This is a genomic window from Lentzea sp. (assembly GCF_035525475.1).
Classification (GTDB): domain Bacteria; phylum Actinomycetota; class Actinomycetes; order Mycobacteriales; family Pseudonocardiaceae; genus Lentzea.
In genome coordinates, this window is the sequence record NZ_DATLEC010000030.1 from 1 (window position 1) to 52,039 (window position 52,039).

Consider the following 52,039-nt stretch of genomic DNA (forward strand, 5'->3'; position numbering starts at 1 on the left):
CCGCGACGATCCGGAGTTCGGCTCCCGGTTCCTGGCCGACGAGGCCCGCGATGCCGGGCGGCCGATGGCGGATCGGACCGCGTGGCGGATTCACTCGTCCATGGGCTGGTGGAGCGCGTTCGGTAAGAAACGCGGCCGCAATGGGAAGAAGGCCGGTCCGCCGGTCCATGACGACCTGGTCCGGCGTGACTTCACCGCCACCGCGCCGAAACGGCTGTGGCTGGCCGACATCACCGAACATCGCACTGCTGAAGGAAAACTGTATCTGTGCGCGGTCAAGGACGTCTGCTGCAGAACAATGTTCTCGACCGGAGCACCTGGTCCACCCGAGACGAACTCCGAATCGCGATCGTCACCTGGATCGAGCGCACCTACCACCGCCGCAGACGCCAAGCCGGCCTCAGCCGGTTGACCCCCGTCGAATACGAAGCAATCATAACCACGTCAGCCAGTCAGGCTGCGTGACTACAGCTCTCACCTACTCGTGCAGACCCATGCGCTGTCCCTGCTCGCACAACGCGGTCGCGCCCTGCTCGGCAGCGTGCAGCGCGACGGCCAGGCGGTCGGCGAGCAGCGGCTTCACGTTGCTACGGGCTTCGTCGAGGCTTTGGAAGCTGGCGGAGAGGATCTCGCCGTCCGTGAACACCATGCCGACCAGATCGGTCTCGTCCAGCACGCCGCCGTCGAAGACGAACACCACACCCTCGGGGCGGGAGTCCTGCGGACGCACGTAGTCCACCACGAGTAACCGGCCCAGCGGTCGCTCCCACCCCAACTCCTCGGCGAGCTCGCGGGTAGCGGTCGCCCACGGCGACTCGTCGGCCTCCACCGCGCCACCAGGAATCTCCCAGTTCGGCTTGTAGGAAGGCTCAAGCAACAGCACCCTGCCCGCCTTGTCGCGGAACAACACCCCGGCGGCCATGCGCTTGCGGGCCAACCCGGCCACGTACTGCTCGACAGGCAGCACTTCGTTGGTACCGGGTGCCGCGGACTCCGATGTGGTCACCCGCGGCACCCTAGCCAGCCCAACCGCGGAAGGTTCCGCCGGGAGCAGTCCTCAGTCGTGGCTGTCGAGGCGTGCAACAGGCGCATACGTGATGATCACCCAATCGTGCCGTGTCTCGCCATCAGCGTATTTCTGCAGGTAGAGGACCGTGAACGTGGGATTCGTCCTAGATCTCTGCAGGTTCCGTGAGCTGGTGCGAACCGGTGTGAGCGAGGTTGGCTGGTGGCGTCTGACAGGACAGACCTCCAGCTACTGCAAGGAAACGCGATGCCGAAACGATTCTCCATGGTCCGGGGCCGTGAGTTCGGCGATCGTCTTCGAACGGCCATCGCAGCCGCGGGCTTCAGCTCACGTGCGCTCGCCGAACGGGTCGACTGGGACGAGGCCAAGCTCTCGGGACTGGTCAACGGAAAGGGCGGCATCAGCGACGTCGAGCTGGGCGTGGTGCTCGGCCTCTGCGGGGTGAATCCCGTCGAACGAGACCACCTGCTGTCGCTGTTTCCAATCGCGCACGTCGAGAGCTGGTTGCAGGAGCACGGAACTTGCCCACCTGTCTACCACCGCACACCGGCGGAGAATCTCGCTGCGGCCAACGCGTTGATCAGCTGGCGCGGGCTCGCGTTGCCGGAGTCGCTGCAGACGCCTGCCTACATGCGTGCGGCGATCGTGGCTTTGCCCAACGCCCGCGCCTGCCGCGTAGACCAGTTCGCGGACCTGGCCTCGCACGTACGCGGTCGGTTCGCCGCCGTCCGCGGAAATGGCGAGCGCGGTGTTGAGCCTCGCGTCCCCGGACCGCCGGATGTAGCCGACCACGATGTCGGCGCCCCGGTCGCGCGCCGCACTGGCGAGCGGCGCGACCAGCGACGCCAGGCCGGCGTCGTCGACGCCGAACTCGCCCTCGGGCAGCACGACGAGCCGGACCCCCTCCGGCAACGTCGCGATCCGGTCCGCGTAGGCCTTGACCAACTTCTCGCCGTCCGCGGTCCCGACGTCCACCGCCCAATGACCCTGGTTGGGCGCGATGAGCGCAACCTGGTGCGACGGCCCTCTTTCTCCCGCCAGCCGGATGACCCCGAAGCCCAGCACGCCGACGAGCACCACGCCCAGCGCCGCACCGACGCGCCACCGGGACACCGTGGAACCGACCATCGCGGCGACTGTGGCGAGCAGTGGCAGACCGAGCAGGACCAGCGCGCGGAACAGCAGCACCACTGTCGTCAGCGTCACCGTCATGCCCGCGCTGATTCCCAGCGCCATCGGCAGCGGAACATCGGTGGAGTGCAAGGAATGCGCCCAGTTGTTCGTGGACCCCAGTACACCGGCGAGGAACGCGGCGGCCGCCGCGTGCCGGGCGGACAACCGAGGTGCCAGCAGCAGCACCGGCAGGGGAGCGAGCCAGGTCAGCGCGGGCACCGGGGTGAACCCGGTGCCGAAGAAGGACAACAACCCCGAGCACAACGCGGCCCCCAGGCCGGCTAACAGGCGGGTGAGGAGTTGGTCGATCATGTCCGCGAGCAGCGTCGGCAGATTCGTTTATGACGACCGGCGCCTTGAAATTCGCCCCGCTCCAGGCGAACACCGACGCCCGTCAGAGCAGGTCTGCGGCCGTGCACGTCATCGCCTTCCCATGTCGTGAATGGACTGTTGAGCCCCATGGTCGCCAACCGCGGCCAGTTCCCGCCGAGTGCGGTGCACGACGAGCTCGACGTAGCGTTCCTCGGACAGTTCGGCGCTGTCGGGTGCCGGTGTCGTGACGGTCAAGCGCCACGAGTGGTCGGCGTTGTCGGTGGCGCAGGCCAGGCAGCTGATGCGAGCCTCGCCGTTCTGCACGGCGCGGAACTGGGAGTGGCCGAGTGTGTGCGAGCCGAGCTTGCACCTCGCGGGCAAGAGGGCCACCGGTCGTCCGGTCGAGTCAGACCTGTGCGTGAGCGTTGTGCGTGCCGAGAAGTGCGTCCATGCAGGTTCGCGGCAGGTTGCCGATCGTCATCCGGCATGATCGCGGCCGTGCTGGTCCGGTTCGCTTACCTTGCCGTCTCTAACGCTTTCGCTGCGCTTTGGTTGTTGCGCATGAGCGATCGTGAGAAGGACGTCGAGATTCTCGCGCTACGCCATCAGCTCGCGGTCTTGCGCAGGCAGCTCGGCGATTCAGTTGGTCTGGCTGGCCTGGTCATGATTGCTTCGTATTCGATGGGGGTCAACTGGCCGAGAGCAGCCTGGCGTCTGCGGCGGTGGTCGTGGCTGGACCGTCCGGAGGCCGCGGCGTTGCTGGCCGCTGCCGCGGATCCTGGTCGTGACTTCGACGCGGTTGTCGTACGCGAGTACGAGCGCGCATTTCACGGCGATCGGTTCCGTGAGGTCGTGTCCAGCTGAACGCGCTGGGGTGTCGCAGTGTGGTTGCCGAAGGCGGGCGGTCTGGTGGAACTCGGTAGCCCGGTGCATGAGGCGTTGATGGTGTTGTTGGGTGCGCCGGCGCAGCATGAGGTGGCGAGGGCGCGGTAGCGGGTCGCACCCACCCAGGTCGCGGCGTGCCTGCCGGGCCCGGAAGTGGTGGTCGGCATCGGTCTACGGGCAGTTGAGTCCGCCGGGCCCACCGAAGAAGATGTGGGTGCCCCACGCGCTGTCCCCGCTCGTCGCGATCGCGACGTTGTAGCAGGCGGGCGACACCTGTCCCGGCACGAGCTGGGGCGCCACCGGAACGCCCGCCGGGTTGTTGACGCCGATCAGCCGCTGGTACGCGGCCCTGCCATAGCCCTCGGAAGGGAACCGGCCCGACCCCATCGGGGGGAACGAACCGAAGCCCGTGGTGGTCTCGCCGCCGAAGGACGCCAGCCGCGCGCCGGAGCTGAGTGTTCCGTTCGAGAAGAGGCTCGCCGGATAGGAGCCGACCCACACGCCGCTGGCGTGGAACCACCACCGGTCCTGCGTCAGCGTGAAGCCCATCCGGACGTGCCACTGGGTGCCGCCCGGCTGCGACACGGGTGTCAGCGCGCCGTGCAGCACGTGGCTGGCGCCGGGGGTGTAGGCGAATCCGCCGGCACAGTAGTCGTTGTAGCAGCTCTGGCTCGGCTGGTAGTCCTGGCGGGTGTAGAACACGAAGAGGCGGGGCAGGGAATCCGCGGCCACCGGACCCGCGATGACGCCCGCACGCCAGCCGCACTCGACGCTTTGCAGCGTGACGAACGGCTGCATCCCGGTCGAGTACCACTGTTGCGACGCCGACGACAGCAGCTGGGGTGGGATCAACGTCGGCGACCAGATGTTGACGTCGCTGGCCCCGCCGAGGTTGTCGGTCTCCTGCCTGGCCACGGCGTGGCGGCGCACGTTGTCCGCCGCCTTGGGGCCGACCAGGAAGTCGTCCAGGGTGGAGTGGTCGCTCGCCAGCCGCTCGAGGGTGTGGCGCAGTACCGGGACCGTGCCCGGCGGGCACCACATCTGGTTGCCGTACTCGTCGTGGTGGTCGGGGTGCAGTGGCGGCGGGATCGGCTTGCTCTCACCGACGGCGGGGCTCTCCAGGTCGCCACCTGCCGGTTCGGACGGCGGATCGGGTGGTTCGGGGATGTCGCTGCTGTCGCGCAACGCCAGCTGCTGCTCGACCGGTACGCAGTCGACGACCTCGCCGCCGGGTTCGACGAAGCTGTGCTGGACGTCGACGCCGTCGTAGCGTCTGAGCAGGAACTCGCGCATCTCGTCGAACGCGTCGTTGTCCGTTTTCACCTCGGTGTTCTCGCGCAGCGAGGCGTACCTGACGGACGACAGCGACCTGCGGAAGTCCTCGAACGGCTGGATCATCGGAATTCCTCTCAGAGCGGGATCGTGGTGAACGCGCGGACGTGCTCGTCGTCGCACGCGGTGGCGAGCACCCTGCCGTCGGCACTGTGGACGAGGTGACGCACGGCGGCGGGGTGGGTGCTGTGGGCGAGCGGCACACCGTTCGCGTCGACGATCGAGACCATGCCGGCCTCGGTCGCGATCGCCAGTGACCGGTCTGCGGGGTGGAAGCTCAGGGCCGTGACCGGACCGGTCTGCGGGAGCGTCCGCAGTGGCTGGCCGGTGCCGCTGACGTGCCACAGCCGGACGGCCGGCTCGGCGCCCGCGGTCGCGAGCAGCGCACCATCCGCGCTGATCGCCACGGCGACGATGTCGCTGGGATGTGTGACCTGGAGGCGGGTGGCGCCGGTCGTGGCGTCGACGACCCGCGCCGTGCCGTCCGTGACGCCCACGGCCAGCAGATCGCCGCTGAACGCGATGCCGGTCGCCTTGCCGTTCGGGTGTGAGATCCGATGCAGCTCGGCGCCGTCGCGGATGTCGAGGATTCTCGTGACGCGGTCGTTGCACGCCGTGGCAACGTGGTGCGCGCCCAGTGCTACGGCGGTCACCGGCTGCGGGTGCATCGCGGTCCAGAGTGGACTTTGCTGCTCCGGATCAGCACCGGCGTCCCGCGGGTAGAGACGCGCGGTGCGGTCGGCACCCGCCACGGCGATCCGCTCGCCGCCGATCGCCACACCGTTCACCGCGCCGCCGAACCTCGCCGCCCACACCGGCACGCCCTTCTCGGCGGTGAACAGGTGCACCAGCCGCGCGGTGCTGCCGGTGACCACGTGCCGGCCGTCGTCGCTCATGGCGATCGCGGACAGCTTCCCCGTGTGCGACCGCTGCACCAGCACCGCGCCGGTGGCGCAGTCGACGGTGGTCGCGGTGGACGCGTCGTCCGCGGCCGCGATCCGCCCGGCACCGGCCGCGACGTGGAACACCCTGCCGCGCACCCGGCGCCGGGACAGCTCCAGGTGCCGGGCGTAGTAGATCCGGACGAACCCGTTCCCGCTCGCACCACGCCCGGCGGCGGCGAGCTGGGTGCCGTCCGGGCTGTGGGAGACAGCGCGCACTTCGTCGCGGACGTCCTGCCACAGCACGGCGCCGCTGCGGGTGTCGAGCACGGCGACACCGTGGCGCGGCTGATCGGGTGCGACACCGAACCCGCGGTCGATGGCGACGTGGTCGCCGGTGGGGCTGAACTCGAGCGCGCCGGTGAAGCGGAAGTCCCCTGCATCGAACTTGCTGAAGAACAGCCGCTGCCCGTCAGCGACCCGGCAGCCGACGACGCCGAGCGCGACGAGCGCGGCGATCACGTGGCCGTCGGGGCTGATCCGCCGCGGCCGGAGGCTGTCGAACGTCTGGTGGGGCAGATCGAGGGTCGTGGTCGCCACGACCGCTCCGGTGCGCCCGTCGACCACCGTCGCCTTGGCGCCGCGGCACAGCACCAGCCGGTTGCCGGCGCCGCTGAAGGACATGTCCATCGGCACGGCGGTCAGCGGCGTGGTCGCGAGCAGGGTGCCGGTCGTGAGGTCCCACAGCAGCAGACGGGAGCCCTCGGCGACCGCGAGCGTCGCCGAGTCCGAGCTGAACGCGGCCATGGCGGCCCCGTCACCGACATCGCGCACGAGCTGCCCGGTCGCCGCGTCGACCAGCACCGTGCGGGCGGAGCTGTTCTCGTGCACCAGGAAGCGGCCGTCCGGGCTGTACCGCACCTCGCCGAGGCCGGCCGTGTCGAACATCGTGCCGCCGGTCGCGCCGGCCAGCACCTTGACCCTGCCTGCCGATTCGGACGACCTCTGCAGCGCCGCCGTGAGACGTCCGTCCGCACGCACCGCCATGCTGGTCACGAGGTGCTCGCCGGGAAGGTGCCAGCGGACGAGTCCGGTGGCGGCGTCGACCCGCGCGAGCCCGCCGACCGGACTGTGCGCACCGGCCAGCCGGGAGGCGCCCGCGGCGAGCCAGTGGTTCGACGGGTGCCAGGCGATCACGCCCACCTGGAACGGCAGTGTCGTCTCGCTGCGCACCACCGCGACGGCGGTCATGGCGTGCCCACGGCGAAGACCCGGACGACGTCGTCGTCGCACGCGGTGGCCACCAACCCGCCGTCCGCGCTGAAGGCGAGGTGCCGCACCGGTTTCGGGTGCCGCAGCAACGCCACGTCGTGACCGGTCCGCACGTCGGTCAGTAGCACCACCGGGCCGCCGGTCGCCAGGCACAGCACGGCGCCGCCCGGCGCGAACGACAGGCAGGTGGCCGGGTTCGCCGTGGTCAGCCTGCGCACCTCGGCCGGTTGCGCGGTGATGTCGTGGACCAGGACGAGGCCGTCGTCCCACGCGGTCGCGAGCAGCGTCCCGTCGTGGCTCAGCGCGACCAGGGGGCACCCGAAGCCGCGGGTGACGCGCGCCCGCACGGCAGGGCCGGCCGGGTCGGCGATCGTGACGACGCCGTCCTCGTTCGCGCTGACCAGCACGGAGCCGAAGGCGAGGTCGAGCACCTTGCCGTCGCCCTCGACCGCCATCACCTCGGCTCCGGTGATGGCGTCGAGCAACCGGGTTCTGCGGTCGACGCAGCCGGTGGCGACCCACCGGCCGTCGGGACTGATCGCGACGCGGGTGACGGTCTGCGGGTGGGTCACCGGAGCACCCCACCGGTTGCCGCCGTCGAGGCTGCGCACCAGCCGCGCTGTCCGTCCACTCGCGATGGCGATCCACTCTCCCGTCGGACCGCCCACCGCGAGTCCGTTGACGATGCCGACCTGCTCGACCTTCCACGACCGGTCGCCGACGACCGAGAACAACCGCACCCCGCTCGCCCCGCCGGCCACGACGGACTGGCTGTGGTCGGCGAACCCGAGCGCCGACACACCACCCGGTACCGGTTTGCGCGCTACGGGAGCGCCGCTCTCCGCGGCCAGCACGGTCACCGAGGAGTTGTCGTCGGCGACCGCGACGAGTGGTGTTCCGGCCGGTGACGTCCTGAGGGCCGTGATCGTGCCGACTCGGCGGCGAGACATTTCCAGGCCGGTGTCGTACACGCGCACAAACCCGGTCGAGTCGGCGTTGGCACCGCACGCGGCGATCCGCGTACCGTCCGGGCTGAACTCCACGTCACGCACCCGGTCCGGCGTGGTCGCCTGCCACAGCGGCGCACCGGTCGCCGCGTCCAGCACGACGAAGCCGGAGACGGACGGGTCGCCGACCGTCTGGTTCACCGCCATCCGCCGCAGGTCCGGGCTGAAGACGACCTTGCTCGCCTCCGGCACGTCGGCCAGCGCGGGCAGTCGTGGCGTGCCGTCGCTCACCCGGTACACGCCGACGCCGGGCTCGACCACGCCCGCCACCCACCGCGAGTCCCGGCTGAACACCACCCCGCCGACATGCAGGTCGGCGTCGGGCCGCAGCACGGGGCCCGGCAGCAGGCTGGGAAACGCGTGGACGCGAATCGTCCCGTCCCAGCACCCCGCCGCGAGCCACTTCCCGTCCGGGCTGAAGGCGACGTTCGTCGTGCCGCGGGCGATCGGCACGATGGCCGCGCTCTGCGTGTCCAGGTCGACCAGCGCGATGCCGGCGACCCCCGGTGCCGCGATCCAGCGCGAGTCGGGGCTGAACACCACCGAGGCGTTACCGCTCTGCCAGTCCCACGGCCCGCGCTTCTGCCCGGTCGCCACGTCAGCGGCCCAGAGGATCTGCCGCATGCCGTTGAACACGTCGGTTCCCCACCACGCCGCGCGCCGGCCGTCGGGGCTGAAGGTGGTGCTTTCCGCCCAGATCCCCTCGAACCCGAAGCGCAACGCGCCGTCCTGCGCGCTCACGACACCGGTCCGCGCGCCCGCGACAGCGAGCAGCCGGCCGTCCGGGCTGACCGCGACGTCGTGCACCGGACCGGAGTTCGTGACCGACCAGCCGGGCGGGCCCGGTTCCGCGGACAGGGTGGTCAGCACGCCCACGGTGCTGTAGTCGCCGATCCACGCGCCCGGCTGTGCCGCGGCGATCGCCACCCACGTCCCGTCCGGGGCCCACGACACCCTGCTCCCCGGTTGGGGCGGGGTCGTGGTGGTGATCTGCTGTCCTGCGCTCATGGCCGCCACTCCGCAGGGAGCAGGACCGTGTCCACGAAGACGTTGCGCTGCCCCAGTTCCTTCGGGGTGTCCGCGCTCGCGACACCGGCGAGGTTCTCGGACTCGCACAGCCGCAGCCGCAGCCGGCCGGACGGCGGCGGCAGCGTGATGAGCGGGATGGCGCCGTCGACCGCACGTGTCACCGCGGTCACCTTTCGCCACGCGGACACGGCGGGGTCGTCGGAGACGAGGTCCAGCGCTTCGGCGTCGACCCCCGCGGGACAGCTCTCCAGCACCACCTCGAGGCGGTTGAGCGGCTCCGGCGAGACACCGCTGACGGTCACGCGCACCTGGGTGCCGTTGCGGTCGACCACCACGCGCCGGTCGGGCAGCAGCGGCACGGTGTCCGCGACGACCACAGTCGACAGTTGCAGCCCCTGGATGCTGTCCGGCTGGTAGCGGGCCACCGCGAGGCTGACGAACGGGTGGTAGGACTGGCCGGTGGGTGGCGGGGAGAGCTCCACGTCGGCGTGCCAGCGGTCGCCGCCCGGGGAAACGGGATACGGCACGACGGTCACCTGCTGGCCGGTCTCCGGCAACGTCAGCCGCGTGACCGCGCCGGGTGTGCGGAACCAGTCCGCCGGCGTGACCGTCACGACGGAAGGCGTGCCGAACAACGGGTCGCGGCCCATCCGGGTGCCCGCGCCCGGCCCGACGACCACCGCGAGCTGCTCTCCCTCGCCGGTCTCGTACCACGGGCGCTCCAGCTCGACGCGCAGCAACTGCCCGAGCCGCAGGTGCTCGACGCGGTCGGCGTTCGGCCGGGTTCGTTGCCGGCGGAACGCGGGCGTCACGGCGAGCACGGCGGGTGCGCTGGGCCGCGCGGACGAAAGGACGTTCACCGGTCCCTGCGGCAGCCGCGCCTCGAACGCGCTGTCGAGCTCGCTCTCCTTGAAGTACTCCCGGAACCGGCTGATCGCGTTGAGCGTGTAGGTGACCCTGCGGTGTTTCGTGTCACCGAACTCGTGCCGGACGGCGAGGCGGGTGACCTGGTCGTCGCTGCGGGCGATGGTCTCGCTGTGCAGGTGCTCCACGACCACCTGCCGCTGCCCCGGACCCGCCTGTGCCCCGACGTCCTCGAACTCGGTCCACGCGGCGGCGACGTCGAGCCGGCCGGTGCTGTCGGTGTCCAGCCCTGACCTGGGGAACACAGGGTTGAGCACCGCCGTGGTGTCGTGGTGGGCGCGGGTGACGGCTAGCGGTGTGTCCCACCGGGGATCCACCAGTGGGCGTTTCACCGCGTGCACGACGAGGATCCGGCGCGGCGGGGTGACCACCGGGTTGCGGCCGCGCTTCGTGTCGTCGGGTGAGATCGGCGGGTTGGCCAGGAAGTCCTGGATCGCCAGGTGGTTCTCCAGCTCACCGTCTATTGTGGACGATAGTTCGACGACCGCCTGCTCGGCCTTCGCGAGCGTCAGCTCGAGCGTGCCGGCGTCCCTCCACCGCAGCGTCACCGGGACCGACGGGTCGGTGTGCGCGGCGAGCGTCACCTTCTTCGGTCTGCGCTCCGGCCAGCGCGGCACCCAGTCCCTGTCGTCGCCCAGCGGCGCGGGCGGACCGCCGGGTGCCTTGGGGACGTGAGCCATGACGCCGTTCGCCACCGGGTCCGGCAGGCCGGATCCGGCCGCGTCGGCGTGCATCGCCTGTTGCGCGAGCGCGAACGACTGCTCGTCGGTCAGCGCGTCCAGCACGCGGTGTTGTTCGACGAGGCCGAACGACACGGTGGGCGGGTGCAGTTCCCGTGACTCGGTGAGCGGGTAGTCGGGGTCGTCGGCGTGGAGCTGGTCCGGGGTGCGGTCGCGGTCGCTGCGGACCACCAGCCGGTCGAGTGCCGCTCCCGCGGCGAACGTGGCGGGACCGCGCAACACCGGCGGCTGCACGGGGTCGTGCCTGCGGTAGGTCACGCTCGCGCTGGCCGCGGTGTTGCCCTGCAGGTCGGTGAGCCCGAGCCCGCCGCCCGCGAGGTCGGCGACGCGCACGCGCAACTGGTAGCGGTCGGCGAACCGCAGTGCGGGCAGCCGCCCGCGCGGGATCTCGAAGTCCCAGTCGAAGTCGAACGGCAGCGGGTGCTCCGGGTTGCGCGCGGGCCCCGGTGTGTCACCGCGCAGGTTCGGCCGGGGCAGCGCGAGGTTCCACCCGTCCCAGCGCAGCACGACCTCGTCGGCCCGCAGCACGCCGTCCGCGCCCCGCACGGCAGCGAACGGCTTCACGTGCCCTTCCTCGCGTCCCGCGCTGATGGCGAGGCCGTTGACGCGGTAGGTCACGTCGCGTTCGCACACCGATCGCCACGCCGAGCCCTCGCGACGCACGTCCACGCGGTAGCCGAGCACGAGGTCGTCGGCCGTCAGTTCGGCGTCGGCCATCGAGTCGGCCGCCCTGTGCAGGTCTCCGAGGCGCATCCGGTGCGCGAAGTCCGCATGCCGTCCCGGTCGCAGCAGCGCGAACCCGGCCGAGCGGATCGAGGGCATCGTCGCGTGCACGGGCGGGTTCTTCGCGTTGTCGTGCGCGGCCTGGCGCAGCCCGCCGACCACCCCGTCGACGTCGAACGTCGAGATCGCCCAGCGGCGAGGCTCCGGCGGCGCGGTGGGATCGGTGAGCGAGCGCGAGTCCGACAGGTCCAGCACGCCGGCGCGGATCCCGGACGTCGTGCCCTGCGCCGGAGCAGGCCGGAAGACCGCGCCGGTCAGCTCGTAGCGCGTCCACGGCGAGGTCACCAGTGCACGCAGGAACGGCGGGTCGACGCAGCGCACGGACAACGCCCTGCCGCCTGTCGACGTCCCCAGCCCGAGGTCCGCCACGTCGACGAGCAGCTCGAACACCAGTCCCAGCTCCAGCAGCACCGCCGGGTGCTCGCGCAGGGTGGACACGGTGCGGTGGAAGTCCGGCGGCACGTGGGCAGGCGGCTCGGCCACGGGCGGCGGCGCGGCCGGCAGCGGCGCGGCCCACCCGGCGATCTCGGTGCGGATCACCGCGTCGGTGGCGGCCGGGTCGTTCTGCGCGCCCTTGCGCGTGACGGCGCGGTAGGTCGTGGCGGCCTCGCGGGCGTCGTGGCAGGTCTGCGAGACCATGGGCGGCGGCACGGTCTTGTGTTCCCACTCGTTCAGCAGCCCGGCGTCGCCGCCGAAGAACGCGGTCCACACGTCCGACCGCGCCCGTGCGACGTGCTCGATCCGGTGCGTGGCGATGGCCTCCCCGGCTGAGGTCCGGGTGCGCAGCTGGAAGCCGGCGTCACCGGTGAGCGTCGAGGGCCAGTCGTCCAGCCCGAAGTCGCTGATGCTGCCCGCGGCCAGCCGTGGCACGACCAGCACCCGGATCGACGCCTTTCCGCTCGGCCGCAACCCGTCCGGCACCGCCACCCACAACAGCTCACTCATGGCTCCACCTCGAACACGCGCACCACGTTGTCGTCGCAGCCCGTCACCACGCAGCCGGGCCCGAACGCGAGGCACCGCACCGGTTCGGGGTGGATCAGCCGGCCGGTCTCCTCGCCGCTGACCGGATCCAGCACCCGCGCCACCGGGTGCTCGGTCGCGACCACGAGGGCGCCGCCCGAGTCGAAGCCGAGCGCCACCACGGGCGCGGGCGGGGTGAAGCCGTGCAGCGAGGTGCCGTCCGCGCGCCACAGCCGGACGTCGGCTCCCGCCGTGGCGAGCACCGACCCGTCGCTGCTCAGCGCCACCTGGCTGATCGGCCCGCTGTGCTCGACCCGGATCCTGCTCGCGCCCGAGATCACGCTCGCACTGCCGTCGTCGCTGGCGCTCGCGATGATCCCGTTCACGCTCACGGTCACCGCGCGGATCTTCGCGTCGTGGTCGAACTCGTGCAGCACGTCACCCGTGTCCAGCGCGAGCACCCGGATCCTGCGGTCCTGCGCCGCGCTCACGACGAACGCGGGCCCGATCACGACGTGGGTCACCGCCTGCGGGAGCTGACGTGTCCAGCGCGGCTGCTGGTCCTCCGGATCGCCACCTGCCCGCCGGTCGAACAGCCGCACGAGCCGGTCGTTGCTCGCGGTGGCGAGGAACCGGCTGTCCGCGCTGAACGCCACCGCGTTGACCGGTCCGCGGTGCTTCGCCACCCAGCGGGTGTCGTCGCGGGTGTCGAAGTGGCGGCACCGGCCGTCGGTGTTGCCGGTGACCACGCTGTGGCCGTCCGGGCTGGCCGCGAGCGAGGTGACCGCTCCGGAGTGGACGCGTTCGAACAGCGGCTCCCCGGTGCCGGCGCGGAAGACGGTGAGGACGGGCTCCTCCCGCACGGCCACCGCAGCCGCGATGTCTCCGCCTGCCGCCACGAGGCTGACCGGAGCACCGCAGTCGTGTCGTGCCCGCACCGCGTTGCCCGCTTCGTAGACGCGCACGAAGTCCACGCCGCACGAGACGACCCGTGAGCCGTCACCGCTGAACGCCAGGTCGGTGATGTGCTGCCGGTCGCGCCACGACACCGCGCCTGTGGTCGTGTCGAACACGGTCACGCCCGGTGCCGGTCCCTCCCCAGGCTCCTGCCCCACGGCCACGTTGACCGCGAGTTCGCCGCCATCGGGGCGGAACGACATCGCGACCGCCGCCGGGGCCACCGGAAGCCGCAGTCCCAGCACGGTGTGTCCACCCGCGACGGTGCTGAGCCGCAAGGTCCCCGGACCGGGCGGTCCGCCCGCGAGGAACGCGACGACCCGCCGGTCCCGCCCGAAGCGAATGGTGTCGACGGCCTGCGCGCTCGCCGTTCCCAGATCGGGAACACCCACACGGGACCGTTCGGTGATCATCCCGCCGACGAGCCGCGGCTCGTACTCGATGACAGTGCCGAACCGCCCGCTCGCCACCAGCACGCCGCCGTCGTCGGTGAACGCGCAGGCCGACGCGAAGCCGTCGTGCTCGTTCAGCTGCCACACCGGCGCGCCGGTCCGGCTGTGCACCAGCGCGGGACTGCCCGTGCAGAGCAGGCCCGAGTCGGCGCTGAAGACGGGTGACGCCAGCGAACGTCCCTGTTGGTGCAGCAGGGTGCCGGTGGCGGCGTCGAGCACGGACACGGCCTGGCCGAGGACGCCGAGCAGCGCCGAGTCCGGGCTGAACCGCAGCCGACCCTGGCCGGGCACGCTCCACAACCGTTGTCCCGTCCCGGCTTCGAGCATCCGGATGCGCCGCTCATCACCCTCGGTGGTGCTCACCGCGATCCGTGTCGCGTCGGGCGACACGGCGATGTCCACGCACCAGAGGTCGTCGATCCGCCACCGCTGCCGACCGGTTGCGGCGTCCAGCACGGTGAGTCCGAGCGGGGCGGTGTCCGCCCGGCCGGCGCCGACCACGATCCACCGGTCGTCCGGACTCCACACGACGCGGCCCGCCCGGTGCGCGACGGTCGTGTGGAACACGACGCGGAACTCGTGCGGTGCGGTGCCCGCTCGCGCGGCCGTGCTCACCCGGTTGTCGGTGCCGGACTCGTCGGCGAAGGCGGCCCGGTACTGCCGCCACTGCTGCAGCGCGTCGGCGGACCTGACGTCGTCCAGCGGGTGGCTGCGGGTGTCGCTCCCGCCCGCGAGCTCCCATTCGCCGCTGTCCAGCTCGACGCTGTCCGACCACAGCGTGAGGTCGATCTCGATCACCAGTGTGGCCCTGCCGACCAGGGCATTGCGCTCCGAGCGGTAGGTCATCGACAGGCACAGCTCGATCGACACCGAGACCAGGCCGAGCACTTCGACGCAACCGCCGACGCGCAGGTATCCGGTCAGCGTCACGGATCCGCCGCGGTCGAGCGCGAACCTGACCCCGCCCAACGCGTGGACCTCGCCGGAGGCGATGACGAAGTCGACCGCGACGAACGCGCCGAACTCCAGCGCGACCTCGAACAGCCGGAGCCCGTCGCGGTCGAGCTGGATCTCGACGTACCCGCCGCCGCCGAACATCATGACGCCGAGCTGGAACGGGTTGGCGCGGCTCGCGAAGCCCAGCGCGACGACGACCGGGCCGCCGGTGAACGGGATGTCGATGCTCGCGGAGAAGCTGATGTTGCGCATCACGAACACGCCGGCGGCGATCGGTGCCAGCGGCAGTGCGTAGCGGACCCTGATCCCGGCAGGAGAGACGTCGAGCAGCTTGCCCGCCGCGCCGAAGTCGACCGCGTCCTGCAGTTTCTCCAACAGCTTCAGCTCGCCGAGGAACTCGGCCTTCACCCCGCGCACGTCCACCGACGGCGGGTTTCCACCGCGCTGGCTGAACCTCAGCTCGGCGAACCTCAGCCGGAGGACGACCTTCGGACCGGGCGGCAGTTCGAACGCGAAGTCCTTGACCGTGCACACCTTCTCGTCCGTGCCGACGTCGAGGTCCAGGCGCGTGGACGGGTGCGCGACGAACGGACCGGCCGACTTCAGTGCTACGTCCCACCACCGCAGGCGGATCTGCGGCGGTGCTCCCGGAACCGGGACGGAGGTGATCTGCGGCGGCAGCTTCAGCTGGTGCAGCAACGACTTCAGCGGCATGCCGAGCAGCGTGGCGTCGTCGGACGGGAACAGGCTCGCGGGGTCGATCACGCCGGTCGCCGGGTTCGGCAGGGCCTGCAGACTGACCGGCCCCAGCGTGCGGGAGATGGCGTTGGCGACGTACTTCGGTGCGACCAGCCCACCTGACCTGTCCGCGGTGCGGGAGAAGTCGATGTCACGCGCCTGCGCGGTCAGCATCTCCAGCACGACGTCCTCGGCGGCGTTCTGCAGGTACCTCTGCGTGAACCGCACCTTCGACGCCGCGGTGTCGCCGCGCAGCACGCGCAGCGCGGGGAGTGCCAGTTCCAGCTCGGTCAGCACCGGCCGGTAGCCGTCGCGCACGTCGCCGAGCCCGCCCACCGTGATCGAGTGCACCTCGTGCACGTCGCCGGCAGCACGCTGCGGTGACGCCACCAGGTCCAGCACCGCGCCCGGCAACGCCGCCCTGCTCGTGCCGTAGTCCGCCGCCAGGCGCCGGGCGAGCTCTGGACTGGCCAGTGTGTCGACCACGGGCCGCCGGTCCTCGACGAACAGCAACGGCAACCGGAAGCTCACGCCACCCGAGCGCACCCCGAACTGCACCACCTGCCCGGTGAGCGTGGTGGGCCAGAAGTGGGTCAGCACGTTCCCCGCGCCGGGCAGCGCGGTGGTGAAGTGGTTCGGCGGCGCGAGATCGGCCACCGATGTCGTCGTGATCTCGACGTCCCCCAACGGGAAGCCGCGCCGCAGCACTCCGTCGGACGGCGCGCGCCTGACCGGTTCGACGACGGTCAGCACCCGCGTGGCGCGCACGACGGCGGCGCCACCCGCCACCGGGTCGAAGGTCCTGACGAACACCTGCACGAGCTCGGCGCGGTGTCCCAGCGGATAGAGGACGCCCCGCGCGACGGTGCGCACCCGCATGTCCCTGCCGAGCACGGCGTGGTGCTCCCACTCGAAGTTCGGCCACTTCCCCGACGCGTCGAGCGTTCCGCCCAACGCGCTCAGCTCCAGCCGTTGGACCGCGGCGGGCCGGTTCTGCCCGGTCTCGTCGACCAAGCGCAGTCTGCTGCCGCGCGCCACGGTCAGTGAATTGGCCGGCGCGAACGCCGGGTCCGGTGTGTCCGCCACTTGCCGGTCGACGGCGCGCACGGCCAGCTCGGCGCCGACCAGCCGCGTGCGCCACATACCGCTGACCTGACCGGACACCACGGGGCTGACCGGATGTCTGCACGCTACGGGACCGACCGGGCTGATCAGCAGCCGCCACGGGAGCTCGATGGCCGCGGTGACCACGGGGCCGGCCGCGAGCGCGGCGAGCACGCCCTGCGTGGTCAACACGACGCGGGCACCGGCAGCGACCTCGACGACCACCCGGCTGCCGCCGGACAGCACGCCACGCCATCCCGGCACCGTGCTGCCCCCGCCGCTGGGCAACTGCACGGGCGCGGGGGAACCGGTCGGTGATGCCTCCTCGCCCACGTGCTGTGGCGGGAACAGCACCTCCAGCCGGGCCGCGGTGGACGCGGTCAGCACCGCCACGCCGGACTCCGTCGAGCTGGTGAAGCCCGACCACCGCACCCCGACCACGAGGTGGTCGTCAGCGCGCACGAGCAGGTGAGACGCCATCGGCCGACACCTCCGTCCGGGGAACGGCGCGGGTCCCGTGCCAGGGAGTCACTTGGCGACCAAGGGTCGTTACGCATCGTCCATTCACATCGGCGGAACAACACCCATTCGGCCTAACGGTCGCTCGACCTGACGGCGGTCACCGGGATGAGTCCTGATGGCCACCGCTTCGCTGCTCAGGCGATCGTGGCGGCGCAGCTCATCGCGGCCGTCGGCGCGGCCGCGCCGTGGGTGCGCCGGAGGTGGGCCTCACCCCATGCCCGGACGCCTTCGACGACCGGCAGAACCGTCTACCCGTAAGGCGTGAGCCGGTAGCTGACGGGCGCCGGCACCGATCCGGTCTCCACGCGTTCGACGAGTCCGTCGGCCTCGAGCTCGCACAGCTGCTCGGCCAGCACCTTGGGCGTGATCGGCGTACCGCGGCGGGCCGGCCGACCGAAGCGCTGATTCCAGCGCCGCCGACCACGACGGCCAGCGGTGCCGCCACGCCACCGGATCAGGTCAGCCACCCGGCGGCCGTTCCGACGATGGTTCCAGCGAGCAGTGAGATGGCGATCCGAAGTGCGCGATCACGGGCTCTCCGCGCGCGCCGAGCTCCTCCGCCTGCATGACGATGTCGGTTCGCCCACTCTCGAGGAACTGGAGGCACACGCTGATCGGCTGGGCTTCGCGTTGCCCACCTCCACCGCACACGATCTGCTGACCGGTCAGAGGCTTGCGCGAGGAGACCGTCCGGCGGTTCGTCGGCGCATGCCGTGAACACGTGGCAGTCACCCGGTCGGACTTGCCTGCGACGCGGTTCGACGAGAAGGTCTGCTGCACCGTCAGGTGACATCTGAGTTGGCCTGCCGTGACCGTGAGGTGGCCCGAGGTCTGGTGTGGCTCGCTCTTGGTCTGTTCGGGTGGAGATGGACAGGACGTCGTCACGATGCGTTTGGCAGCTGGGTCTCGGTTTTGACCGAGGGAGCTGACTGTGGCCACGTTGACGAACGCCGAACTGGTTGCCGCGTTGACGGGCCTCGCCGTCCAGCGGCACCGTCTGAGAGGCCTGGCCTGCGCTTCGGCTGAACGCACCGGGTGTCGAGGTATGGCTGCCGGAAGCGGGTGCCCGTCAGGTGCGGATCGGGAGCGGAACGCGCACAGGTCGGGGGAGCGGTGGATTGTCCGGACGGTGACGATGATTCTGGAGAACCCGCGCTACACCGGTCGGCAGGTGTGGAACCGAAGCAGCACAACCGGTCACGGGCCTGGTGGACGCCCGAGCGGACGCGGTTCGGGCTGGCTGGGCTCGTCGTGTGTAATTGTGTGGCCGTCGGGTGGACGGGCACTGGGTTCACGGGCGAGCGGGCTATCGATGCCGGCATGGCTTCACGAGCGCCAAGCGACGTTCCGACGGCGAACCGCGGAACGTCTACGTCCGAGAAGATCGCCTGCTCGAGGCGCTGCCACATCTACTCGGGCGGACCGCTGGACGCATGGAAGTAGATGTGGGCGAGGAGTTGGTCGATCAAGTCCGCGAGCAACACCTGCAGATTCACTATGACGACGTGCGTCTCGAAATTCGACCCGCACAACTAACACCGAAAACTTTCGGAACCTGCTCGTCGTCCAGTTCGGCAGAAACTCGCGTTGGGTTTGTGTGCGGATCTAGCGGCGGCTGAAATATGAATCACCCCCATAGGATTGTGGTTAATCCTATGGGGTAAGATAATGCCGAGGGGGACTTGAGTTCTCACGCGTAGTTCGCGTGTTCATGCGCTATTGAACAGCTTGAAACCAGCATAGAGGGCCATTCGGCGTATTTCAATCTTTGGTCATTCGCGATGTCGGCTATCTGGTGACGGCGCGCGAACTCGGTGACTTCGGCGATGTACTCACGGCGGAGCTGCCGCGCGTCCGGATCAGGATGTACATACGGCGCCTGGGACACTGAACCCTCGACCACCCGTGAGACCAGGAGTGCACTGTGCAGCAGGGAACCGTCCGCTGGTACGACCTCGAGCGAGGCTTCGGCTTCCTCGCCCCCGACGACGGCAGCGACGACATCTTCGTGCACGTCTCGCAGGTGCAGGGCGAGGGCGCGGCCCGGGCGCTGCGCGAGGGCCAGACGGTGGAGTTCGAGACCGGTGAGGGACCCCGCGGTCCGCAAGCGCTGCACGTCGCCGTCACCGGTGACACCGCACCCGACGCGACCCTGGGCGTGCTCGCCACCGTCTCCTGGTACGAGCCGGCCAAGGGCTACGGGTTCGCCGCGCCGGACGGCGGGGGTGCGGAGGTGTTCGTGCATTCCTCCGCCATCGTCACCGGGGGCGTCCTCGCGGCCGGGCAGCGGGTGGCCTTCGTCGTCACCGCCGGGGAGAAGGGGCCGCAGGCCCAGCACGTGGTGCCGCTGAGCTTCGACGCCGGGGTCCGCAGAGCTCCTCTGGTCGCGCCCGGCGACGGTGCCGACGGCTCCGTGCTGTGGTTCGACGAGGAGAAGTCGTTCGGCTTCGTGGCCGCAGACGACGGGGCGGGCGACGTGTTCCTGCACGTGCGCGCCCTGGTCGACGACCGGTATCTGCCGGTGGAGGGTGACCGGGTCTCGTTCACCACGGTCACCGTGGACCAGGGTCGTCAGGCGCGCGAGGTGCGGTTCGTGGCCGCCGGCGAGCCGGTGGAGGCCGCCGCGGCCCCCAGCCAGGCCCGTCCGGTCACCCGGTCCGCAGCCCGCGCCGGCGACGGCTCGGTGGCCCGCTACGACGCGGACCGCGGCTTCGGCTTCATCACCCCCGACGCGGGCGGGCCCGACCTCTTCGTGCACGTCTCGGTGGTCTCCGGCGAGCCTCTGGTGGCTGGCGAGCGGGTGCGCTTCCGCATCCGGCAGAGCGACCGGGGCCCGCAGGCCGATGCCGTCGAGCGCGCCTGACCGTCCGGGACGGTCCTACGACGCTCCGAAGCGGGCGACGCAGCGGCGCCGCCACGGCGTCTCGACCGCCCGGCGGTCGTAGCGCGCCCGCACGTACGTGACCGCCTCGGCGGCCGGCACCCCGTCCAGGACGGCCAGGCACGCCAGCGAGGTGCCGGTGCGACCGTGACCCCGCCGCAGGCGAGCTCCACCCGCTTGTCGCGCGCGGCTCCACGCCTCCCGCAGCGCGTCCGCGGCGGGTCGGTTCATGACCCAGGAGACCAGGCGGCATGGTGAGGGGTGCGACGCGGTTGCGCTGCGGCTCGCGGCGTGGGTGAGCAGCGCGGTACGGGGTGTGGCTGATGGGTTGGATTCGGACTGTTCCAACCAGCTCGGACGACGCGCGGTGTGCGTGCCGGGAAATGCGTCCCTGCAGGTCAGTGGCATCGATGGGTATCAATGGCGGATCGGCAGGTCGAAGTGGTCCCCGTCCTTCATCGCATCAAGCAAGGAGGAACGCTGGTCCGCGACGACAAGGTGGTCCACGGGTGACCGCAGCCGGTGGGTCAGTAGAGATCGGGCAGGGCTTTGGTCACGACTTCGTTGAACTCCTTGAGGTGCGCCTCAAGGGGCTCACTCGTTTCTCGCGCTGCCGCGTGGCTGGCCGCCCAGACGGAGTCGCCAGCGCGCGTCCGGAGCTCATCGGCTCGCCTCCGCAGCTCGTCGTTGAATACGCGTGCTCTGGCGGTCTCGAGTGCCAGTAGGGCCTGAGACCACCCTTCTGCGGCCGGTGTGGCCCGCTGTCGAGCGGGCCGGTTGCCCGTCTCTCGTTCTACCGCGATAACTCGATCAAGCTCGGCGTGCGCGGACGCGATCACGTCGGTGACGGCCGACTGCAGTGCGAGAATGCTGCGGGATCTGCAGGACGGGGACATGGACGTGCTGAGGAATCTCCCGTTCGTGGGCGTGCTCTCGGCTGTGCTGGCTGTGTCCGGGTGCGGGCCGTCCGGCGACAGCCATGCGGAAAATCGAGAAAAAGGCACACGAAGGCGCTTCCCTTCGAGACCACAGCTTGGTCGAGACCTTCTACTCCAAGCGGCCGTGAGCATTTACGTCGACCGGTCCGACTTCGCGGCAGAACGGGGAACCCCGTGCCACACGAACGTGCTGCGACTTCGACGGGGGCAGGAACCTCAGGAGAACTGGCCGCTGTCGACCGAGCAGCGCGAAGGAGTTCGTGCCGGGACACTCGAGCTCTTGAAGATCACGACAGTGTGTGACGGCAAGTCCTGATCCACGGCCTGGACCAGCTCACCTGACGGGCTGATCGGGCCACGTGACAACGTCAGAGAGGGCAGGGAGGGATATCCGCTCCCTGCCCTCCCGGGCTCAGGCGTGACGGATGTTCTTCCTGCTGCACCAAGACATCAGGAGCGTGTCGGCGGGTTGTGGGGTGCCAGAACTCTGCAGTCACACGCTGAGCTGCGGTGGTCAGGTTCTGTAGTCCTGCAGGCATGATCGCGGGCGTGGCACTGCGACTGCTGTACCTCGTCCTTGTTCGGCTGGGTGGCTGGCTGGTTCTGCTCGGCAGGTCCTCGGCGGCCAAGGACGTCGAGTTGTTGGTGTTGCGACACGAAGTCGCGTTGTTGCGTCGAAATCAGCGCCGTCCTCGGTTGGATTGGGCTGATCGTGCAGTTATGGCCGCGCTGGTGCGATAGCTACCGGTGTGGCTGCGACAACACCGGTTGGTGTCTCCGGGCACGGTGTTGCGGTGGCATCGGCGCCTGGTCGCCAAGAAGTAGACCTACCCGAACCGGGCTGGTCGGCCGCGGGGCGATGAGACCGTAGCGGCGTTGGTCGAGCGTATGGCGCGGGAGAACACGGGCTGGGGTTACCGGCGTATCCAGGGTGAGCTGCTCAAGCTGGTTGTAGTAGGCGGATCGGGAGACCTGGAGCAGTTCGCACGCACGCTTGACGTTCCCGCTGCCGGCGTTCTCCGCCTCGATGAACGGATACACGTTCATAAGAACATCCTTCCAGGGGCACAGCCCCTGATCTTCCTACTCCACGTCGACTCCCTGCGTCCCATCACCGACACTCGCCTAGCTCCACTGTCCTGCTCGCCGCTCTGCCGCCGATGCGAAGTGTGCTGCCCGCTTCCTGTTTCGGTCAGAGGTCGTCGGCGACCTAGCGCGACTGCTCGAGGTGATCTGGCCGACGCTCACCGCTGCGGGCGAGGTTTTAGCTGCTGGCGGGGCCGTGGTGTGGTCGGCGGAGGGACGGGCACTGGGGTCCACGGGCGAGCGGGCTATCGATGCCGACATGGCTTGACCAGCGGCAGGTGCCGCTTTGACCGCGCATCGCGAAACTCCTGCATCCGAGGAGATCATCTGCTTGAGACATCGCTGGGTCGACTCGAACGGCCCGCTGCACTCGTGAAGCCAGGTGTCGCGTGCCGAGCAGCGGACTGAGGATCGAAGGTCGGCCGCAGGAGCCGCAGGGCGCGACCCGGTGAAGCATGCCGAGCCGGAGCACCAGATTGAGGACGTCGCCGAAGTCGAACAGGAAGGCGAGGCCGACGAGGCCATCGTCTTCCCCTGCCACGAACGCGCCGAGTCATCACTCGCGGATGCTCGTGACCTCGTCCGGGCAACCACAGAAATCGATTTGAAACTGCAGTTCGGACTTGCCGTGAAAGATCGCCCGTCCGAGTGGGCGCACTCACCAGATCGGGCGGTCATCCGACTTCGTGTGGCGTGTCGCATCTACTGTCTGCCAACCTCAGTAGAGGCTGCATAATCGGTCCACTGTAGATACAACAGTCCACTGTGTATACACAGTGGACTTGAGCTTTCACTTGTCCGCGCGGGACGCCTCGATCGCCGGGACAGGACGGTGGCTTCTACGGGGCCGGTTGATCGAGCGACGGAAGGGCTACACGGATGAACGGCATACCTACATCGACATTGACCGAGAATGTCCGGCATGTTCGATGGGCCGTCTTCTTGGCCGTTGGTGCAGTGGTGAGCACCCTGACGCTCTTCGGCGCCATGGCGGGCACTCCCAAGGCGTTCGCCGTAGAGGCGCCCGTGGACCTGGGCGTCGCGGAAAGCTTCTCGGTGCTGGGTGGTGAGTCCGTGACGAATACCGGTGACAGCACCTTGAATCGAGACCTCGGTGTGAGTCCCGGCACCAGCATCACCGGCTTCCCGCCAGGCATGGTCGGTGGCACGATCCACGCCAACGACGCGGTGGCCGGTCAAGCGCAGGCCGACCTGACGGTTGCCTACAACGACGCCGCGGGTCGTGCGCCCACTGCCGACGTTCCCGCGGATCTTGTCGGGCTGACACTGGTCGGAGGCGTCTACCGGGCACCTGGGGCGGTCGGACTGTCCGGGACGCTCACCCTCGACGGACAGGGCGACCCGAACACGGTCTGGATCTTCCAGGTGTCCACGACGTTGATCACCGCTTCTAACAGCACCATTAACTTGATCAACGGCGCCAGGGCTTGCAACGTGTTCTGGCAGGTCGGCAGTTCCGCCACCCTTGGCACGAGCTCGGACTTCGTTGGCACGATCATGGCGTTGACGTCGATCACGGCGAACACCGGTGCCAGCGTCCGAGGTCGCGCGCTCGCGCGCACAGGCTCCGTCACCCTGGACGACAACACGTTCACCACCGAGGTGTGCGAGCCCGTTCCGACGACGACAACCACGACTACGACGCCGACGACCACGACTACGACGACCACGACCACGACCACGACGCCGACGTCGACGACCACGACCACGACGCCGACGACCACGACTACAACGCCGACGACCACGACTACAACGCCGACGTCGACGACCACGACCACGACGCCGACGTCGACGACCACGACGCCGACAACCACCACTACGACGACAGGTACTACGACCACGACGACGACTGGCACGACGACGACCGGTACGACGACGACCGGTACGACGACGACCGGTACGACGACGACCGGTACGACGACCACCGGTACGACGACGACCGGTACGACGACCACCGGTACGACGACCACCAGTCTGACTACGACGACGGACGCGCCGACCACCACCACGACAGGCGCGTCAACATCGGCTACCACCACGTCACGGGACGGTGTCGAAGTACCCGGTTCGACCAATAGGCCGGCCGCCCTCGCCAGCACAGGGCCATCCAACCCGCTCGGCCTGCTGATCGGTGGGGGTGCACTGCTCCTGGCCCTCGGTGCCGCGCTCATCGGCATCGGACGTCATCGGACACGTTCGAAGAGGTAGAAGTGTGAGCCTGGTGATGTCCGATCGGTGCCGAGCACGCGGTGTACCGACCGGACGTCACCAGGTCTCTCGGCGTCTGGTGCATTTCCGCAAATCAACGCGTACGTGTGAGATTCATCGAGGGCTGGTTGCGGCGGTCCAGTTCAGCCCGGCGGTCAACGGCCCGGCCTCGTTCGTCGACCGTGGCGACGCTGTGCAGGACGTCGCTCAGCCGTTGTGGCGGTGTCGCCGGTACGGCGATACGGGGGAGAGGCTGGCTGGCAATGCGGGCAGATGCGCCCCGTGTGTCCTGGCGCTGTGTCAGGAACGATGGGGCGGATGTAGGAAATGGTCATCGAACGCCACCTGAAAATGGCACCGAGACGCAAAACAGGTGCTCGAGCGTACTTGAACACCTGCCACGTAGACGTGGCACACGTGCCGCTTTTTTGTGTCCGAGAGGGGACTTGGGCACTTGCGGGTGGCAAGCTTGCGCGATTCGTCTGTTCATGCGCTACTGGATAGCTCGAATCTAGTATAGAGGGCCCAGTCGGCACGATTCAATTTTCACTGCTAAGCCATATCGACTGGGGCCAACACGGCAAGCCAACTCAGATGTCACCTAACGGTGCAGCAGACCCTTTCTCACCTGAATCATCCACGAATATCACCATGCGTCTTGACCTGCATGGACGTCGTTTTCGGCATGCACAACCTCCGCCTCGGCCTGCGTGCGGGTCATCGCGAGCTCCCACGCGTGGTACAGCGCCTGCGAGAGCACGTCGAGCCCTGGTTGGTGTTCCAGCGCCGGAACTCCGTGCTGACGTAAGAGATCGACACCCCGAGCACCAGACCGAGCGGCAGGAAACCCGCCTGCCGCACGAGCAGGAATTCGTTGACCGACAGGTCGGAGGTGAAGATCCCTTTGCCGACCGGGTGGAGCCGGCGGAGTCTCTTCATCGCCTCGGTGGACAGCTCGACGCTCATCCGGTTTCCCTTTCGTGCAACGACATGATGGTCAACGTCGGCCGCGAGGCCGGCCGGAACTGCGCGATCGTGGTGCCGTGCTCACATCGTGGAGCACGATCTCGTCCGCGTTCGGGCGATGCGCGTCGTCGTGAAACGCCCACCGTGCGGTCACCATCGCGCTGGCGAGGGTGGAGGTGTGTTCGGGTTGTTCGGCCGCCTGCGGACGCCTCCCGCCGAGGTGGCCGCGGACCGTGGCCGGACCTGATCATCGCGCACTCACCGGCACGATCGTCAACGCGGCGGCGACCGGCGTGCCGAACCGCGTGATCGCGGTCGCCGTGAACACCGCCTCCGCGTAGAGGTCACGTCCGTGCAACTCCCTCTCACCCTGCGCCGAGGGTGACCACGGCAACTGCAGTCTCACCGTGTCGCCTTTCGGGCTCACCCTGTTCATCCAGCAATGCGGTTCACGCATCCGCACGGTCGCTTGCCCCAGCACCACGCCCGCCATGCAGCCGTGCGCAGTCGGCGCGCAGATGTGCTCGCGCACGTCGTTGGACATCCCGTACGACTGCGCTGTGCAACGGCAGCTCCCGGTTGGCCAGCGTCGTCCCGATCGCGCGAGGCTGTTCGACGTGGTGCGCGACGACCGCGGTGATTCCGAGTGCGAGACCACGGGGAACCATCCGCTGTGCAGCGACTTGGCGAAGTCGCAGCCATCGAGGTCCGGCAGGAACGGCACCCGCGGCCGCACGTCGCCGTCCGCACGCACGGCGACACCGGTCACGCTCACCTCCGTGGCACGGCCGACCAGTTCCTCTTCGGTCAACCGGATCCCGATGACGCCGTCCGCGTGCAGCGACATGTGCCTCAGTCGGATGAGCGCGTCATCCACCGCGGAGGTGAGCACCTCCTCCTGCGGCTGCGCGGAACTCACGAGCGCGCCGCAGTCCAGGCGACCGACCGCTGCGCGACGCCACGTGGTTGCCGAAACCAGGCCGATCGGGGTGAAACCGGCGGACCGCAACGCCTGTAGGTGTCAGAACTCTGCACACGTCCGCTGAGCTGCGGTGATCGGGATCTGGCGGTGTGGCGGCATGAGGTCGCGGTGTTGCGCCGTACTCATGGCCGTCCGCGTCTGGAGTGGGCTGATCGTGCGGTGCTGGCCGCGTTGGTGCGACGATTATCGGAGACGGCCTCGGAGACCTCGACGATGAACCGCGCCCGGCGGTGCGGCGTTCCTCCGTACTCGTCGGTGCGGTGGTTCGAGGCAGGGGCCGAGGAGCTGCTGGAGGAGGTACCCGTTTGCGGCGTGGAGCTCGACGCCGTCGAAACCTGCACGGCATGCGTGCCTGGCCGCCTCGACATGAGCTTGGATGAGCTGCGAGATGTCCTGGGAGGTGGCGGCGGTCGGGGAGCAGATCCACATCCGCGACGCCCGACAACCCACCTGGGGCGCACTTGTACGTTCTGCAACGCATCAGCGGTTGTCGTGCGACTTGGACCGACTTCGTGAATGACGCTGCGCTGAACGCGTGGATCCGCACGCGTACCGGAGGAATTGCATGCCGCTGGCACCGCTCGGACGGGTGGAGGATGCGGGCGTCTTCTGTGGACCCTCGGACTCGACGCGGTGACGTTGAACAAACAGCGCCCGCGGCGGTCCGGTTGCGCGGTGGGCGCTCCTGTAGTCCATCCGAGTCCCCGCCGCACCCTTCGCGGACAGGCCCGGCACCGCGCTGGTGACGTCTGCCGCTCACCTCGGAGGCCCGTCGACTCGCGCGCGGGCGATGTGGTTGACCAGTCGGTCACCGCTGTCGTACCGCTGTGCGGGTGTGCAGCAGTGCGGCGACGTGGTCGCGCAGGGCGTGTTGGACGTTCTGCCGGGAGTCGCTGGGGATCACCGTCCATCCCCGCGTGCGCGCCCAGTCGAGCAGGACCCGGCGGACGGCCGTCTGGTGGGTCAGGAAGCGCGCGGGGGAGCATCCGGTGTCCCGGCCGCACTCGTAGGGCGCGAGGTCGATGCCTTTGCGGCGCAGGGCTTCTTCCGGCGTGACGTCGAGGTAGACGACCGAGTCGACGGGGGCCATCGTGGCGTTGATCGTGTGCACGAGGTCGGGTGGGCAGTCGGCGAGCAGTTCGGCTGCCGCGTGCTTCGCCCAGTAGCCGTCCAGGACCACGAGGTCCTCGGTGCGTTCGAGTGCGCGGGTGGCCGCAGTGGCGTTCATCCACCCCAGGAACAGCATCCGTGCCGGTGTGGGCATCTCCGCGATGCAGGTGCGCAGGTCCACTTGGTCCGTGCCGCGCAGGAATCGCGCGTGCGGCACCACGTCGTGGCGGAACACGTCCCATTTGCCGACGACGGCGGCGGAGTGGCCCTCCGTCCGTGCCCATGCGACCAAGTCGCGGACTTGAGTGCTCTTGCCCGCGCCATCGGGTCCGTCCAAAGCGATGATCATTTGTTCGATCGTCCTTCCCGGCCCGAACGGCGATCCCTTTCCGGGATTGCGTAGGCCTTTCATGTTGCATTCGAGTCGCGGTGATGTTCCCACCGCATGTGTATCGGATCGGATTTCGACACGCCGTGCGGAGTAGGTGTCGGTACAGTGACTTCGGACAGGCCGGGAGGGTTCATGTTCGATGCTTCTAACATTGTCCGAATGGATGACGGAATCGGTGTTCGTCACCGTGCGCAATTCTCGTCACTCGGCCGGGTAGGTGATCTCGTGCCCCGAACGCGCGTGGTTCAATCGGATGTCGCAATCTCCGGTCGAGAACCCGGTGGGGCGGCGAGATGACCGCGCACCTCTACTGGGACCGGATGTGGCGCACCCGGCTGGGACGCAGCGGTTGGGTCGCGCCGCACCCCTGGGTGACGGACACCATCCACCGCTTGCGCGACCGCGGCGTGCGCGACGTGCTGGACCTCGGCTGCGGCGTCGGACGGCACACGTTCCTGCTGGCGGAGGAGGGCTTCGCCGTCCACGCCATCGACCGCAGTCCCACCGCGGTGGAGTTCGTCCGCGGCGAGGCGGCCGACCGGCGAGTGGCTCTGGCGGCCGACGTCGCCGACATCACGTCCCTGCCCTGTCCGACCGGTGCCTTCGACTTCGTGCTGGCGTTCAACGTGGTCTACCACGCCGACGAGGACGTCCTGGCGCGCGTGCTGGAGGAGGTGCGCCGAGTCCTCCGCCCCGGTGGCCTCTACCAGGCCACGATGCTGTCCAAGCGCAACGCGCAGTACGGCCGGGGCGTCGAGGTCGCGGCGAACACGTTCGTCCAGCCTCGGGCGGCCGACGACAAGGTCCACCCGCACCTCTACGCCGACGCGGCCGACCTGGTACGGCTGCACCAGGGGTTCAGACTGCTCGACGCCTTCGACGCCGAGCAGGGGGAGGCCGGCTCGTACCACTGGCACTGCCTGTTCGAGGTGGAGCGCGCGACGCCGTGGCACCGGGGCTCCGGGCACGTCGGGGGATGGCACGCATGACCAAGGCCGCTGAACTGCGCGACCTGCTGACGCGACCGGCTACCTCGCGCATCGTCGGCGCGAGGGACCCGCTCACCGCCCGGATGGTCGAGGAGGCGGGCTTCGACGGGGTGTGGGTGTCCAGCTTCGAGTTGTCGGCCACCCGTGCGCTGCCGGATCTCGGCCTGCTGACGATGACCGAGTGCCTCGACGCCGCTGCGCTCATCGACGGTGCGACGGTCCTGCCCTCGCTGGTCGACTGCGACACCGGGTTCGGCACCGCGATCAACCTCGTGCGCGTGGTGCGGCTGTGCGAGGCGGCGGGCATCGCCGGGATCTGCGTCGAGGACAAGGTGTTCCCCAAGCGCAACAGCTATCTCGACGGAGGACAGGTCCTGGAGGACCCGGACGCGTTCGCCCAGCGCGTCGAGGCGGCCGTACGCAGCAGGCGCGACCCGGACTTCACCGTGGTGGCTCGCTGCGAGGCCCTGATCGCCGGCGCGGGCATGGACGAGGCGCTGCTCAGGGCGCACCACTACGTCGACGCGGGCGCGGACGCCGTGCTGGTCCACTCGAAGCGGCGCGAACCCGACGAGATCGTCGAGTTCCTCCGCCGGTGGTGCCGCCGCGCGCCGGTGGTCGTGGTGCCGACCACCTACTACCGGTGGAGCCTGGCCGAGGCGCAGGACGCCGGGGTCTCGCTGGTCATCTACGCCAACCAAGCCCTGCGGGCCTCCGTGCTGGCCGTGCGCACGGTGCTGAGCGAGATCCACCTGCGCGGCGACGCCGCCACCGCCGAGGATTCGATCGCGCCGGTGAAGGAGGTCTTCGCCCTGACCAGGACCGCCGAGTGGGAGGAGTGGGGAGCGTGATCGAGGCGGAGGTGTTCTGCGGCGCGCTGGAGACGCGCGGGTTCGACTTCTTCACAGGTGTTCCCTGCTCCTACCTGCAAGGCGCGTTCGCCGTCCTGGAACGCCGCGGTGCCTACGTCCCCGCGCCCAACGAGGGGGTGGCGATGGCAATGGCGGCCGGCGCGCAGCTCGCCGGCCGCCGCGCCGCGCTGCTGGTGCAGAACTCCGGGCTGGGCAACCTGCTCGACCCGCTGACCTCCCTGCTGATGTCCTACGACATCCCGCTGCTGGTCGTAATGAGCCTGCGAGGGTGGCCGCACGCACGCGACGACGAGCCGCACCACGAGGTCATGGGTCGCGGCACGGCCGCGCTGCTGGACGCCGTGGGGGTCGCGCACGAGGTGCTCGGACCGTCGGTGGACTCCCTCGACGCCGTGCTCGACCGCGCGGAACGCGAGTACCGGCACGACCGGTGCTTCGCCCTGCTCGTGCCGAAGGCGGCGCTGGCCTCGTGCCCCGTTCCGGGCACGGGCACGGGCACGGTGATGCGTCGCGCGGACGCGGTCGCCGCGATCTGCCCGCACCTGGGTGACGCGTTGGTCTACAGCACCACCGGCATGATCAGCCGCGAGTTGTTCGGACTGGACGACCGCCCCGGCAACTTCTACGTGCAGGGCAGCATGGGCCACGCGATCGGCCTGGGCCTGGGCACGGCGGTCGCCCGGCCCGACCGGCGGGTCGTCGTGGTGGACGGTGACGGCTCCGCGTTGATGCACCTCGGCGGTCTGGCGCTGGTGGGTGACAGGAAGCCGCCGAACCTGACCCACCTGGTGCTGGACAACGGTGCCTACGACTCCACGGGTGGACAACGGACCCGCGCCCACCCGGTCGCCTGGGACCGCCTCGCGCTCTCCGTCGGCTACCGCACCGCCGCGGTCTGCCGGACCGTCGAGCAGGTCCACGCCTGCCTGGAGCGCGTCGCGGGCGCACCAGGCCCGCACCTGGTCGCGGTGCAGATCGCGTCCGGCGCCGGGGGAACCCCACCACGCGTCACGTCCGTCCTCGACAACCGCGGCATCCGGGAGAGGTTCCGGTTCGCCGCGTGTGCCGCCACCGGGCTCGGGGTGGACCGGTGAGATCGGTGCTGGTCGCCGCGCGTGGAGCACCGGCGGTGCGCGCGGTCGCGGTGTGCCGCGCCATCGGCATCACTCCGGTGACCGTCGTGACACGGTCGGACCCGCAACGGCGGCACGTCCTCGCCGGTCACGTGGTGCTCGACGCAGCCGACTGCGCCGCCACCACCCGCGCTGGCGCCGGCTGCGGCGGTTACGACTGCGCCGACTGCATCGTCCGCGCGGCGGTCGCGGCCGGGGTGGACGCCGTGCACCCCGGCTGGGGAGCCGTCGCGGAGGACCCCGCACTGGCCCGCGGGCTCGCGGAGCGGGGCATCCGGTTCGTCGGCTCACCGGAGGCGGCGCTCACGGTGGTCGGTGACACGGCCTGGGCGGTCGAGACGGCCGAGCGCGCCGGCGTACCCGTGCTGCCCCATGCCGTCGGCAGGCGGATGATCCGTGCGCTCGTCGCCCGCCACGGCCTGCCCGTCGTGCTCAAGCGGTCGCGCTGCCGGCAGGGCGAGGGGGTCCGCGTGGTCCGGCGTCCGGCGGAACTGTTCGCCGCGCTGGCCGACCACCCGGACTGGTACGCCGAGCCGTACGTGGAACCCGCGCGCGTGGTCGGCGTGACGGTGGCGGTCGACGACGAGGGCAACGCGGCACACCTGTGCGAGCGGGAGTCGCTGCTGGTGGCGGGCAACCGCAAGCTGCTGGAGGCCGCGCCCGTCCACGGCGTGCCGGACGTGCTCCTGGCGGCGATGCGAGCCGACGCCCTGCGGCTGGCGTGCGCGTTCGGCCTGCTCAACGTGGTGACGGTCGAGTTCCTCGTCCACGCCGGCGGCTACACCTTCCAAGAGGTCAACCCGCGCCTCACCGGCGCCTACCGGATCGCCGAGGCGGTGACCGGGATCGACGTGATCGCCTTGCAACTCGGGCTGGCCGCCGGGTCGCGGTCGATCCCCGCGGACCCGCTCGCCGGCACGCACGCCGTGCAAGGCCACCTGTTCCTCCGCCCCGGGCCGCCCGCGAGCCGGGTGCTCAGGCGGGTGCGCCTGCCCGCCGAGCGGCCCGGGGTGGTCGTCGACTGCACGCTCGACATGGGGCAGCCGGTCGTGCTCGACACCATCGCGGCGCAGGTGCTGGCCACCGGCACCAGCCGCGCCCAGGCGTACGACCGCGTGGCGCGCGCAGTCGGCGGTCTGCACCTCGCCGGTGTCCGGCACCACGGCGCGGACATCGCGCGGTGGTGCTTCCGGCGATCTCGAGCGCTCACGGAGGTGTGACGACGACATGGACGACAGCGAACAGACCACCCCGATCCACCACCTCGACCAGCGACTGGTGGACGGGGTGGTCGGAGACGACCCCTCCGCCCGCGCCGCCTTGGCGAGGGCGGTGCGCGACTGCGAGGAACGGCACCTGGTGACCGGGTCCGGCTACTTCCTGCTGTCCGGCCTCGGTCACCTCGACGAGTCCGCGGCACGCCGTTTCCTGCTCGCGCTGTCGGTGGCGCTGGGCCCACCACTGCCCCAGACCTTCGACGGCGAGGTGGTCCGCGAGGTGCGCGATCGGGGCGTTCGGCTGGAGAGCGGACCCACCGTCCGGTACTCCGACACCCGGCATGGCGGGCACCTGCACACCGACGGCGTCCACCGGCCCGGCGAGGTGCCCGCCTACTTCGCGCTGCACTGCGTCCGGCAGGCGGCGGCAGGCGGGGCACTGGTCCTGGTGCACGTGGCCGACCTGGTCCGCGAACTGCTCGCGTGGGAGCCGGGGTCGGTGGCCGCGCTGCGGGAACCGGTGCACTTCGACACGCGGGACGGCCGCCCCGGCCACCCGGTGACCGTGCCGCGACCCGTCCTGGAGCTCGACCGCGGGGGAGCGCGGATCGCCTACCTGCGCGAGTACATTGAAAGCGCGCACCGCCGACCGGGGATTGCCCCGCTGTCCGCGCCCCAGACGCGGGCGATGGACCGCTTGGACGCGCTGCTGTCCCGCCCGGACCTGCGCACCTGCTACCGCCTGGAACCCGGCCAGGTGGTCGTCGTCAACAACAGGGTGGTCGTGCACGGCAGGACCACGTTCCAGGACCGACCCGGCTCGGGTGCGGGTCGGCTGATGTTGCGGACGTGGATTGGGGCCCGTCCCGCCCGGCCGACTGTCCTGCCGCCACCTCTGTGAGTTACCCCTGAGCGGTGCCGACGACATCACCGGTGGTAACGCCACTGCCCACCGACTGGGCATCAACCGCCGAAATAGTGCTGTGAAATCACCGAATCGGATGGAAAAACGCCCGGTTGTGGATAAGGGCGTGCGTGCTCTTGCTGGCCAGGATTGGCCGCAGTACGCTCGAAAAATCGGGCAATTCAATTTCGACGTTCTGTCGATGAAAGGCGATCTCGATGGCGAACCAAGAACGCGCGGCCGACGTGGAACGACTCGCGAGCGCGGCGAGCACCATTCAGGAGAACCGCACCGGTTTGGTCTTGACCGGTCGGATCAAGAACGGTGAGCTCCAGCTCGACCAGTCGACGCTCGACCAGATCCGCGAGAAGTACCCGGACGCCGACATGGCGTTCGTCGCGATGAACTCACCCTTCGACGCCGAGTCCCAGACCGTCTGACCGTCTGGCCGAACGTGGCCCCAGCACCGACCGCGAGGATGTGAGGTTCGGATGTCCCAGGACGTTGTTCTCGCGCACACTCTGCTTGGGCGTGACCCCTCCACGGACCTCATCCGGTCCATCGCCGAGGTGGCGGTTCGAACCCACTTCCCGGACGCCGGGTGCCCGCGCTACTTCGAGGCGCTGGACCAAGCCCTCCAGGACGAACCGCCACCGTTCGGCACGGCGGAGTACGGCCTCATCTACCGCAGCCTGTCGGTCGAGCCGAGGTGGATGGGCATCTCGCTGATCACCAACGCGGAGCGCGAGGGCGACGGCTCCCGGCGGCTGTGGTCCCTCGCGGCCTGCTCGGTCGACCCGCGCCACCAGCGCCTGCTCAAGCGCCACGCCTGCGACGAGTCCAGGCACTCCCTGATCTACCTGTCGTTGCTCGACCTGGCCTTCCCGGGGGCGGTGTCGCCGGAATTCCGGGCCGAGCTCCGCCAGCTGTCACCGGGGTTCACCATGCGGCGGGAACTCTTCCCGGTCCCGGGTTCCCCGTACGCCAAGGTGCCCACGATCGACGACTTCCTCCAGATGAACATCGCTGAGATCCGCACGACGGTCCACCACGCCTTGCAGCGCCCAGCCCTGGCCGCCCACTGCCCGCCCGAGAACCAGGACAAGATCACCAGGCTGCACGACGCGCTGCTGACCGACGAACTCAGCCACATCGCCTACACCGCCTTGCTCGTCGAGGAGATCGGCCGGGACGCCGACCCCGGCCGGTTCGCGGCGCTGTTCCGCAGGCGGCTGCACGACTTCAACACCATCACCACCGAGGAACTGGGCGGGGACGTGTTCGACTGCTCGGTCGCGTGCTGCGCCCGCCGGCCGACCTGCCGCGCGAAGGCGGGCGACCCGGAACCCGTCCTGCACCAGATCGGGATCGGTCGGTCGTGAGCAGCGCCACGGAGACGTCCCGAGTGCTCGCGGCGTGCCTGGCCCGGTGTGGCACCGACCAGGCGGCCCTGCTGGCCGGCATCGACGACGTCGTCGGCCTGCGCCCGGACGACCTGGTCCTCGCCGTCGGCTCCCTGGTGGAAGGACTGGGCAACGACAAGTCCGACCTCGACCTGATCCTGGTCCCGGGCGAAGGCGACACCGACCGCGCGGAGGACGAGCTGTGCTGGGCCGTCGGGCACAGCATGGTCGACCTGCGAATCCTCCACCGGACCGGTGTCGACTCGTTGACCGGCCGCCTGCGCGACTGGGCGCGCCTGCCGTGGAACCTGGTCGAGTTGGCCCCGTTCGACGACAGTGAGCGATTGCTACTGCACCGCCTGCTCGAAGGTCTCGTGGTCCACCCGGCCGATCCCGGTCCGACGCCGTGGCCCTGGCGGCCCGACCGCGCCTCGGTGGCGAGGCTGAAGCTCCAGGTCGCTCGCCACCTCGCGCGCACCGTCCAGGTCGACCTGGTCGGCTACCGCGGCCAGGGTGACGACTCCACGTGCGTGCTGGCGGCGCAAGACCTTCTCGGCCACGCCGTGGACGGCCTGCTCGCGGCCCACCACCTCACCAACCCGAACCCCAAGTGGCGCAGCCGACTGCTGGCCAGGCTGCCCGACGACTGGGACCGTCCTCTGTGGACACGCAGCACCGGCCTGCCCGCCGACCGCGTCTTCTGGAACCTCCACCGGGCGCCGGCCAGACCCGAGCCGCGGTCGGCCGCGGACCACGCCACCCGCTGCGTCGCCTTCGCGCGGGCGGTGTTCGCCTGGGCAGAGCACCACCTCATCGGAAGCCCCGCACTCGCGAGGGTGCCGCTGGTCCCGGTGCGCGACGACGACCGCGTCACCGGCGCGGTGCTGCCCGCCCTGGAGTTCGACGTCGACTTCTTCTTCTCCGACCAGGGGATCGCCGTCGCCCGGCTCAACGAGTTCGCGGCCTCGCTACACCTGTCGGAACAGGAGTTCGCGCACCTGCTGCTGTGCGACGGCAGGACCACGGTCGCCGCAGCACAGGCGGCAGTCGGACAGGGGGACGGCGAGGCGGCGCCGGGCGTCGAGAGCCTGGTCCAGCGGATCACCGACCGCGGCCTCGTCCTGCTCACGCCGGCGCGACCGGCCGAGCCCGACACCTCCCCGTCGGAGGACGCCGCCATCGGAGCGGTGGAGCGGTTGAACGAGGTGCTCACCGGAATCGGGTACGGCGAGTTCCTGACCTGCTTCGCCCCGTCCGTCCTCGACCCGCGAGCATGGCGGGCCGCGCGCGACTACGCGCCGCCGGGTCTGCGCGCCGTCGTGGACCTGTTGCTGCTGGGCCGCGGTGTGCACCCGGACGCGCTGCCGCCGGATCTCGCCGAGTCGGTGGCGGGCTTGACGGCGGCAGGAGTGCTCGTCGAGCGGAGGGACGGGTGCGTCGACACCGACGGCCTCGCCGTCCTGCTCGTCGCCGGCAGCTGGTTGATCTGCCACCGTCCGCAGCCGGACCCGCTGTGCTACCTCGGTGACGACTCCCTGGCACTGCTGAGCCGGCTGACGCCGCAGGGAACCCGAGCCTGCCTCGACCTCTGCGCCGGCCCGGGGCTGCACGCGCTGCACTGCGCCCGCTTCGCACCGGAGGTGACCGCGGTGGAACTCGACCCCCGGGTCGCCCAGGTGACCCGGCTCAACGCCGCGCTGAACGGGCTGACCGACCGTGTCGAAGTCCTCTCCGGCGACCTGTACCAGCCCGTCGCCGGGCGGCGCTTCGACCTGGTGGTCGCCAACCCGCCGACCCTGCCCTACCCGGTGGCGGATCTGCCGGCGCCCCATGTCGGCCACGGCGGTGAGGACGGCCTGCTGCTGACCTCACGGGTGCTCGCCGGCCTCCCGGACGCCCTGACCGACCGCGGCCGGGCACAGCTGGTCGGGATGACGCTGACCGACGGAGGGCCGGGGCGGTTCGGTGACTGGTTGTCTGCGACGGCACGCGAGCACGACCTGGACATCCGCTGCACGGTGGTCTCCCACTCACCGCTGACCACAGGTACGGAGAGCTGCGAACGGCTCATCGCGGCGGTCGCCGCCGCCACGCACACCGAGCTGGACCGGGTCCGCGAGTCCTACGCCCGGCTGGCCGAGGGCCAGCACGCGAGCCATGTGAGCGCCTACTTCCTCCAGGTGTCGACCGGTTCGGGTGAGGTCGCCCTGGCCGACGTGTCACCGGCCGGCCGCGGCGGCACGTGGTTCGTCTGAGCACCACAGATCCGCGGCGCTCCACCCCGAGCGGTCCGGGCGTTCCTCGCCGCGCTCCTGACGCCGCTGGCTCGTGCAACTCTGCGCCGACTCCAACTGCTGGTCAGCCCGGATACGGTGCTGCGATGGCATCGTGACCTGGTGAAGCGTCGCCACGCCGAGACGAGCCGGCGTCGAAGGCGTGGGCGTCCGCCGACCGTGGCATCGGTCCGCCGCCTTGTTCTGCGTCTGGCGGCCGAGAACTCCTCGTGGGGCTATCGGCGCATTCACGGAGAACTCGCCCTCCTCGGCGTCACGGTTGCTCCTTCGACCGTGTGGGAGATCCTCGAAGCTGCCGGCGTCGACCCGGCGCCACACCGAGCGACCGTGACATGGGCCGAGTTCCTGCGCTCCGAGGCCGAAGTGGTCCTGGCGATGGATTTCATCGAGACCGTCACGCTCACCGGCGCACGCCAGTACATCCTCGCCGTCGTGCACCACGGAGGTAGACGCGTGCGCATTCTCGGCACAACCGCGCACCCGACACATGCCTGGGTGACACAGGCCGTCCGAAAGCTCCTGATGGACCTCGAAGACGCCTGCGAGCCCGACTCCAACCCCTTGGGCCTGACCGGATCGAACGCCTCGCGGTACTCCGACAGGACCGTCTCGGCGGAGTCCTTCACGAGTATCGGCATGCCGTTTGACCTGGGCGGACGTAATTTTCGGCACGCACACGGCGCTCCCACCGTCCCCGGTGCGCAACTGGTCATGCTCGTCAAGCTGTTGCGCCGCACCCTCGGGAAGGGTGTTCTCATCGAACTGGCGGGAGTGAAGCCGACGATCCTCGGGTCGCTCGTGGCGTTCGGCATTCCTCTGGACGTGGCCGTGATCGACTCGCGAGGTCGCCCGTGGACCGGCTGAACTGGTTGGGGGAGCGACGTGCCAGCCAGCGGTGAGCGACGTCGGCATGGTGGCCGACGCCCAGGCTGAATCTGTGACGGTTGGCGCGCGTTCTGGTGTTCGGGTGCGACGGAGGACATCACCGATCGCGAAGGGAAGCTCCGCTGGAGAGGCCTGCGACGATGCCTGCCTGCGTACGTCGTCGCAGAAGTAGAATCGGTGCTCGGATTGCAGATGACCGCGCAACACGCCCAGCCGTGCGTCGTGCGGACCGATCACCCGCGGGCGGCCGCCGCGCTCCCCGTGCCGGCGGGAAGCCGGGTCGCCACCCAGAACGGCACAGCCATCAGCGCGGCCGCCGTCCACGTCAGTGCGGGTGCCGCGGTGTCCAGCACCACTCCTCCCACCGCGGCACCTCCTGCCACCGCGCCGTTCCAGGCCGCGATGGTCAGCGACTGGGCCCGATCCGCGTCCCGTCCCGCGATCAGGGCCGTGACCGATTGGAACGCCGTCGGAGCGCCGCCGAACGCCAGGCCCCACACCGCGCACGCCACGAGGGTCGCGGCGGCGGCGTCGGACACCGCCAGCACGACGATCCCGGACGCGGTCAGCAACGGGCACCAGCCCAGCACCGCGCGGGGATTGCGGTCCATTGTGGATCCGACCGCGAGGATGCCGCACACGGCGGCGCCGCCGAACACCAGCAACGCCGCGCTCAACAGCCTTTCCTGGCCCAGTCTGGCCAGTGCCGGTCCCAGGTAGGTGTAGAGCACGTTGTGCCCAAACGAGTACACGAACACCATTACCAGCACCGGCCGCAGCATCGGAAGGGCGGTCCGCGTCGTCAGGACGGGTTCGGTGGTGATCACGGGTACCGCGGCCATGATCCAGCACAGCAACGGCACCGCGATCAACCCCATGGCTGCGAACGACCAGCGCCAGCCGACCAGGTCGCCGAGCGCCGTGCCGGCGGGCACCCCGACCGCGAACCCGACGGGCGTTCCCGCCATCGCGACCGCGAGCGCACGACCGGCTTGTCCCGGTGGCGCGATCCGCATCGCGTACACCGCGACCAGCGACCACATCACACCGGTGATCGCACCGGATGCCACCCGCGCGCACAGGATGACGCCGTAGCCGGGGGACAGGGCGATCACGAGGTTCGTGACGACGAAACCGGACACCAGCGCCAGGAGTACGCGTTTGCGAGGCAGCCGGGACGTCAGTGCGGTCAGGGGGACAGCGGTGGCCGCTGTGGTGATGGCGTAGACGGTGACGAGTTGCCCGGCGGAGGACGGTGACACCCGGAGGTCCTCCGACATGGCCAGGAGCAACCCCGCTGGCAGCACCTCGGTGAGACAGCCGAGCACTACCGTCAGGGTCAGTGCGAGCAGCGCCCGCCAGGGCAACGTGTTCTGGGACAAAGGAGTTCCTCTCACGTGGGAACCGCCCCGGCACGGTCAACAGGGCCCGTGCCGGGGCGGAAGAGGAGATCAGCCCTTGGCCAGCTGGGCGTCGATCCACGCCCGCAGCGCGGCCTCGCCCCTGAAGCCGATCATGCGCGATCCCGGCAGCTCAGCCGCGTTGCGCACCGGCACCAGCGTGGGCAGGTACTGGATGCGGTAGCGGGACATGAGGTCGCGACTGATGTCCGCGTCGACCTCCCCGAGCAGGAACCTGCCGCCGTACTGCGCGGCCAGCTTCTCGATCACCGGCTTGAGCTGGCGGCAGGGCGGGCACCAGGTGGCACCGAAGTCCAGGACGACGAGCTTGGTCCTGGACACCTCCATCACCTCGTTGTGGTTCGCGGACGTCACCTTGACGACGTTCTCCGCGCTGATCTGGATGTTCGAGTCGGTCGCCGGCGCGGCCTGGGCGGGCACGGGCAGCAGCATCGAGGCCATGACGGCCACGACGGCGACGCCCGCGCGCAGCCAGTTCTTGAGCAGGGACATGAGAACTCCTTGATAGACAGGGAAGTGCGAGCTCAACCGGAGATGGTGGCGAGGCCCGCACCGACCCAGTCCTCGATGCCCTCCCGGTATTTGCGCACGTTCGAGTAACCGAGTTGAAGCAACCGGGACCCCACGAGCTCGCTGTTGCGACAGGGCACGTTGGCGCAGTAGACGACGATTGCGGCGGCCTTGTCCGGCAGGACGCCGGGCGCGTACCGGTCGGTGAGCTCGGCCGCCTGGTCGTAGGGGAATCCGGGGATGTTCACCGCGCCGGGCAGGTGTTCCGTCTTGTAGTAGGCCGCGGGCATGGTGTCGACCACTACCAGAGTGCCCGCGTCGATACCCTTTTTCAGTTCCTCTCGCGAGATCAACGACAACATCGAATGAATCCCTTTCCGGCACGATTCGCGCGGTGTTTCGCGTCGATTTCGAGTGTGGCCGGATGAGGGATTCGCTCCCACTGCCAGTGGGCTATGCCGTGCCGTTATCCAGCCAGGCGCGATAGCGGGCGTTCTGCGCCACGAGCTGGCGGTAGGCGCTGGTGACGGCGCGGTGCAGTTCGGTGAACCGGTCGTCGAGCAGGTGGTCCGCCCGCCAGAGCAGGACGTGCTGCACGGTCATGGGATCGCCGGCCAGCGGCCGGATCGCCATGCCGGGAGGTTCCGGTGTGGTCGGCTGTACCAGGCACACCCCGTGCGCCCCCGACACCAGCCGGTGCCGCAGCGCGTCGACGTCGTGCGCGATGCGCGGGGTGAACCCGTGCGCCAGGCACATCTCGCGGAACACGATGCGGCAGCCGTCGCCGCAGCTCGACACGATCCACCGCTCCCGCGCGAGGTCGGCCAGGTCGACGGCGGACGAGGCGGCCAGCCGGTGCCCCGCGGGCAATGCCACGAAGGACGGCTCGGTGGCCACCCGTTCGGCACGCACCCCGTCGGGCACGGCCAACGTTCGCGGTCCGCAGATCATCGCCAGCGCGAGGTCGATGCACCCGCCCGCGACCTGGGTGACCAGCCTGCTGTGCGACAGGTCCGCGCGGCTGGTGAGCTCCTGGTCCGGGAGCAGGCGCTCGACGCAGTCGAAGAGGCCGGACACGAGTCCACTGTCGTTCCAGCCGATCCGCAGCCCGCCACCGGGCGGCTGCTGGCGGCGGAAGTCGCGGTCCAGCTCGTCGAACGCCGGGATGATCGCCTCGGCGCGGGCGAGTACCAGCTTCCCGATCCGCGTGGGGCGCACGCCACGCGTGCCGCGGTCGAACAGCCGGTCGCCCACCATCTGCTCGATTCGGCGCAGCTGGTGACTGAGCGCGGGCTGGGCCAGCCGCAACTCGCCCGCGGCCCGGTTCAGGCTGCCGGCGCGCGCAATGGCGACCAGCACCCGCAGATGCCGGACTTGGAGTTCCATGTCACTCATCAGACACGGCTGACCGCGCGCTGTCACCCGTTGGAGCCGAACGGACCAGGCCGGCCCATAAGCCGATGGCATGACCTTCCGGCAGTACCCACCGGTTCTGCTTCTGCCGATAGTGGTCGAATCCGGATTTCCCTGTCCCTGTGAATTACTATTTTCGGAGTCGACGGTGTTGCTGACAACTCCGCTGACCGAGCACTGTGTCGTGCCTTTGTTGAGTGGTCGGCACGTGTGCGTCGGGGTGAGCCCGTTCAACAGTCACTTCACGGTGGAACGCATCACCGCACTCGCCCGGTGGGCGATGCGGGAATTCGAGCGCTTCCATTTCTTCGTGCCCGACCACGCTGCCGTGTACACACTGGAGGCGCTCGGGTACGAACCCGGTCGCGCCCAGCGCAAGGCGAGCCGGCAGGGGCAGTACGTGGTGAACAAGATCTTCCGGGCCCTGCGTGACGCCGGTGTCCTCGACCCCGAGGAGCACCTGCTCGACGGCGCCACGCTCGCCCGCAACGACTCTTACCGGGAGCTGCTGCGCGACGCGGGGACGTGGTTCATGACCGACGACGGCTTTGCCGCGGACTGCCTGGAGGCCACCCGCTGGGTGCTCGACCGCCGGTTGCCGTTCGGGCAGTCGCCCACCGACGAGCAGCTGCACTGCGCCGTTCGGTACTTCCTGGCGGAACTGCCGATGTTCATCGACACCCCGGCGATCGCGGGCGTCGACAGCTCGGTGTTCGCCTACCACCAGCGAGTCGCGTTCCTGGAACGGCTCTACGCGAGGGAACTGGCCTGGCAGCCGAACCCCGCGCAGGGTTTCGTCGTGCTGCGGTCCGGCGACGAGGTGGCGTGACCGTGGCTCACGACGACTACTCGTTGCGCCGGCTGCCCGACGAGGCCAGGAGGTCCTGGTTTTCCGTCGCCGTGCAGCGGTTCGGGCAGGTGTCCGCGTTCCACCAGTTCCTGCTCGGCGCCACCCTTGGACTAGGGATGACGTTCTGGGACGCGGTGCTCGCGATCACCCTCGGGTCGGTGATGCTCGAGGTCGTCACCATCTTCATGGGGATCGCGGGCGTGCGCGAGAACCTGTCCACGTCGGTGCTGGCCCGCTGGGCCGGGTTCGGCGCCCGCGGTTCCGCGTTGGTGGGCCTGCTGGTGACGCTCAGCCTCGCCGGCTGGTTCGGCGTGCAGAACGACGTGTTCGCGCACGGTCTGCACCGCCTCATGGGCGGTCCGCCGGTCTGGGCGTGGGCCGTGTTCGGTGGCATCGCGGTGACCGGGATCGTCGTGGCGGGCTTCCACACCATGGCGTGGACGGCGTACCTCACGGTGCCCGCGTTCCTCCTGCTGACGGGGTGGACGATCCTCACCGAACTGCGCAGGCACGAACTCGCCGACCTGATCGGCATGCCGGCGCCCGGCCCGGCGCTGAGCCTCGGCCAGGGCACCACGCTGGTCGCGGGCGCGTTCATCATGGGCGCGGTCATGACCCCGGACATGACCAGGTTCAACAGGCGCGCCTCGGACGTCGTGAAGCAGACGCTGGTCAGCGTCACCCTCGGCGAGTACCTGATCGGCCTGACCGGGGTGCTGCTCGCGCACGCCGCGCGCAGTGCGGACGTGGTGGGCATCGTGATGTCGAGTTCGGGCGTGATCGGTACGTTGATCATGGTCACGGCGATCCTGAAGATCAACGACTGGAATCTCTACTCGGCCTCGCTCGGCCTGGTGAACACCGTGGACGTGCTGCTGCACAAGAAGATCAGCCGATCGACGGCGACTTTGTGGCTGGGTGCCCTGGGCACGCTGCTGTCCGCGCTGGGCATCCTCGACCACTTCACGGTGTTCCTCACGTGGATCGGGGTGATCACGCCACCGGTCGCGGGCATCGTGATCGCCGAGTACTTCGTCGTGCGCACCTGGCGTGCGGAACTGGACGAGTCGCGGTCCAGAGGAGAGCTGCCGGCAGACCCGCCGGACTGGGTCCCTGCCTCGCTGGTGTGTTGGGCGGCGGGAACGGCGGTCGGCTTCCTCGTGCCGATCGGCATCCCGACGATCAACTCCGTCGTGGTCGCCTTCGCGCTGTACGCTGCGATCGGCAAAACAGCCGGAACCGTCCGGCAGGTGCCCGGATCCCGGGTCGACACTCACCGCTGACGGGGAAGTGACGGCATGGAACTCGACGTCCACCACCTGCGGCTCGTGCGGGCGATCGGCGAGACCGGCAGCCTGTCCGAGGCCGCGGTGCGGCTCGGCACCAGCCAACCGGCCGTCAGCGGCAACCTCAAACGCCTCGAAAACGCCCTGGGACAACGGTTGTTCGACCGAGGTTCCCACACCACGTCGGTCACGCCGACCCCCACCGGAGAACTGCTGCTCGACCGGATCAGCGCGGTGCTGCCGATGATGGAGGGCCTGGTGCGGGACATCGGGGTCCGCTCCGGCCCGGCCGAACCGGTGCGGGTCGGCGGGGTCTGCTCACCCGTGCTGTGCCACCTGCCCGCGATCGTCGACAGCCATCGGCCGCGCGGTCCTGGCGCGTCGCTGTTCGACAGCGAGTGCAGGGACCTCGTCGTGGAGATGGTGGCGCAGCGGAGACTTGAGGTGGGCGTCGTCAAGGATTACCCCGGCTTCGAAGCAGCCGTGCCCGCGTCGGTGGAGCTGGCGGTGGTGGCGCACGACCGGACGCTGGTGCTGCTACCCGAGGACCACCCGCTGGCCCGGCACAAGGTGATCGGCCTGGAGCAACTGGCGGACGAGCAGTGGGTGCTCCCTCCGCCCGACTCCTCCCGCTTCCACGAGTACTTCCACAGGTCGTGTCGCCGCAAGGGTTTCACGCCCCGAGTGCGGTACGTGTCGGAGTCGTACGGCACGACTGTCGCCGCAGTGCGCAACGGCGCCGTGGGGCTGTCTCAGGCGGCGTGCGAGGGGCATCAGCAGGTCGCTGCCCGGCTGCTCGCGGACGACGCGTTGTCACGGAGGTTCCTGCTGGTGTGGCACAGGGAGAGCGAGTTCGCCGGCTTCGCGCGCGACGTTCTCACCGAAACGGCGCTGGCCTACCGGCTGGAGTGCGAGTCCTCGCCTGTCTACTCCCGTTACCTGGCCTGACGGTGTGCCCTCCGCAGATGCGGAGGGCACACCGCCGTCGGAACCGTCAGCGGAGCTCCGCCGGTGGCAGGGTCGTTCCGTGAACCCAGGCCTCGTGGAACGCTGTGAGGTCCTTGTCCGCCACCGCCGCCGTGTAGAGCTCCCAGTCGTACCAGCCCTGATTGAGCAGCACCGCTATCTCCGGGTACTCCCGGAGCACCGTGAAGAACTTCTCGTCACCGACGTGCTTTCGCAGCGCGTGCACCATCAACACACCCTTGTCCGTCACCGAGAACTCGCGGCCGACACCGGGATCGGCCAGCTTGCGCCCCCAGAACCGCGCGTCCGCGCCCACCCGGCGCAGTGCGTCCTGGTAGCGCTGCTCGATGGCGGACCCGCCGTTCGCCTCGTCCCACAACCACACCAGGTATCGGGCGAACGACTCGACCATCGGCTGGTCCTTCCACATCTTGATGGCGAGCTGGTTGCCCCACCACTGCGATGCCAGGGCCTGCACCAGCGCTGCCTGACCCGCAGCGCCACCGTGCACCGGGCGCCCCTGCGAGGGATGCGAGTAGGCGAGCCGGTCCGGCAGGTACACGCCACCCGTCGAAGGCAGGGGATAGGGACCCAGCTTGCCGGTCAGGAAGTCCATCACCGCGGGCAGGTTCCTGGCCAGAGCGGTGCCGGCGCCAGTCGCGAAGGCGTCCACGACGGCGGTGCCTGCGGGAAGGGTGGACTCGCGCACGGTGAACCGGTCGATGGCGATCATCGTGGCGGACGGCGTGATCGGAGTGTCCTCCACCCAGGATTGCAGTCCTTTGTGGATCGACTTTCGAACGCCGGTCGACACCACGGTCCAGCCGGCGGGAACGTCCGCGTCGAGGTGGAACGTCGCCCTGTCCGCCGAAGTGTCGTTCACCGGGAACCACGTGGAAGCCGAGTGGGGTGCGCCGGCCGCGACCGCACCGCCCGACCAGGTGGTGCGCCACCCGGTGGCACCCCGAGGCGTGTACTCCGGTTGCGGGCGGCCGCAGTAGACCACCTCGACGGTGAACGAGGTGTCCGTCGCCAGCGTGGTGGCGGGCGTGACCACCAATTCGTGTTCTCCTCTGCGGACGAACGACGCGGGCACCCGGTCCACCTTCACCGACGTCACGGTGAGCCCGCGCAGATCCAGGTTGAACCGGCTGAGCCGCTGCGTCGTCGTAGCCGTGACGACGGCCTTGGCGTTGAGGAACCGGGCCGCGGGGTCGTAGGACAGGTCCACGGCGTAGTCGGCGACGTCATAACCGCCGTTGCCGTCGGCGGGGTAGTAGGGGTCGACGCCGAGCACGACACCGTTGGGCGCGACGTGCACGTAGCCGTCAGTGCCGATCGTGTCGTCCCCGTGCGCCGCAGCCGGACACAGGGACAGACCGCACAACAGCAGGGTGGCCGACGAGAGCGCTCGCCGAATTCGGACAACCATCGGGAAGACCTCTCAGGACGGTGGCAGGGTCCGGTCAGTCTCGGCGCGCCGTGCCGGCCCCTGCCAATGCCACTTCTCCATGCCCATGCGTTATCCGGCGAACTCCCGTGCGACGGCGTAGCCGAAGTTCCGCTCGACCCACGTCAGGGTCAAACGAACGGCTCTGGCTCGTAGTCGGTGGTGACGTGGAGTGGTGGTCAGGGCAGGAGTATGCGGTGGCGGAGAAGGTCGAATCCGGCGCTGTGCGTGCCGAGAAATATGTCCGTGCAGCTCAGCAGGCGTCGACGTGCTACCGAACATTATCCGGCATGCTCGCGGCCGTGCTGGTCCGCTTCGCCTGCCGCGGAGTCCCAGTTGTTCGGTCCTGGTCACCGACGTCCACTTGGGTCGCTATCGGATGGGCACGGCTGGATAGGCGCTCTTGCATGCGCCGCAACGTCTCGTTGAGCGCGAACGCTGCCGTAGCGGTGTCGGCGGGCTGCGCGCCACTCGCGGTCAATGTCGAGTAGACGGCGGAAGCGGTCTTGACGTTGTCGGCGCAGACGTGGAGACGTACTCGGCGTCACCGCGCACCCCACTCATGCCTGGGTCACCCAAGCCATCCGTAACCTGCTCATGGACCCGAGGATGCTGGGCACCTCGCGCGAATCAGATTCCTCATCCGGGACCGAGACACCAAGCACCCGCGTTGATCGACGAGATCCTCGGCTCCGCGGGAATCACTACGGCGCCGGGCGGTGTCCGAGTGCCCCCGTATCAACTCCATCTTCGAACGCTGGGTCAAGAACCTTCGCGCTGAACTGCTGGACCGCACGCTGTTCTGGAACCAGACCCTCCTACACCACGCGTTACACGAGTACGAGCGGCACTACAACTACACCGAACCCACCGATCACTCGCGGCCCAAGCACCCTTGCGAGTCCGCCCCTAGCCTCTCGGACACGACCAGATCGAACGCTTCGCCACAGATAGACAGGACCGTCTCGGCAGAGTCATCCGCGAGTATCGTCATGTCGCTTAACCTGCACGGACGTAGTTTTCGGCACGCACACCGCTCCGCGCCCAAGTGGCCGCCCAGCACAGGATCCTCACCGCGATCTGGCACATGCTCACCCACGACGTCGCCTACCACGACCTCGGCCCCGACTACTTCGACCACAAGCCCCGCTCACTCCAGCACCAGGCACAACGCGCCCGCCGGCTCATCGCCGAACTGATCGAACAGGGCTACGACGTCTCCCAGCTGATCCCCGAACACCCCGCCTGACCATACGCAGCACAGAATTCGCGCTGGTCATTTTAGGGAACAGACCCCGTTGGGCGCGGGAGTCGATCGCGTGGCGTCGTGCAGTCGGTGTAACAGTGCCGCGAGAAACGCTCGGTCACCGAGGGAGAACCGCGGCCGGGCCCTGCCCAGCTGGCGTTCCAGGACGTTGATCTGGTGCCGCAGCGCCAGAACTTCCGCGGCCTTGTCCCGATCGCTCACGGACAGCAGGCGCGACAGCGCAAGGCGTTGGTGGCACTCAGATAAGCCAGTTGGAGCAGCCGCACGGCTGGACATCATGTTGTGTCAACCGATGTCACAGCGAAGAGCAATCTCACCCGTGAGCGCTCCAGTCCTTTGTCGTACATGTCTTCGAGCTGCATGGACAGGGTGGTCAACAGCCCTCGACGTCGACCAGACCGTCACTGCTAACGGGTTTTCGAAACTTTTAGCTGGTTCGCGTTCACAAAGTCTGTGGCAAAGGTCCACTGTGGATCAATTTTTGGTTGGGCGATCGCAAGTAGTTCAACGGTTCTTGACGACGTCTGTGGCGCAGCTTACTGTCGTGAGCGCTAACAATCGCAGCTGAGACGAAAAGTTTCGACCACAGGATGCGGCAGGAGTTCGACCCGATTCACGCGAACGCCCGCTTTCGGTGGCCCACCGCGTGGTGGCGTTGCCACTTGTTCTCGCACACCTTGGAGAAGCGTCGTGAAACTCCGCTCATCCCTGCTCCGCGCCGCTGCGGTCCTGGCCCTCCTCACTGCCTGCACACCCGGCACCGGAGGTGGCGGGGGAGGTGACGGCAAGTCCTTCGAGTTCTGGTCGTTCTCCGCCATCAACCAGAAGCTGACCGTCGAGGCGTACAAGGCGAAGCGCCCGGACATCCAGATCAAGCTGACCGAGGTGGGCACCTCCACGGAGACCGCCCAGTCGCTGACCACGGCGCTGGCCGGCGGCAAGGTGCCGGACCTGGTGCTCATCCAGGGCGACAACCTGCCGCAGTTCGTGGAGCAGCCGCAGAACTTCGTGGACCTGCGGACGTTGGGCGCCGGCGACGTCAAGGGCGACTACCTGGACTGGGTGTGGCGGCAGAGCGTCGCCAAGGACGGCGAGGTGCTGGGCGTGCCCACGGACGTGGGCGGGATGGCCGTGGCGTACCGGACCGACCTGTTCGCCGCGGCCGGGCTGCCCACCGACCGGGCAGCGGTGAGCGCGCTGTGGCCGACCTGGGACGCGTTCATCGAGACGGGCAAGCGCTACAAGCAGACCACCGGCAAGGCGTTCACCGACAACGCGGCCACCAGCGTGTTCTACCAAGCGGTCAACCAGGTCTCGGAGAAGTACTACAGCGAGGACCGCAAGCTGGTCTACAGCACCAACCCGCAGGTGAAGGCCGCGTTCGACCTCGGCATCAAGGCGGCGACCGCCGGGATCACTTCCGGCCAGTCCTCGTTCGAGAGCGCGTGGAGCGCGGGCATGGCGCAGGGCCAGTACGCGGCCGTGTCCGCGCCGTCGTGGATGCTCAACAGCATCCGCAGCACCGCGCCCGACACCAAGGGCAAGTGGGACATCGCGAAGATCCCCGGCGGCTCCGGTAACTGGGGCGGTAGCTACCTCGCCATCCCCAAGCGCGCGAAGAACCCGCAGGCGGCCTGGGACTACATCAAGGAGATGCAGTCGCCCCAGGGCCAGTTGGAGCACTTCAACCGGGTCGGCGCGCTGCCCTCGACGCCCTCGGTCTACCAGGACTCGAAGCTCACGGACGCGAAGGACCCGTTCTTCTCCGACGCGCCGACCGGCAAGATCTACACCGACTCGCTGCTCGGCCTCAAGCCGTTCTACATCGGCCCCGACAGCGCGGCCATCGGCCAGGAGTTCCTCAACGCCATCACCAACGTCGAGCAGAGCGGCGGCAACCCGGCGACGGCGTGGGACGACGCGTTGCGCGCCATCAAGATCGCCATCGGCGAGTGACCGACGTGACCGCCACGCTCTCACGGGCGTCCAGGGCCGCGCCACCTCCGCCTGGGGCCAGGAAGATCAAGGGTGTGGGCGAGCGCCTGTCGGCGTACGCCTACATCGCCCCGTTCTTCGTGGTCTTCGGGGTGTTCGGGCTGTTCCCGTTCGCCTTCACGTTCTACGTGGCCCTGTTCGACTGGAACCCCATCGGCGACCAGGTGTTCATCGGGTTCGACAACTTCACCCGGATGTTCGGCGATCCGCGGTTCTGGAACGCCGCCGGCAACACAGTGAGCATCTGGGCACTGTCCACCGTGCCGCAACTGCTGCTCGCCCTGGTGCTGGCGCACGTGCTCAACCACGCCCGGCTGCGGTTCGCGCTGTTCTTCCGGATGTCGGTGCTGGTCCCGTACGTCACGTCGGTGGCGGCGACGGCGATCGTGTTCGTGCAGCTCTTCGACCGCGACTACGGCCTGTTGAACTGGCTGCTCGGGCTGGCCGGTGTGGAGCCGGTGGACTTCGTGCAGTCCACTTGGGGCAGTCACCTGCTGATCGCGACCATGGTGACGTGGCGGTGGTTCGGCTACACCACGTTGCTCTACCTGGCGTCGCTCCAGTCGTTGCCCCGCTCGGTGTTCGAGGCGGCGGCCATCGACGGCGCGGGACCGTGGCAGCGCTTCCGCCACATCTCGGTGCCCTCGCTGCGCCCGGTGATCATCTTCACTGTGGTCACCTCGACCATCGGCGGCCTGCAGATCTTCACCGAGCCGCTGCTGATCGCCACGGGCGCGCCACTCACGTGCGGGGCGGTGCGGCAGTGCCAGACGCTGACGCTGTTCCTCTACGAACAGGGCTTCGGGCAGTTCGAGTTCGGCTACGGCTCGGCGGTCGGCGTCGCGCTGTTCGTCATGGTCGTGGTGATCGCCGCGCTCAACTACCTGCTGTCCACCCGGATCAAGGCGGACCGATGACGACCACCACCGCGTCGCGCCGCCGGCGCCTCGACCGGGTCCGCTGGTGGACCTACCTGCTGCTGGGTGTCGCCACCGTCGCGTGCCTGTTCCCGCTGTACTGGATGTTCATCGTGGCCACGTCGGACACCGCGACCGCGACGCGGATGCCGCCGGAGGTCGTGCCCGGCGACAACTTCCTCCACCTCGCGGGCCTGGTCGTGGACACGGTGCCGTTCGTGCAGTCGTTGCTCAACAGCCTGGTCGTGGCCACCGCGATCGGGATCGGCCAGGCGGTGCTGTGCGCGCTGGCCGGTTTCGCGTTCGCGAAGCTGCGGTTTCCCGGCCGCAACGCGCTGTTCCTGGTGGTGGTGCTGACGATGACCGTGCCGACGCAGCTCTCGGTCATCCCGCAGTACCTGATCATGTCCGAGCTGGGCTGGGTCGACACGCTGCAGGCGCTCATCGTGCCCGGCCTGGCGAGTGCGTTCGGCATCTTCTGGATGCGCCAGCACATCTCGGCCACGATCAGCGACGAGCTGATGCAGGCGGCCCGCATCGACGGCGCGAGCACCTGGCAGGTGTTCTGGCGCATCGCGTTCCCAATAGTGCGGCCGGCCGCGTTCGTCCTGGGTCTGTTCGGGTTCGTCACCGCATGGAACGACTTCCTGTGGCCGTTCATCGTGCTCAAGTCGCCCGAGCGCTACACCGCCCAGATCGCCATCAAGGCGCTGCAGAACAGCTACGACGTCGACCTCGGTCTGGCCATGTCCGGCTCGTTCCTGGCCACCATTCCGCTGGTCCTGCTGTTCGTCCTGGTCGGCCGCCGCATGGTCGCCGGAATTCTCGAAGGCGCTTTCAAGGGCTGAAACCCTCGCACACCAAGGAAAACCCATGAACTCACCGACCTCCGGCGCGCCGTTCTACGACAACCCCGTGATCCCCGGGTTCCACCCCGACCCCAGCGTGTGCCGGGTCGGCGAGGACTACTACCTGGTGTGCTCCAGCTTCGAGTACTTCCCGGGCGTGCCGATCTTCCACAGCCGCGACCTGGTGCACTGGCGGCAGATCGGCAACGTCCTCGACCGCCCGGCGCAGTTGCCGCTGCCGGCCGACGCGATGGCCTCCGACGGCATCTACGCCCCCACGATCCGGCACCACGACGGCAGATTCTGGATGATCACCACGAACGTGTCGCAGGGCGGCAACTTCCTCGTCACCGCCGAACGGCCCGAAGGCCCCTGGTCGGACCCGGTGTGGCTGGACCTGCCCGGCATCGACCCCGATCTGGCCTGGGATGACGACGGCAACTGCTGGTGCGCCTTCGCCGGTGCCCACGGCCCCAGCTACACCGGAGTGCAAATCGCCCGCATCGACCCCGAGAGCGGGAAGGTGCTGGAGGACCCGTTCCCCGCCTGGGCCGGCACCGGGTTGCAGTGGCCGGAGGCACCTCACCTGTACCGCGTCGGTGAGTGGTGGTACCTGCTGATCGCCGAGGGCGGCACCGAACGAGGCCACACCGTGGCCATGGCCCGCGCCCGTTCGCCGCGCGGTCTGTGGGAGTCGGCGCCGGTCAACCCGATCCTGTCGCACCGCAGCACCGACCACCCGGTCCAGAGCACCGGCCACGCCGACCTGGTCACCACGCCGGACGGCGAGTGGTGGATGGTCCTGCTGGCCACCCGCCCCGCCGGGTACAGCCCCAAGTTCCACGTCCTGGGCCGGGAAACGTTCCTCGCCCCCGTCCGATGGGAGGACGGCTGGCCGCGCGTCGGACCTGTCAACCTCCGGGAGCGGGCGCCGGGCGCCCCGCGACCGCAGGAGCCGGCACCGCAGCGCGACGACTTCGACGCGCCGGAGCTGGAGCCCCGGCTGATCTCGCCGCGGTCACGCCCGGACGGCTCGTGGTCGCTGACCGAGCGGCAGGGGTGGCTCACCCTGCACGCCACCGGTGGCACGCTGGACCTGCCGGGCTGCACCTTCGTAGGCCGCCGCCAGCAGCACGCCGAGAGCCGGACCGCGGTGCTGCTGGACCACGGCACCGGTCGCGCCGGCCTGTCGGTGCGCCTGGACGAGGGCCACCACTACGACCTGGAGGCGGCCGACGGACAGGCGAGCGTGATCGCCCGCATCGGACCCCTGCGCCAGGTCGTGGCCACCCGCGCCGTGCCGGCGGGCCCGGTGGTCCTCGCGATCACCACCAGGTCAGCCCGGAAGTGGTCGGTGGGGGAGGAGAGGCTGTCGGGCCTGCACGTCGCCGCACCCGACTTCGTCGCCTTCCACGTCGGCACGGACCCCGAGCCGCTGGCCGAGCTCGACGGCAGGTACCTGTCCACGGAGGTCGCCACCGGCTTCACCGGCCGGGTGATCGGCATGTACGTCACCGAGGGCACCGCGTGGTTCGACTGGTTCGACCACGGCCCGCTCGACGACGCACCTGGTCGCTCCTGACGACGGACCTGTGGCGGCCACCGTGGACGAGTCGATCGTCGACGGCTTGATCGCCCCCAGGCTGTAGATCCGTACGTTGTCGGCGAGTGCTCGGCGGCTTGATCAACGAGTACGAACCTGCAGCGGCTTGATCCGCAGGTCAGGCCGTTGAGCCATGTTCTGGCACCCCACAGGGTCTGAGCGCTGTACGTGCCGA

43 protein-coding genes and 3 pseudogenes are annotated in these 52,039 nt (G+C 69.5%); 28 read left to right on the forward strand and 18 right to left on the reverse strand.

Annotated features, from left to right (window positions below; genetic code table 11):
* A pseudogene (locus VM306_RS03995) lies at positions 1-465 on the forward strand (IS3 family transposase); the annotation flags it as partial.
* A gap of 13 nt (positions 466-478) precedes the next feature.
* Here the strand turns inward: VM306_RS03995 and VM306_RS04000 are convergent.
* A complete protein-coding gene (locus tag VM306_RS04000; RefSeq protein ID WP_325510966.1) occupies positions 479-1,006 on the reverse strand; it encodes an NUDIX hydrolase in 528 nt (175 codons plus the stop codon).
* 285 nt (positions 1,007-1,291) lie between these two features.
* Between VM306_RS04000 and VM306_RS41300 the strand changes: the two genes are divergently transcribed.
* Positions 1,292-2,485: a helix-turn-helix domain-containing protein gene (locus VM306_RS41300; protein WP_414672328.1), complete on the forward strand. Its 1,194-nt coding sequence runs from the start codon at positions 1,292-1,294 to the stop codon at positions 2,483-2,485.
* Between the two features lie 135 nt (positions 2,486-2,620).
* Here the strand turns inward: VM306_RS41300 and VM306_RS04010 are convergent, their stop codons facing one another.
* Positions 2,621-2,902 carry a hypothetical protein gene (locus VM306_RS04010; protein ID WP_325510970.1) on the reverse strand — a complete coding sequence of 94 codons (282 nt, stop codon included), beginning with the start codon at positions 2,900-2,902 and terminating at the stop codon, positions 2,621-2,623.
* A 96-nt stretch (positions 2,903-2,998) separates the two neighbouring features.
* Here VM306_RS04010 and VM306_RS04015 point away from each other — a divergent pair, with 96 nt between their 5' ends.
* Complete coding sequence (locus tag VM306_RS04015) at positions 2,999-3,376, forward strand: hypothetical protein (protein ID WP_325510972.1); 378 nt, start codon at positions 2,999-3,001, stop codon at positions 3,374-3,376.
* Between the two features lie 192 nt (positions 3,377-3,568).
* On the opposite strand, the gene VM306_RS04020 is transcribed toward VM306_RS04015, so the two are convergent.
* From VM306_RS04020 to VM306_RS04040, 5 genes are read right to left on the reverse strand one after another with little or no spacing between them, the layout of a single operon-like run.
* The gene (locus VM306_RS04020; RefSeq protein ID WP_325510974.1) at positions 3,569-4,795 is read right to left on the reverse strand and encodes a neprosin family prolyl endopeptidase; all 1,227 of its coding nucleotides are present in this window, start codon (positions 4,793-4,795) and stop codon (positions 3,569-3,571) included.
* Positions 4,796-4,806: 11 nt separating this feature from the next.
* The gene (locus VM306_RS04025) at positions 4,807-6,861 is read right to left on the reverse strand and encodes a WD40 repeat domain-containing protein (protein WP_325510976.1); all 2,055 of its coding nucleotides are present in this window, start codon (positions 6,859-6,861) and stop codon (positions 4,807-4,809) included.
* Positions 6,858-8,897 carry a WD40 repeat domain-containing protein gene (locus VM306_RS04030; protein WP_325510978.1) on the reverse strand — a complete coding sequence of 680 codons (2,040 nt, stop codon included), beginning with the start codon at positions 8,895-8,897 and terminating at the stop codon, positions 6,858-6,860. Before VM306_RS04030 ends, VM306_RS04025 begins: the two co-directional genes overlap by 4 nt.
* Positions 8,894-12,310: a hypothetical protein gene (locus tag VM306_RS04035; protein ID WP_325510980.1), complete on the reverse strand. Its 3,417-nt coding sequence runs from the start codon at positions 12,308-12,310 to the stop codon at positions 8,894-8,896. Before VM306_RS04035 ends, VM306_RS04030 begins: the two co-directional genes overlap by 4 nt.
* Positions 12,307-17,016 (reverse strand): WD40 repeat domain-containing protein, encoded by a 4,710-nt coding sequence (locus tag VM306_RS04040; RefSeq protein WP_325510982.1) that lies wholly within the window; start codon positions 17,014-17,016, stop codon positions 12,307-12,309. Before VM306_RS04040 ends, VM306_RS04035 begins: the two co-directional genes overlap by 4 nt.
* Positions 17,017-17,163: 147 nt before the next feature.
* Between VM306_RS04040 and VM306_RS04045 the strand changes: the two genes are divergently transcribed.
* Complete coding sequence (locus VM306_RS04045) at positions 17,164-17,316, forward strand: hypothetical protein (RefSeq protein ID WP_325510984.1); 153 nt, start codon at positions 17,164-17,166, stop codon at positions 17,314-17,316.
* Here the strand turns inward: VM306_RS04045 and VM306_RS04050 are convergent.
* Positions 17,307-17,525, reverse strand: coding sequence for a winged helix-turn-helix transcriptional regulator (locus VM306_RS04050; protein WP_325510986.1), 219 nt, complete (start codon positions 17,523-17,525; stop codon positions 17,307-17,309). The genes VM306_RS04045 and VM306_RS04050 overlap by 10 nt on opposite strands.
* Before the next feature lie 578 nt (positions 17,526-18,103).
* On the opposite strand from VM306_RS04050, the gene VM306_RS04055 reads away from it, so the two are divergent.
* The 3 genes and pseudogenes from VM306_RS04055 to VM306_RS41305 all read left to right on the forward strand — a co-directional run bounded on the left by VM306_RS04055 (position 18,104) and on the right by VM306_RS41305 (position 19,921).
* On the forward strand, positions 18,104-18,559 hold the full coding sequence (locus VM306_RS04055) for a recombinase family protein (RefSeq protein ID WP_414672329.1): 456 nt from the start codon (positions 18,104-18,106) through the stop codon (positions 18,557-18,559).
* A gap of 423 nt (positions 18,560-18,982) precedes the next feature.
* Positions 18,983-19,186: pseudogene (locus VM306_RS04060) on the forward strand (cold-shock protein); the annotation flags it as partial.
* A gap of 30 nt (positions 19,187-19,216) precedes the next feature.
* Positions 19,217-19,921, forward strand: coding sequence for a cold shock domain-containing protein (locus VM306_RS41305; RefSeq protein ID WP_414672330.1), 705 nt, complete (start codon positions 19,217-19,219; stop codon positions 19,919-19,921).
* Positions 19,922-19,936: 15 nt separating this feature from the next.
* Here the strand turns inward: VM306_RS41305 and VM306_RS04075 are convergent, their stop codons facing one another.
* Positions 19,937-20,170: a hypothetical protein gene (locus VM306_RS04075; RefSeq protein ID WP_414672326.1), complete on the reverse strand. Its 234-nt coding sequence runs from the start codon at positions 20,168-20,170 to the stop codon at positions 19,937-19,939.
* Positions 20,171-21,426: 1,256 nt separating this feature from the next.
* Here VM306_RS04075 and VM306_RS04080 point away from each other — a divergent pair.
* From VM306_RS04080 to VM306_RS04095, 4 genes and pseudogenes are all read left to right on the forward strand, one after another.
* The gene (locus VM306_RS04080) at positions 21,427-21,618 is read left to right on the forward strand and encodes a hypothetical protein (protein ID WP_325510989.1); all 192 of its coding nucleotides are present in this window, start codon (positions 21,427-21,429) and stop codon (positions 21,616-21,618) included.
* 793 nt (positions 21,619-22,411) lie between these two features.
* Positions 22,412-22,699, forward strand: coding sequence for a hypothetical protein (locus tag VM306_RS04085; protein WP_325510991.1), 288 nt, complete (start codon positions 22,412-22,414; stop codon positions 22,697-22,699).
* A gap of 251 nt (positions 22,700-22,950) precedes the next feature.
* Positions 22,951-23,517, forward strand: a pseudogene (locus tag VM306_RS41310) (ice-binding family protein); the annotation flags it as partial.
* 71 nt (positions 23,518-23,588) lie between these two features.
* Positions 23,589-24,062: a hypothetical protein gene (locus VM306_RS04095; protein WP_325510993.1), complete on the forward strand. Its 474-nt coding sequence runs from the start codon at positions 23,589-23,591 to the stop codon at positions 24,060-24,062.
* Positions 24,063-24,909: 847 nt separating this feature from the next.
* Here VM306_RS04095 and VM306_RS04100 read toward each other — a convergent pair.
* The 4 genes from VM306_RS04100 to VM306_RS04115 all read right to left on the reverse strand — a co-directional run bounded on the left by VM306_RS04100 (position 24,910) and on the right by VM306_RS04115 (position 27,599).
* Positions 24,910-25,158 carry a hypothetical protein gene (locus tag VM306_RS04100; protein ID WP_325510994.1) on the reverse strand — a complete coding sequence of 83 codons (249 nt, stop codon included), beginning with the start codon at positions 25,156-25,158 and terminating at the stop codon, positions 24,910-24,912.
* 247 nt (positions 25,159-25,405) lie between these two features.
* A complete protein-coding gene (locus VM306_RS04105) occupies positions 25,406-26,077 on the reverse strand; it encodes a hypothetical protein (RefSeq protein ID WP_325510996.1) in 672 nt (223 codons plus the stop codon).
* A gap of 246 nt (positions 26,078-26,323) precedes the next feature.
* Positions 26,324-26,569 (reverse strand): hypothetical protein, encoded by a 246-nt coding sequence (locus tag VM306_RS04110; protein WP_325510998.1) that lies wholly within the window; start codon positions 26,567-26,569, stop codon positions 26,324-26,326.
* 379 nt (positions 26,570-26,948) lie between these two features.
* The gene (locus VM306_RS04115; RefSeq protein ID WP_325511000.1) at positions 26,949-27,599 is read right to left on the reverse strand and encodes a thymidylate kinase; all 651 of its coding nucleotides are present in this window, start codon (positions 27,597-27,599) and stop codon (positions 26,949-26,951) included.
* A gap of 335 nt (positions 27,600-27,934) precedes the next feature.
* Between VM306_RS04115 and VM306_RS04120 the strand changes: the two genes are divergently transcribed.
* The 9 genes from VM306_RS04120 to VM306_RS04160 all read left to right on the forward strand — a co-directional run bounded on the left by VM306_RS04120 (position 27,935) and on the right by VM306_RS04160 (position 37,317).
* A complete protein-coding gene (locus tag VM306_RS04120; protein ID WP_325511002.1) occupies positions 27,935-28,630 on the forward strand; it encodes a class I SAM-dependent methyltransferase in 696 nt (231 codons plus the stop codon).
* Positions 28,627-29,481, forward strand: coding sequence for an isocitrate lyase/phosphoenolpyruvate mutase family protein (locus VM306_RS04125; RefSeq protein ID WP_325511004.1), 855 nt, complete (start codon positions 28,627-28,629; stop codon positions 29,479-29,481). Before VM306_RS04120 ends, VM306_RS04125 begins: the two co-directional genes overlap by 4 nt.
* Positions 29,478-30,596, forward strand: a complete 1,119-nt coding sequence (gene aepY, locus VM306_RS04130; protein ID WP_325511006.1) for a phosphonopyruvate decarboxylase — start codon at positions 29,478-29,480, stop codon at positions 30,594-30,596. The genes VM306_RS04125 and aepY overlap by 4 nt, the downstream gene beginning before the upstream one ends.
* Positions 30,593-31,855: a biotin carboxylase N-terminal domain-containing protein gene (locus tag VM306_RS04135; RefSeq protein WP_325511008.1), complete on the forward strand. Its 1,263-nt coding sequence runs from the start codon at positions 30,593-30,595 to the stop codon at positions 31,853-31,855. Before aepY ends, VM306_RS04135 begins: the two co-directional genes overlap by 4 nt.
* Positions 31,856-31,862: 7 nt before the next feature.
* On the forward strand, positions 31,863-32,753 hold the full coding sequence (locus VM306_RS04140) for a TauD/TfdA family dioxygenase (protein ID WP_325511010.1): 891 nt from the start codon (positions 31,863-31,865) through the stop codon (positions 32,751-32,753).
* A gap of 221 nt (positions 32,754-32,974) precedes the next feature.
* Positions 32,975-33,196, forward strand: a complete 222-nt coding sequence (locus tag VM306_RS04145; RefSeq protein ID WP_325511012.1) for a hypothetical protein — start codon at positions 32,975-32,977, stop codon at positions 33,194-33,196.
* Positions 33,197-33,325: 129 nt separating this feature from the next.
* A complete protein-coding gene (locus tag VM306_RS04150; protein WP_325511014.1) occupies positions 33,326-34,138 on the forward strand; it encodes a hypothetical protein in 813 nt (270 codons plus the stop codon).
* A complete protein-coding gene (locus VM306_RS04155; RefSeq protein ID WP_325511016.1) occupies positions 34,135-36,414 on the forward strand; it encodes a methyltransferase in 2,280 nt (759 codons plus the stop codon). Before VM306_RS04150 ends, VM306_RS04155 begins: the two co-directional genes overlap by 4 nt.
* A gap of 117 nt (positions 36,415-36,531) precedes the next feature.
* Positions 36,532-37,317: a hypothetical protein gene (locus VM306_RS04160; protein ID WP_414672327.1), complete on the forward strand. Its 786-nt coding sequence runs from the start codon at positions 36,532-36,534 to the stop codon at positions 37,315-37,317.
* 254 nt (positions 37,318-37,571) lie between these two features.
* On the opposite strand, the gene VM306_RS04165 is transcribed toward VM306_RS04160, so the two are convergent.
* From VM306_RS04165 to VM306_RS04180, 4 genes are all read right to left on the reverse strand, one after another.
* Positions 37,572-38,720: an MFS transporter gene (locus tag VM306_RS04165; RefSeq protein ID WP_325511020.1), complete on the reverse strand. Its 1,149-nt coding sequence runs from the start codon at positions 38,718-38,720 to the stop codon at positions 37,572-37,574.
* A 69-nt stretch (positions 38,721-38,789) separates the two neighbouring features.
* Complete coding sequence (locus tag VM306_RS04170; protein WP_325511022.1) at positions 38,790-39,251, reverse strand: thioredoxin family protein; 462 nt, start codon at positions 39,249-39,251, stop codon at positions 38,790-38,792.
* 32 nt (positions 39,252-39,283) lie between these two features.
* A complete protein-coding gene (locus tag VM306_RS04175; RefSeq protein ID WP_325511024.1) occupies positions 39,284-39,631 on the reverse strand; it encodes a rhodanese-like domain-containing protein in 348 nt (115 codons plus the stop codon).
* 91 nt (positions 39,632-39,722) lie between these two features.
* On the reverse strand, positions 39,723-40,655 hold the full coding sequence (locus VM306_RS04180; RefSeq protein WP_325511026.1) for a LysR family transcriptional regulator: 933 nt from the start codon (positions 40,653-40,655) through the stop codon (positions 39,723-39,725).
* Positions 40,656-40,734: 79 nt separating this feature from the next.
* Between VM306_RS04180 and VM306_RS04185 the strand changes: the two genes are divergently transcribed.
* From VM306_RS04185 to VM306_RS04195, 3 genes are read left to right on the forward strand one after another with little or no spacing between them, the layout of a single operon-like run.
* Positions 40,735-41,511 (forward strand): tRNA-dependent cyclodipeptide synthase, encoded by a 777-nt coding sequence (locus tag VM306_RS04185; RefSeq protein ID WP_325511028.1) that lies wholly within the window; start codon positions 40,735-40,737, stop codon positions 41,509-41,511.
* A 2-nt stretch (positions 41,512-41,513) separates the two neighbouring features.
* The gene (locus VM306_RS04190; protein WP_325511048.1) at positions 41,514-42,815 is read left to right on the forward strand and encodes a cytosine permease; all 1,302 of its coding nucleotides are present in this window, start codon (positions 41,514-41,516) and stop codon (positions 42,813-42,815) included.
* Between the two features lie 15 nt (positions 42,816-42,830).
* A complete protein-coding gene (locus VM306_RS04195; RefSeq protein ID WP_325511030.1) occupies positions 42,831-43,766 on the forward strand; it encodes a LysR family transcriptional regulator in 936 nt (311 codons plus the stop codon).
* Positions 43,767-43,812: 46 nt separating this feature from the next.
* Here the strand turns inward: VM306_RS04195 and VM306_RS04200 are convergent, their stop codons facing one another.
* Positions 43,813-45,216, reverse strand: a complete 1,404-nt coding sequence (locus tag VM306_RS04200; protein WP_325511033.1) for a M1 family metallopeptidase — start codon at positions 45,214-45,216, stop codon at positions 43,813-43,815.
* A 1,066-nt stretch (positions 45,217-46,282) separates the two neighbouring features.
* Between VM306_RS04200 and VM306_RS04205 the strand changes: the two genes are divergently transcribed.
* From VM306_RS04205 to VM306_RS04225, 5 genes are all read left to right on the forward strand, one after another.
* Positions 46,283-46,483, forward strand: a complete 201-nt coding sequence (locus VM306_RS04205; RefSeq protein WP_325511035.1) for a hypothetical protein — start codon at positions 46,283-46,285, stop codon at positions 46,481-46,483.
* Positions 46,484-47,191: 708 nt separating this feature from the next.
* Complete coding sequence (locus VM306_RS04210) at positions 47,192-48,457, forward strand: extracellular solute-binding protein (RefSeq protein ID WP_325511037.1); 1,266 nt, start codon at positions 47,192-47,194, stop codon at positions 48,455-48,457.
* Entirely contained in the window at positions 48,454-49,413 is a 960-nt protein-coding gene (locus tag VM306_RS04215) for a sugar ABC transporter permease (RefSeq protein ID WP_325511039.1), read from the forward strand. The genes VM306_RS04210 and VM306_RS04215 overlap by 4 nt, the downstream gene beginning before the upstream one ends.
* Positions 49,410-50,261: a carbohydrate ABC transporter permease gene (locus tag VM306_RS04220; RefSeq protein ID WP_325511041.1), complete on the forward strand. Its 852-nt coding sequence runs from the start codon at positions 49,410-49,412 to the stop codon at positions 50,259-50,261. Before VM306_RS04215 ends, VM306_RS04220 begins: the two co-directional genes overlap by 4 nt.
* A gap of 25 nt (positions 50,262-50,286) precedes the next feature.
* Positions 50,287-51,843 (forward strand): glycoside hydrolase family 43 protein, encoded by a 1,557-nt coding sequence (locus tag VM306_RS04225; protein WP_325511043.1) that lies wholly within the window; start codon positions 50,287-50,289, stop codon positions 51,841-51,843.
* Positions 51,844-52,039 lie beyond the last annotated feature (196 nt).

Bases quoted from the DNA above. Each gene is read 5' to 3' on its own strand.
- VM306_RS41300 (WP_414672328.1), top strand. From the start codon at position 1,292: ATGGTCCGGGGCCGTGAGTTCGGCGATCGTCTTCGAACGGCCATCGCA.
- VM306_RS04015 (WP_325510972.1), top strand. From the start codon at position 2,999: ATGATCGCGGCCGTGCTGGTCCGGTTCGCTTACCTTGCCGTCTCTAAC.
- VM306_RS04020 (WP_325510974.1), bottom strand. From the start codon at position 4,795: ATGATCCAGCCGTTCGAGGACTTCCGCAGGTCGCTGTCGTCCGTCAGG.
- VM306_RS04025 (WP_325510976.1), bottom strand. From the start codon at position 6,861: ATGACCGCCGTCGCGGTGGTGCGCAGCGAGACGACACTGCCGTTCCAG.
- VM306_RS04030 (WP_325510978.1), bottom strand. From the start codon at position 8,897: ATGAGCGCAGGACAGCAGATCACCACCACGACCCCGCCCCAACCGGGG.
- VM306_RS04035 (WP_325510980.1), bottom strand. From the start codon at position 12,310: ATGAGTGAGCTGTTGTGGGTGGCGGTGCCGGACGGGTTGCGGCCGAGC.
- VM306_RS04040 (WP_325510982.1), bottom strand. From the start codon at position 17,016: ATGGCGTCTCACCTGCTCGTGCGCGCTGACGACCACCTCGTGGTCGGG.
- VM306_RS04045 (WP_325510984.1), top strand. From the start codon at position 17,164: ATGAGTCCTGATGGCCACCGCTTCGCTGCTCAGGCGATCGTGGCGGCG.
- VM306_RS04055 (WP_414672329.1), top strand. From the start codon at position 18,104: ATGGCTGCCGGAAGCGGGTGCCCGTCAGGTGCGGATCGGGAGCGGAAC.
- VM306_RS04075 (WP_414672326.1), bottom strand. From the start codon at position 20,170: ATGAACCGACCCGCCGCGGACGCGCTGCGGGAGGCGTGGAGCCGCGCG.
- VM306_RS04100 (WP_325510994.1), bottom strand. From the start codon at position 25,158: ATGAGCGTCGAGCTGTCCACCGAGGCGATGAAGAGACTCCGCCGGCTC.
- VM306_RS04110 (WP_325510998.1), bottom strand. From the start codon at position 26,569: ATGTGGATCTGCTCCCCGACCGCCGCCACCTCCCAGGACATCTCGCAG.
- VM306_RS04115 (WP_325511000.1), bottom strand. From the start codon at position 27,599: ATGATCATCGCTTTGGACGGACCCGATGGCGCGGGCAAGAGCACTCAA.
- VM306_RS04120 (WP_325511002.1), top strand. From the start codon at position 27,935: ATGACCGCGCACCTCTACTGGGACCGGATGTGGCGCACCCGGCTGGGA.
- VM306_RS04125 (WP_325511004.1), top strand. From the start codon at position 28,627: ATGACCAAGGCCGCTGAACTGCGCGACCTGCTGACGCGACCGGCTACC.
- VM306_RS04140 (WP_325511010.1), top strand. From the start codon at position 31,863: ATGGACGACAGCGAACAGACCACCCCGATCCACCACCTCGACCAGCGA.
- VM306_RS04145 (WP_325511012.1), top strand. From the start codon at position 32,975: ATGGCGAACCAAGAACGCGCGGCCGACGTGGAACGACTCGCGAGCGCG.
- VM306_RS04170 (WP_325511022.1), bottom strand. From the start codon at position 39,251: ATGTCCCTGCTCAAGAACTGGCTGCGCGCGGGCGTCGCCGTCGTGGCC.
- VM306_RS04175 (WP_325511024.1), bottom strand. From the start codon at position 39,631: ATGTTGTCGTTGATCTCGCGAGAGGAACTGAAAAAGGGTATCGACGCG.
- VM306_RS04180 (WP_325511026.1), bottom strand. From the start codon at position 40,655: ATGGAACTCCAAGTCCGGCATCTGCGGGTGCTGGTCGCCATTGCGCGC.
- VM306_RS04185 (WP_325511028.1), top strand. From the start codon at position 40,735: ATGACCTTCCGGCAGTACCCACCGGTTCTGCTTCTGCCGATAGTGGTC.
- VM306_RS04195 (WP_325511030.1), top strand. From the start codon at position 42,831: ATGGAACTCGACGTCCACCACCTGCGGCTCGTGCGGGCGATCGGCGAG.
- VM306_RS04200 (WP_325511033.1), bottom strand. From the start codon at position 45,216: ATGGTTGTCCGAATTCGGCGAGCGCTCTCGTCGGCCACCCTGCTGTTG.
- VM306_RS04220 (WP_325511041.1), top strand. From the start codon at position 49,410: ATGACGACCACCACCGCGTCGCGCCGCCGGCGCCTCGACCGGGTCCGC.
- VM306_RS04225 (WP_325511043.1), top strand. From the start codon at position 50,287: ATGAACTCACCGACCTCCGGCGCGCCGTTCTACGACAACCCCGTGATC.